Raw genomic sequence first — 57671 nt, 5'->3', positions numbered from 1 at the left:
TGTACCGTCTCCAAGTTGCTTTAAAAGACTAAAACTTTCTGAAGTTGTAGCACCAGGATTCAAAGGAGGCCCCATCACTAATGAAGGGTTGATGGTTACCAGATCCCACTCACTTTGTTCTTCTGAAATTTGCCAGGCTTGCTTTTCAGCAAGGGTTTTTGAATAGGAGTAAGGCTGATATTCTAATGATGCGGTAGTGTTCCAGATATCTTCAGTCAAAATATTATTCGGTGCATCCTGAACATCTTTCGCATCGGTATAGATCGCGGCGCAGCTACTGGTAACAACCACTCTCTTAACTCCGGAAGTTTTTTTTGCCTGGTTTAGAACATTTGCAGTTCCTTTCACGGCCGGCTCGATCAATTCTTTTTGAGGATCATCGTATTCTGAAGTAAATGGCGAAGCGGTATGAAAAACGAGTTCGCAGCCTTCCATAGCTTCTGCATAGGAGCCATCCTCCAAAAGATCTGACTTGAAGTATTTTATAACGCCAGGAGATTTTTCAGCTATGCCATTTAGATGATGAACTTTATGTTCTTTTTCAGGATCACGAACCGCGGCATGTACCGTCATTCCATCTTCCAGTAATCTTTTTACCAGCCAACCTGCGACATAACCTGTTGCCCCTGTTACTAAAACCGGTTTTGTTTTATCTATGTTCGTCATCATTTTTTATTTAATAATTAACTGCTCTCCTAGTTCAGGAATTCTATAATCTAAGCCTTTTTCCAGAGAAGTTCTAATAAATCCATCAATTGGGTCTTCCCAGTTATGTAAAGCGAGAGTGAAAGCTCCCCAGTGGATGGGTATTGCTTTTTCAGCTTTAACATCTATTGCGGCCTGTACAGATTCATTAGGGAACATATGTATCTGACCCCAGTTTTCGTTGTACTGTCCGCATTCAACAAAAGCCATATCAAACGGACCAAGTTTCTCACCGATTTCCTTAAAGTGATCTCCATAGCCGCCATCACCGCTCCAGTAGATATTTTCTGATTTTGTAGTGAAAGTGTAGCCGCCCCAGAGACTTTTATCACGATCAAATAATCCTCTTCCGGAAAAATGTCTTGATGGCACAAAATTGATCCTGATATCATTTACGGTAACTGTATCCCACCAGTCCATTTCAGTAATTCTGGAAGTTTCAATGCTCCAGCGCAACAAATGTCTTTTTACACCGAGTGGCACATAGAAATGTTTCACTTTAGCTTTTAATTTCTGAAAGCTGTCATAATCGAGATGGTCATAATGATCGTGCGAAATAAGCACCGCATCGATTTGCGGTAACTTATCGATAATGTATAAAGTAGAGTCTGAATATCTTTTGGTTCTTATCGGGCCAACAGGTGAGGCATCAGCGCCAAACATAGGATCTATCAGAATATTAGAATTATTCAATTTGAATAAGCCTACCGAGTGACCATACCAGATAAATTTTGCGCCTTCAGATTTTGTGTCCCAGAGTTCCTGATCAAACTCTTTGATAGGTAATTCTTTTTGCGGTCCGCGTTCCGCTTTTCCTGTGAAATTATCTTTAATTAGACCAGGCATTTTTTTTAGGTCCATATCCATGGTAGTGGTCTGTAAATTCCTGAATTTTTCGCCATTCCATTGGTTGGATTGAGCAAAGGCAAGTTTTTCCTCTTTGGAGATCTTTCCACCAAACTGCGGATTAAGGTACAGGTATCCAATTCCGTATAAAAGACCAGTAACTAATAGGGCTATGATTATTTGTGCCGTCATCTTTAATTTTTTTTTCATTGACTAAATATTCTGATACAAAGATGTGCAACATTCTGCCTGATCCTGAACACAGAATACGGAAACAAAAACACAAATTACTGAATGTTAGAAAATAAGAATGGAGATTTATGTTCTTCTTAATATTTCGAATGTTCTTTTATTAGTTCTGGGTGCGATATTCCTGAGGAGAAAATCCTGTTTTCGATTTAAAGAATCGACTAAAATAGTGCGGGTAATTATAACCAAGTTGATAGGCAATTTCTCCGATAGATTCTGTAGAACCTAACAACATGGTCTTGGCTTTGTCAACCACAAAATCGCTAATGTGATCTTTGGCGCTTCGGCCTGTTTCCTTTTTCAAAAGATCGCTGAGGTAATTAGGGGAGAGGTGCAGTTCATCTGCACAATATTGCATAGTCGGTTGTCCCTGTTCTGAAAGCTTTCCAGATAAATAGTAATTTTTCAGGAGAATTTCCATTTGTGATACGATATCCTTATTACTGGCCGTACGAGTATTGAATTGCCTCTCGTAATAGCGGTTGCATAGATTTAGCAATAATTCCAGGCTAGAAACGATCACTCGCTGACTATGATTGTCGATCCTTTCTGAAACTTCCTGCTGTATCATATTCACACAATCTGTCACCGAATTCTGTTCCTGGTCTGAAAGATGCAGAGCTTCGTGAACATCGTAAGAGAAGAAGGAATAATTTTCGATATTGGTTCCTAGGGAAGTATTCCTAATAAGATCTGGATGAAAATACATCATCCAGCCATTGATCTTCTTCATAGGTTGTTCCTGGTTGGTTTTAATAACCTGATCTGGGCCGGTGAAGATCATCACGCCTTCATTAAAATCATAATGATTTCTTCCGTATTCAAAAGCACAACTGGCATCCTTAAGAGCAATAGAATAAAGGCTGGTAGTGAATTTCTTTCCGAACCAATTATCATCGACCTTCACTTTGGAAACATCGATGATACTGATCAAAGGATGTTTCGGTTTTTCAAAACCGATCAATTCGTGAAACTGACTTATAGATTTTATTCTAAGAATATCTTCAGGCATACTATTGCTTTTTTACAAATTTCAGTAGAAAGCAGGATTTAAAATAACACAAATTCCTGATTATGGAACAGATATGCCAGAACTAAATATTATCATAATTTTGAGATATAAATTTTCTCTAATTCTAATAAAAGGTAGAACTTACCCCTTTTTCAAAATCGAATATAATTTATGGCTTCAGGATTTTTCGCTCTTTTAGATGATATCGCTACTTTAATGGATGATGTGGCTACTATGGGAAAAGTAGCCGGAAAAAAAACTGCCGGACTTTTAGGTGATGATCTGGCTGTAAACGCAGAGAAAGCATCCGGATTTCTTTCAGATAGAGAAATTCCTGTTCTATGGGCGATTACCAAAGGTTCTTTTATTAATAAGCTCATCATTCTTCCTGTCGCTTTTTTACTTAGTGCATATGTACCGGTAGTTATCAAGGTAATACTGATTATTGGAGGGATCTACCTGAGTTATGAAGGGGCTCACAAGATCTATGAATGGATCGTACCTCATAAAAAGGAAGAAGATGTGCATGATCTACAGGAATTAACGAAAGAGGAGATGCTGGAGCATGAACAGGAGAAGATCAAATCGGCAATTTTCGTGGACTTTATATTATCTATTGAAATTATCATTATTGCCTTAAGTACTGTAGAACAGGCAGATCTTTTAAACCAGATTCTTGTAGTTACACTTATCGCTGTTGTAGCGACCATTGGTGTTTACGGGGTTGTTGCGCTGATTGTAAGGATGGATGAATTTGGGGTGAAACTGATCAATCTTAATGAAAGAGATAATAGTTTTTCAGATAAGACTGGAAGATTACTCGTTAATGCCCTTCCATGGGTTATTAAATCTCTAAGTGTCATTGGTACGATCGCGTTAATTCTGGTTTCAGGAGGAATTTTTGTGCATAACATTCATTTTATTCATGAGCTGGTGCATTCATTACCAACTATTCTCGGAGAACTTCTGGTAGGAATAGGTGCAGGAGCGATCATTTTACCGGTAATTACGCTCGGAAAAAAGCTCTGGAAATCTATATCTGGAAAGAAAGTTTAGAGTAATGCTAAAAGCAAAGGATTATTTTTTTGTCGGAATTCAATTTCTGCTATTTTTTGCTTATACCTTCAATATCGGTCTGGTCGAATTTCAACTTCAAAAGTGGCTTGAAATTTTGATGCTTAGCATTTCGATTATTGGCCTCATTATTTTTATTCTGGCAATCCTGCAGTTAAACAAAAATCTTTCTCCTTTCCCCACACCAAATTCTGATTCAGAGCTTGTCCAGACAGGACTCTATAAATTTGTCAGGCATCCAATCTATACAGGAATTCTGGTGGGATGTTCTGGATTCGCAATCTATTCTGAATCTATTTACCGCTTGATTATTGCGCTATTTTTATATGTGCTTTTTCTTCTGAAAACCAATTATGAAGAGCGTTTGCTTCAGCAGAAATTTGAAGAATACGGAAATTATAAACAGAAAACCGGTAGGTTTTTTCCGAGGTTTTAAAAGTTATAATTTAACCCTTAATTCAGCTGAAACTTGTCTATTTCAGGCATCTTTCTCAATCTGAAATTAAGTATTTGAAATGCTAGAAATCGATTTTAAAAGATATGATATGGTCAATTTTCCTGTTGTTCGATCAAATCATTCAGTTCTTGAACCGTTTTTTTTAAATTTTCATGCTCCCTGTTAGTTTCCTCTTTCAGGATTCTATTTTCAGAACCTTCGTTTTCTACAGTTTTCAACTCTTCTTCTCTCTGTGAATTTAATTTTTCGAGATTTTCAATAGTAGCTTTCAATTCATCCTTTTCTGATATCCCTTTTTCAATGCCTTCCTGTTCATAGATTACATCAGATTTCTCCTCTGTATTCTTATATATTTCAGAACACGCCGAAATACATAAAGCCAACAAGATCAGAGCTATAATTTTCTTATTCATGATTTTTGAAATGTTGGTTCTTTAGTAAAGGTATTTATTTCTTTTAAAGAAATACTGATTTGCACCTTCAATAAGATGTTATCTAAACTATAATGGCTGGTCTTTTATAACCTTCGTATTAGATAGTCGGTCGTGAAAGCCATTTCTTGTAAATAAATAAGATATTCTGTCAAATGGGATTAGCCGGCAGAATGTCCTTGTAACTATATCCAATTCACTGGGCTTATTTCCATTAGTAGTCACAACCTTAGTTCTTGTAATAAATTTCCCTAAGGTTTTTTGGAAAAGTACTTCCATCAAAATATAGTAGGTGAAAAAGCTTGCTATAATTAGAATTAAACCTGCTATTTCAAATCCTATAAAATCAAACGGAATTATCAATGAAATGATCATTGCGATAATGAATGAGCCAGTATAGGCGACAATGATATCAATAATATAATTAACTAACCTTAAAATTGAACTCACAGAATTTGATTTTGTTTCTTTAATTCCTTTGTCTTCAATTTTTAGGTCATCTACGACTTGATCATAATGAGATTGGTCAATATTTCTCTTTTTGATTTCTACCTCTGCTGCTTCCAAAGCAGGACTCGTATATTTATGACTTTCAGTGGTAGTTATTTTAATTAATTGCTCATCTGATCTTTCAGACATTGCCTTTGTAAATTGATTTGCCATTTAGATTTATTAAATTTCTAAAAAATATATAGTCAACATCACTGTTAGAAAGCGAAGTTGAATTTGGAAAAAAGCCGGTTTAGTATTAGTACGTTGATCAAGTTAATTATTTTCTATCTAATTGGTACTTTCAATTTGCTATGAGCCGACCTTTTTAATATTTACCTAACGCTATTCACTGGACTGAAGCATAATTTTAAATTCTGCACTTAAATGATTGATCTTTTCAATTAAATCCAGTCGGTTTGCCTTTCTTAACAGGTCATAATTCAATGATTTCGACTCTAAATAATCAAAAAATAAGTTATACTGATGTTCGGGAATATTCAAGGTTTCTTGTAAGTAATCGTAGTTTAAATTTTCATCTGAGCTAAATAATTCCTGATAGTCATTTAATTCAATAATTCTTATTTCAGGTTTTTTCGGAAATACACTATTGATGACCGAAACCAAGCCATCGTATATATTTCCTTTGGATTCCGGAATTTCATATAGAAACCAATTCTTTTCCTTATCAGAAATTATTTTTCTTTCAATTTCCTGATTTGCCTTTTCTATTCTAAACTCATTCGTCGAAGAGCTTATATTAACTTGGTCTAATGCATTTACTGCAGTCTTAAGTTCTACAACTATGGTTTCTTTGAGGTTAATCTCTTTAACGATAAGTGTCTGTTTTTGATATACTAATGTGTTGAACACCAAAGTATCTCCCAGTTTGGAATTAATACTGAAGAAACCTTGCTCGTTAGTTTTAGCATAACTATTCCTGGTTTTATTTAAAACCTCAAAATCGGGAACTGCTCCATTTGAATCATAAATAATCCCTTTAACTTCTTGAGCAGAAATGCTTTGATTTAAACTCAGAATTATTATTAATATGATTTTTTGAAAATAGTTTTCCATTAAAAATTTAACCAATTGTCTTCTTTTCAGCCTTTTGAAGTAATAGTAGACATGAAATTGTTAGTTTGGTAGTGGTCAAGTTAATTATTTTCCTTCTAACGGTGTCGGCTATTGGTGGAAAAAATTGCGGAGTCAGGCTATCAACCTCTATTTTTTCTTAAAGCGATATTAAATAAATTTTCTTTTTAAGATTTATTAATATCTCATATCAGATTTTTATTAACGTGATGGGTGAAACAGCGGTATTTACAGTTAATGTTTCTATAAGTCGGTTTTATCCTGTACAACTGTTGGATATTTTCGTAGAATGATAAATAAAAAAATATTCAACAATACAGCTACAGCCTTCAGATTAAAATCTGATTTAGAACTAAGACGCGCAATTTTATTATTTAGCGTCATGGGGAAACCTTTCCTGATCAAACCGGGAATTGCCCTGACTAAATTTGCACTTAAAGCCAAATTACCTGTTCAGCCACTGATAAAAAACACCATTTTCGATCAGTTTTGTGGAGGAACTAGTATCGACGACTGTAAACCTATTATTAGGGAAATGGATGATGTAAATATGTCGAGTATCCTGGATTATTCTGTTGAAGGTAAAGAGGAAGAAGAAGAATTTGATTCTGCTTTTAAGGTCAAAAAAAAACTGATAGCCTTTGCCAATAAAGAATCTGAAGTTCCATTCGCAATTTTCAAACCTACAGCCCTGGGACGTTTTGAGATCTGGCACAAAGTAAGCAGTCATATCAGCCTTTCCGAAAAAGAAACAGCAGAGTGGGATCGGGTCAAAGAAAGAGTAGAGGGTTTATGCGAAGAAGCCAAAAAATACAATGTAAGGTTATATGCTGATGCTGAAGAGAGTTGGATGCAAGGTGCCGCTGATGATTTAATGGAAGAAATGATGCGAAAGTATAATAAAGACGAAGCACTTATATTCAACACATTGCAGTGCTATAGATGGGACAGGCTGGATTACCTGAAAGAATTACACCAAACCGCTCAGAAGGAAAATTTTAAAATAGGTGCTAAGATCGTTCGTGGGGCTTACATGGAAAAGGAGAATAAAAGAGCTAAGAAACGCGGTAAAAAGTCTCCAATCTGTAGAAATAAAGAAGCTACAGATGTCAGTTTCAACAGTGTTTTGGCTTATTGTCTGGATCATCTTGATGATATATCGGTCTTTATAGGAACTCATAACGAAATGAGTAATTATCTGGCTTTACAAATTATGGAAGATCAGAATATTGCGAAAGATGATCCTAGAGTATGGTTCAGCCAGTTATATGGAATGAGTGATCAAATAAGTTATAATCTGGCAGGAAAGGGCTATAATACCGCTAAGTTGGTTCCTTTTGGTCCAGTAACAGATGTTGTTCCTTATTTGCTAAGGAGAGCTGAAGAGAATTCTTCGGTTGAAGGTCAAACTAACCGAGAACTGATCTTATTAAATGGTGAGATTGATAGACGTAAGGGAGAGGTTCAGAATAAAGAACAAGTTGTGGCTTAAATTATTCATATACAAGACTTAGGCTTAGAGATTCTTTTCAATAAAGATATCTAAAACAAAAAATCCTGCTCGAATAAATTCGGCAGGATTTCTTTTTTCCAAATCACAACGCAGTTGTGAGTGATCGTGGAGTCGGAGGGGTTCGAACCCTCGTCCAAACAAGCAATTCAGAAGCTTTCTACACGTTTAGTTTTCACTTGATTGTCGATGCAAAGCCGGCCGAAAACCACCAACTTTACACGTATTCTCAATTAAGTTTCAGAAACCCATCAAGACCCTGGGCTCCCTATATTTACTTTATCGGTGCCTCTGGTGTGGATGCCGTAAATCAAGGCCTCCACGAGACATCTCGGCTCCCTGCCTTGCAGGGACTAAGTATAACCTACTATAATTCGGTTACGCAGCCAAGGCGTAGTTATTCTCGCCGTTTAAAAAAGTTTGAAACATGAGATTTAAGAGCTATATCCCGGCGCTCTACGTGCTTACAACTCAATTAGACTCGCTGTCAAAACCAAGTCGACCCCATAAAATAATGAACATCTTCTTTGTAATCCGGGCGTTCCGCTCCTGCTGTCGCAGTCACGGCGGGCTATTCGCTTTTAGTTTTTGCTCGTTACCTCGCAAAAAGCTATCCGCTGCTATCCCTAACGCGAATGAGAACAGTTAAAATTGTTAGATTTTAACTAGTTCGAATTCGTCCCGAATTTATTTCGGGACCTCTAAAGATACTGAAACAAGTTCAGCATGCCCTCTACTAAATTATCAAAGAAATACCAACCAGAGTTTCCGGTTGGGCAACAAAGATACTCATTTAAATTTATATCTTTGAGACGCTACAAACCGTGCAAAACCTATACCATTCATGATAAAATTCGCCCTGATCAAAGAACGTAAAACACCGCCAGACAGAAGAGTGGTGTTCTCTCCACAAATGCTTAAAGAAGTAGTTTTACAATTTCCGGAAGCTTCCTTTAAAGTGGAAAGTTCTGATATCAGGATATTTAGCGATCAGGAATATCGCGATGCAGGTTTTGAAGTATCAGAAGACGTAAGCGATTGCGACGTTCTATTAGGCGTAAAAGAAGTGCCTATTCCAAATTTGATACCTGACAAAAAGTACTTTTTCTTCTCGCATACCATAAAAAAGCAGCCATATAATCGTGACCTGCTTCGAGAAATCCTGGAAAGACATATCGAGTTATATGATCACGAGGTAATAACTGGTAAAAATAAAGCCAGGCTAATAGGTTTTGGAAGATATGCCGGCCTCGTAGGCGCTTATAACGGAATTCGTTCCATAGGCATCAAGGAAGGTAAATTTGAGCTTCCTAAAGCAGAGGCTTTACCAGATCTCGATGCGATGCTCGCCCAACTGGATAAGATAACATTACCTAATTACAAGTTTGTCCTTACCGGAAGCGGGAAAGTGGCTCACGGGGCGAGAGAGATCCTCGAACATTTAAAAATCAAGCAAATAGATCCTGAAACTTACCTGGTGAATGAATTCAACGAGTCGGTTTTCTGCCACATCGATGTGCTGGATTATGCCAAAAGGAAAGATGGCGCAAAAGGAAGCAGAAAGGAATTTTATAAAGTTCCCGAAAATTATAATTCCGATTTCATGAAATTCGCGAAAACCAGCGATGTATTTATTGCAGGACATTTCTATGGTCAGGGAGCACCAGTCTTTTATTCCGAAGAAGATATACGTGACAAGGATTTCCGAATAAAATATGTGGCCGATATTTCCTGTGACATTGCCGGTCCTATAGCCAGCACGATTCGACCTTCTACCATTGCCGAGCCATTTTACGGTTACGATCCTAAAACAGGAACCGAAATAGATTTTAAAGATTCAAAGGCAATTACCATAATGGCGGTAGACAACCTGCCTTGTGAATTGCCGAAAGATGCTAGTGAAGGTTTTGGAGAAATGTTTCTCGAACATGTGATCCCGGCATTTTTTAATAATGACAAAGATGGGATTCTTGCCCGTGCAAAAATGACCGAAAGCGGAAAACTTACCGTAAACTATATGTACCTGGAAGCTTTTGTTAAAGGGGAGGAGTAGTCTTTTTACTTTATAGCTTTTCAGATAGATACGCCCCGTAAGACCATTAGTTTTCTGCCAGTTCTTCTTTCGACTGAATTTTCAGTTCCAGAAAACCGGTAAAAAGGATTCCCAGGCTGTATGCCAACAGGTCCCAGGCGGAAAAACTACTTCCAAGTATGATCATCACGACTTTAGGTGGCTGGTATTGCAAAATCTTTACGATGTTTACCAGTTGGAAGAATTCTACAGCGAAAGAAAAGCAAAGTACGATCAACAAGGCATTTATGACTCGAATTCTTGAGATCGACCTTAAAAATGAGTATATCAGGATCACCACCAGGAAATCTCCGAGGTATGGACGAATAAAATCATCTTTCACCCATACCGCAATTGCTAATTCGATGCATAGTAGAATGCAGAATAGGATTAAATAGGTGATTCTGGACCGTTTATAGAATTTCATTCCTTGCTTCGGTAATTTTCAGAAATATATGATATAAACCCACAAGTAACAGTCCGAAGCCAAAGGTAAAAAACCAAACCTGTGCATGCTCTACAGGATGCCTTATAAAATTAAAGCAATCTTTGAATAGCGAAATAGGATCGTTTACAATATTCCAGGAATTGTACCTTAAAAATCTGCCCAGAAAAATTCCAAAAGCACAAAGGAATAAAAGCATAATATTCATGATCCAGTGATTGAGCTTTGGAGCATTCTCATGTAGAAAACTTTTCACTTCCATCATAGAAAGAAAACCAAGAGATACGCATAAGATCGCGAAAAAAGAGATAAGGCCAGCATCATAGAAAAGGAAATTCGAATTCTTAAGATGGATCAGGTCTGTGATCACATAGAATGAATTAGGAAGAAACAATACCCAGCTTCCAAGAAGCAATAAGTTGAGGCTTAAGCGAAATTTCTGCCTGCACAATAATTTCGAAAGCCCTAGTGGAACCATGGCTAAAAAGAGATTCCAGATAAGAAAAATGTAATGAAGCTCCATGGTGATCAAAAATCGTAGAACCACTAGTAGGCAACCAAAAATGGCTGCGCTTAGAACATTCGGTTTAAGTGTTAGTTTCATCATCTTGAAAATTTTGATCCGTATTTGTTTAAACAATCATCAAGGGAATTCCCGTTGTTATGTATGCAGTCACAAAATGATGCGCAGGCTTCCGGGTTGCTGCTATCTGGACAATGACTATTGCAATCTGAAATATGATTTCTCGGCATGACCGCTTTCTGGTTCATTGTAAAGATGAGCCCCACAGCGATGATTAGCGTAAGGAATACACTCAGGAAGAACTTGAATGGAAACCTGGATCGAGATCTTGTAGCTTCCGGAATTAGTTCCTTGAAACCTGATCTTTTAAATGGAAGTATAAATTTGATGCGATGATAATCCCAGCAGATCAGGTAAAGGTTTGCCAGCACCATCAAAGGCGAGGTGAGCAGGGAACCGTCAAATCTTACCGCGTAGGATAATATGCAAATATTCAGAATAATGGGAAAATAGAGCAGTGCCCCTAGCAAAGACGTACGTGGAATTAGTAATAATAACCCGGCAAGCATTTGGGCAATACCAATAAATGTATAATAGAATCCCGTGTGGAATAGCACTTCCAGGTAATGCCCCATAGGATGATTATTGGAAAGCGAGGTAAACCGCTCTCCGTCAACTTTTGTGAAACCCGCCATAAGAAACGCGTATGCAAGGGCTATTCTAAGAAAAATAGTGAAATACCCCAGCCATTTATTGTTCCTGACTTCCGCGTGAAATTGTTCGAATTTGTTTAGTAATATCATAGATTTAATAATTATTCCAGTCAATTTTTCTGGAAACAAACATCACCCCGGCAAGAATTAGGAAAAGACCAATACTTCCAACCAGCAAAGCATAGCTTTCTAATTGTATGATCACGTAGATAAAAGAGTATAAGGCAATCAGTGATAATCCAATGAAGACTGGGAATTTCCAGATTTTCAGTATGCTTTTTGAATAAAGGCTGATCATCAGAATCACAGAAATGCCCGCGATCAAATAAGCTGTCAGAAAGCTGCTATGTTCAGAAATTGAAATAAGTAGTGTATAGAACATCACCAGTCCAAGGCCTATCATTAAATATTGAAATGGATGTATCGGGATCTTGCTTAAGGTCTGGATCAGGAAAAAGAGTAGAAAAGTAAGGCCAATCACTAAGAAGCCATATTTGGTGGCACGTTCACTTTTTTGATATTCATCCACGGGAATCATGAAATTAACTCCAAAGGCATATTCGGTAAGGTCGGGTAATCGGTTATTGAAGTTCTGTGGAAATGGCCTGTTGATGTCCAATATTTTCCATTTGGCGTTAAAACCATCATCTGTCATTTTATCTTCATTAAAGGGAAGAAAGTTTCCGGTAAAACTATTGGTGTTCCAGTTAGAACTTAGTTCAGCTTCAGTAGTTTTTCCTATCGGGATAAAAGAGATCTCAGAACTTCCATTAACCGAAATATTCATTCTAAAATCGATGCTTTTTTTCTGTGGTACTGATTCCTGTTTCAATACGGAGCTTTCCATGATGAATAGTTCAGTATTTCCCGACTGTCTATCCTGTCCCTGAAATTTGGACGAAAAATTATATTCCTTTCCATCCATCGATATTTTCAGCTGGTTATTGACACCTTTTAAATTGGAAGTTTTAAATACGATTCTGGCTTTATCCCATAACAGGTTTTCTTCCAGAATATCTTCAGAATTGATATCAGGCACAGAGAAATTTCCGGTAATCGTATTTTTACTTTTATAAACGGCTGTCTGGTAAATTCCTCTTTTTTTACGCCTGGGGTCTATTTGAGAACTGATGTTCAATTGATCTGGAAATAGATACAGATATCTTATTTCTTCTATGCTTTCAGTGGTAACCTCATTATAAGAATTGGTGATATGCTTCTCTTTAAAGCTGCGATATGGCAGTTTTAGAATGGGCCCGAGTAGAATGACCTCATCACCCCATTTATCATTGATCTCTGAAATTATTTGCTTCTGCCTTTGCGCTCTTTCAGCGATAAGATCTTGCACCATAAAAAGCGGGATAAGTAAAACGAGTGTTAGAAAGCCGATAATGACCATCCTGGCAGTAATCGAATTCTTTAGCCAGTTGAGCAAACGACTCGCGTTCGATTCCTGAGGTGAGTAATTGTCCATTTTTTGATTTTTAGATGATTGGTGAATTGTGTTCAGGCAGCGCTGTAATCCAGTGATCTTATCTCTTCCTTGTAATTAGGTGGAAGGATCAGGGACTTTATGAGCAGGTCAAGATGAATGAACCTGCTCAGTTTATAGCCGGTGATCACTGGGCTTAAGATTGAAAATCTTCTCAAGCCTAATAATTGCCGAACATGTTTCGGGCAGATGATGATCTGGGTTTCCATTAGCATACGGTATCGAAGCATTCCCAGGTGTTTTCGATACTGCTTGTATAGATCCTGCGTGTAATCTCCGTTAAACAAATGCTGTTCAAGATGTAGATTCCGCATCTTGGCATAAGAATCGTATGACACAGGGAGATCCCTGACATTCATTCGGGTGCCCACTTCCCAAAAGACCTGGAATACTTCTTTCTTTTCAGGAATACTCAGAGGTCGCTCGAGGAGCTCATAAGCCCTGATGGAATAGTCTATCAACATAAAAAGTACATCTCGATAAGCCCAGTCTGGAATATTCATCCCACGGTTGTTTTCTACAGAACCATGAATATGATTGATCCTTTGAATAGCTTTTATCGCTGATTCTTTTTTGGCGAACACTATTTCCCGGGCATATGAGACGGTTGAAAATAATCTGCCTAGTGGATCCTGCGGAAGTTTACCGGTATAGTAAAGCCAATCCACCGTTTTGTTCAGGGCAAATTCGGCGGAAGCTCCGGCAAAAATGAAAAGAATAGTATCGCTTTTTCCCCAGATCTCCCGTACGATCGAGTCTTCTTTTACAAAATTTTCTGTCTGCATAATTCTCTTTTTACATATTCAATTTTGATCCTTTTAGCTAAAAACTTCTAGCTGCCGGCAAAAGGAGTTCCGAATATTCCAACGGCTAATTCGGCCCAGATTAGGAATAAACCAAAAAGGATCAGTGCACAGGCAATGAGCCTGCTTTTTAGGCTTGAAAATTTTCTTAGCGCAAACTCTATGGCTAGTCCGCTACCAAATAACAGGATGCCTATAATGACAAAATCTCTGATGTCCCAGTCTACACCTTCAGCTCCAAGCTGCATGGCAAAAAATGGAACAGATAGGATAACTGCGGCTATTCCTAAAATGATAATAAGTCTTGTGTTTTTCATGATGTATGTTTTTAGTTAATTATTAATCCCATAGTCCAACTTGCGCAAGTGCAAAGATCAGAGCCAGCCAGAAAGAGGCTGCAAATACCAAAAGGCTGAAGATCTTGGCCAGAACATTTTTTAATCCATTGGGTTGAAGAAAATCGTTGAGTAAATAATAGAAGATTCCGGCTCCAAATCCGGCAATAGCTGTGGTTGTAAGTGCTATCCAGACAAGATTTCCCTCGTTGCCGAATATCATAATTAATACACTTGCTATCAAAATAGCAATCCCTGCGGCGCTCAATCCTCTTTTAAAGAGCAAGCCAGATTCAAATTTGTGATTCAATTGATCTTGTAAAGTCATAATTTTAATTTTTAGTTAAGTACTTTGAAATTCAAAGTTGATGGATAAAAAAATAGTGATTGGTTAATTATTGAGTTCATTTTTAGAGTTTAAAAGTTTCTCCAGTGCATCCAGGTGTTCCTGGAAGGCTTTTCTGCCTTTGTCTGAAGCGATGTATCTCGTATTTGGTTTCCGGTCTATGAAAGATTTCTCCACAATGATATATTTTTGTTTCTCCAGGGCCTTGGTATGGCTAGCGATATTTCCATCGGTCGCTCCAAGCAGCTCCTTCAGAGTTTTAAAATCGGCATGATCATTCACCATCAACACACTCATGATTCCGAGTCGTATTCTGTGATCAAAAGCTTTATTAATATTGCTTATTATATTCTTCATTCAGCATTTTTTCGATCATACTTATTATGCATCCAGATGCCATAAATAATATGAAAGAGTCCAAATCCAACTGCCCAGAAATACAATCCGAAACCTATGAACTGCGTGGCCAGCAATCCAAGGATCAAATTTGAATATCCAAGGCCTTTCAGGTCTGCAAAGGTATATTTACTTGCGTGAATTAAAGCCAGCCCGTAAAAAATTAATAGGCAGGGAGCAATAAGACCTATGATCCCGTATTGCAGGAGAACCAGGCAAAATAAACCACCGGCCGCCAAAGGGGCGAAAAAATTAATCACCAGTCTTTTGCTAGTGCTATCCCAAATTTTCAGTTCGTTCTTCTTAGCTTTTCGAGTAGTAAGGAAAATAGCTGTCCCGATGGCCAATACTAAAACTGCGATCGCGATAAGAAATAATTCCTGTACAAGTTCACTGTTTATATATTCTGAAGCTGTAGCATCATAATCGTAATTATGATCTATGCTATCTGATATGATAAACCTGGCGGCAATTGCGCCCAAGATAGCATAGCATCCGGCAAAAACTCCAGAAAGACCACTTAGCGAAATAAACCGCGAAGAGCGATTCATCATATTCTTGATCTCACTGATATCTTTAAGATACTTTTCGTTTTCCATTTTAAAGTACTTTGAAAAACAAAGTAAAATAAAATAATTCAATTTTGGCTGCTTAATTTTAAAAATTTTGGATCTGCTTTATTTTCTACCAAATATTCCGAACTTTAGAAAAAATCAGTATCCATGAAAAAACTTGCTTTGATAATCGCTGTTCTATTTATTATTCCGAAGATGAATTCCCAGGAATTACAGCTGATGAGTTATAATATTAAATATGCCAATGAGAATGATGGCGAAAATAGCTGGTCCAAGCGAAAAGACTGGATCACAAGCCAGGTGAAATATTATTCGCCAGATGTCCTGGGATTACAGGAGGCGGTAAAGTCACAACTTGACCTTTTTTCTGAAAACATGGACGGCTATGAAGTTCTGGGTGTGGGCAGGGAAGGAGCCGATAAAGGTGAATTCAGTGCGATTCTTTATAATACTGGAAAACTGGAAAAATTGGAATCTGATACTTTCTGGCTGTCTGAAACTCCTGAGAAAGTAAGTAGAGGGTGGGATGCCGATTTTAACAGGATATGTACCTATGCGTTGTTCCAGGAAAAAGAGTCAGGAAAGAAATTTTATGTTTTTAATACTCATTTTGATCATGTTGGAGATAAAGCCAGGCTGGAAAGCTCAAAACTGATCATTAAGAAGATTGCTGAACTGAATAAAGAAGAATATGCAGTATTCTTAATGGGAGACTTCAATTTGGAACCGGAAACTGAAGGTATTGAAATTTTATCTTCAGAACTGGAAAGATCCCGGGAGAAAGCTGAACTTAGTTTCGGGCCGGTTGGAACTTTTAACGGCTACAAATTTCATGAACAGGTGACCAGGAGAATAGATTACATTTTTAGCAATGATAATGTTGTAATCAGAAAATTTGCCGTGATCACCGACTCCAAAGATCTTAAATATCCATCAGATCATTTCCCGGTTATTGTAACTGCAAGTATAGAGGAATAGAATATAAAATGATTTATAAAAAAAAGCCCCACGATAAGCGGGGCTTTTTTTTATGAATTATGCTTCAGGAGTCTTGTTATCCTGAGTAAGTTCGATCATTAAACCGATCTCTTTCAGCATTTTTTCGTTATTTCCGCTGTAACCAACTGTTTTGAAATTCACATTTCCATCTGGTCCCACAATGATCTTCGTGGGTATCCCATTAATACCAAAATTGGAAGTGGTAATGAATTCACGACTGCCTTCTAAAACCGGTTGATCCATGATCACATGGAAATCGTAGTTCTCACCTTTAATATAATCTGAAACCATTTTCTCACGATCATCACCATTTTCCCAGGTATTCACGAATAAAAATTCTACATTATCATTATCAGCATATTCTTCTACAGCTCTCTGCATTCCAGGAAATGACTGTTTACACGGTCTGCACCAGGTGGCCCAGAAATCAAGAATAACCGTTTTACCTCTAAGATCACTAAGCTTTACCATGTTGCCTTCAAGATCGGTAAGTTCAAAATCCTTAGCTTTTTCGCTTTGCATATTTTTACGCAAATCTTCTCTTGCTTTATTGGTAGCTTTTGCCTCAAGTTTTGACAGATAGTTTTCAAATTTTTCTGAATTATCATTTTCAGCATATGCGGTTTTTAGATAATCTGTCATCTCTGCATTTGCCCGGTTGTTCGCTATAAAATCTGCCGCCTTTTCCTGGGCTTTTTTATATTTTTCCGCTTCTATAAGATACTGTACATATCTTGTGGTCATATCGGCTCCAGATTTATCTGTAAGTGCTTTTTCCTGCGTTTTTATGGCTGCATCCAGATTGCCCTGTTGAAATTGAATAAGAGCATAAGTATCTGAATAATTTGAAATTCCCCATTCTAATGCGCTGTCATATTGTGATTTGGAATAGAATTCAGGTTTAGCTGAATAATCTCCTTTCGCATTATTTAATGCATCGATAGAATTCTTTGATAGTCTTACGGCTGTTTCCAGGTCTTCGCCCTTTTTAGCTTTTTCCCAGGCAATCGAATTATAAAACCTCGCAAGCTCCCTTGGATCATTAATTTGCGAAGCATATTTCTCTACCTGGTCCCAATCATTATTTTTAACGTATTCGTTAGCGATAAATCTAAGCATGATATCATTTTGATACCTGGGCTTTTTACCTACCAGGTCAATATATTCGTTATAGAGTTCTAATTTTTCATCTAAAGATTTAGCCTCTACGATCAGGTACATAGTTTCAGTTCTAGCCAGGTCGCTTTTTGGAAATTTTTTTGCGGCGATACTGGTAATTGAATCGTTCTTAGTATCATCATTTTTCAAAGAATATAGTTCTGAAAGCGCCTCATAATTTTCATATTTTAGGGAATCTTTGGAACTATAATAATCGATTCTTTTTTGAATATATTTATTTCCTTTCTCCTTATCTACGGCTAAGAGAGCATTGGAATAATCCACATCAAAACTTTCCTCGATCTCAGGATCTTCCTTTATGGCATTTTCGAGAATCGCAGCTATAGAATCATTTTCAAGTTTAACATCAAAACTATTTGCGGCACGGGTAAAATAAACACCTTTGGTAGCCTTAGATTTTTTTAATTCTTTTCCCTCCTCATCATATAATGAAAATACATAGCCTTTCGTATCATTACTGTCATATTTGTCGCCAGATTTGAAATTAAAGGCCATGGCATGCACGGTATCGGGAATGCTGATCTTTCCATAAAGTGCATTCGCAGAATCTTTTAGGTCGATATCGGCTGGATAATACTTCTTTCCAACCAGGTAGTTTACCGTTGCTTCGGGTGCTTCTTCACCTTGATTATTGTATTTTATTAAAAGATCTTGTCCCGGTTGAGGTTTAGATTTGGAAAGGTATAGGTTACCCATTTCCATGCCTTCATCTGTTTCCTTTTTCTCATCGCAGGCAATGACAGAAACAAGCACCGCAAGTGCCATAAATTTACTGAGGTAATTCATAAATTGATAAGTGTTTTGATTAATGAACTACTAAAACTACAGAAATTCAGGCAGTTTAAATCAATTTATGACAACTTATTTCTACTTACGTTTAAGGATGTAAATTTATTTAGCAACCCATAATGGAATTTTCAGGCTTCGGTCAAAAAGTTCATCGGTAACACTACCAACCAGTAATGAGGAAAAGACGTTTCCACCTTTATCTCCAACTACCAGCAGATCGCTTCCCGCTTTTTCAGCTTCCAGGGATAGTCTTTCTGCAACACTTGTATCCCGACCTCGAATGATCCTGATCTCTGAATTTTCGATCTTGTTACGCTTCAGAAACTTTTCGAATTTTTCACGAGTATGCTTTTCAATCTTTGGCACCATTTCTTCCTTGTCTAAGTAAGGTGTAAATTGCACCGGAACATTATAAATGTGAGTAGCAGTGATCTTTGCGTTTGTCTGATCCTTAATATTTTCAGCAACTTTAAAAGCCTTTACAGATTCTCTGGAGAAATCGGTTCCAGTCCAGATATTTTCAAGTTTATAACTGGTATTTTCCGGAAGAGAAAGCACATCACATTTCAGCATTCTCATCAGTTTTTCTGAAACCACTCCGGTACCTTTGTCCTTGGATTTATTTCCCAGCATTACAAGATCTATGGTATATTTCCTGGCAATATAGCTCACCAGAGATTCGGTGTAAGCGTCTTCTGAAATAAGGACTTTTGTGGAAGCTTCTGCCTTGAAAAATTTTGAGACCTTTTCTTCCAGTTCTTCACTTATCATTTCTTCCAGGTTTAGACTTTTTAACTGTTCCTGGAATAATTCTGAGATCTCATATTTCTTGATATTATGAACGAAATATACCTGCGAAGGTTTCATCTTTTCAGCCAGAAATGAGGCGTATTTTATAAGTGCATCATCGGTTGAAGTTAGATCCAACGCTACGAGAATTTTATCTATACTTTTCATGATTCTTGCTTGTTTTCAGAAGTTTTTAAATTTCTTTTATTCACGATATCAGATACGATCTCTTCGTAATTTTCCATTTGTTTTTCAGATTTCTTCTCCTGAAGTTTCCTATGATCTTCTTTCAAACCTTTATAAAGAGAATAACACATCACTAACAAAATGATCGCAAATGGTAATCCCGTGACTATAGTGGCAGTCTGTAAAGCCTGCAATCCGCCTCCAACTAGAAGAACTGCAGCAACAGTTCCTTCAGTAACCGCCCAGAAGATACGCTGCCCCACGGGAGCATCGATCTTTCCTCCGGAAGTCAAACTGTCAATCACCAAAGAACCTGAATCTGAAGAGGTGATAAAGAATCCTGCGATAAGTAGAACGGCTACAATATTAATGATCATAGTTAACGGGTAATCCTGGAAAAACACGAAAAGGGCAGTAGCAATATCACTATTCACCGCTTCGCTTAGTGCATCGTTTCCAGACATGATCTGGTCTATGGCCACACTACCAAATGCCGACATCCAGAAGAATGTTACCAAGGCAGGAACAAGTAATACTCCCAGGATAAATTCCCTGATAGTTCTACCTTTTGAGATCCTGGCAATGAACATTCCCACGAACGGAGACCAACCTATCCACCAACCCCAATAAAATACGGTCCAGTCGTTCTGCCAGCTTCCATTGGTATAGGTTTCACTCCATGTAGAGATCTCTAGAAAATTATACAGGTAACTACCGGTATTTTGAACAAAAGATCTGAAAATGAAGATCGTTGGCCCCAATATCAAAGCCAGAACCAGCAATACTACAGCTATTCGCATATTCCATTCACTCAGGATCTTTACACCTTTGTCTACTCCCAGAACTACTGAAGTTGTTGCGATTAAAGTGATTACAGCGATTATTATGATCTGCGTGGTTATTCCACTTGGGAGACCGAAGACGTGATCCAGTCCAGAAGCTATCTGCTGTACTCCAAAACCTAATGAAGTTGCCAGCCCGAAAAGTGTTGCCAGAACTGCAAAAATATCAATTACATCACCAATTCTTCCATAGATCCTGTCTCCTAGAAAAGGGTAGAAGATAGACCTTATCGTTAATGGTAATCCTCTCGTATAGGTGAAATAACTCAGGGAAAGCCCAACTAAAGCATAAACCGCCCAGGCATGGAATCCCCAGTGTAAAAAAGTGAAATTCATCGCTTCCTGTGCGGCCGCAGCCGTTCCTGCGTCTGCGGTTGGAGGTGAATTAAAATGCATTACGGGTTCTCCTACACCAAAGAATAATAATCCTATTCCCATCCCAGCGCTAAAAAGCATGGCAAACCAGGAATGAGTTTTAAATTCAGGTTTAGCATTTTGTCCCCCAATTCTCATGTTTCCGAATTTTCCTGCTGCCAGGTATATAAGGAAAATAAGGAAGAGGTTGATACATAAAATGAAGAACCAGTCAGCATTTTCAGCCACTCCGGTTTGTAGTTCAGTAAAAAAACTTTCAGCCTCTTTCTTAAAAATAAGGGTTAAGGCAATGATCGCGATAATAATTAATGATGATGTGAAAAATACCGGTCCATTCACTTCCAGACCAAATATGGATTTCTTCTCGTCGCTTCTAGTAACTTTTTCTGCCATAAAATTTTATTCGGTTAGTTTAAAAATAATAGCCAATATTGATGTTGAATCTTGCTTCCCATTTCGCATCCGGATTTCCTACTGAGAAATCGTCTACAAAATTTCCGCCCAGCCAGGAGTGATTATATCCTGCGGCGTAATCAATATAAGTATACAGGTGACCCGCACTTACCAGTACTCCGGTCACGTTCATAAATGAATCTTCGAATGCTTCCACTTTCTTATCCATAAATCCGAAGTCGTTGTAAAACTCCAGATTGCTGATTGGTCCCAGCTTGACCGGAACATTTTTAGAAAATTCCAGCGTATAAATGTTGAAATCTGCCGCTACCTCGTACGGAACGCCATATGCTCCCATCTGTAAAATATCATCAGACTCTCCGGGTAGATTTTTCGGATTGTTATTAATCGTCATCGCCTGCAACTTGAAATTCCAATTTTGGTAGTCTAATTCGTAGTGTAGGGCGAGACCATTATGAGAACCTGTTTCTTTGGTATCGAGGTTATACAAACCTCCATATTGACCGGAAACACCGATCCTATTTTTAATTGAATCTCCAAATTTATAAATGAGCTTCGCATTGAACTGGTTTATCTCTTTGTTTCTTCCAACCACGTCATAAGAATATCGGTTTGGTGAAGATTCTGTATCTCCTCCAAATTGGAGTTCTTCTGAATTCTTATAAAAGGCAAGATCGTATTCAAATTGATCATCTTCGTGAACATATTTCACACCCATGTCATGATCATCTTCCAGTCCGAAATAATAGGTGAGATTAAAGAACCAGTTATGAGAATTATATTGTTGAATACCAAAGGGCACCTGGTTTAAACCAACCTGGATCTCGTCTTTTTCATTGAACCTATAGCCAACCCAACCCTGTTTCATAAAGCCTCCACCAAAGGCTTCAGAGTAAAGTCGATATTCAGCATTCAGGTAAATGCCTTTCCAGGCGGCATCAAAATTGACCCTGAACATATCATATCCAAAATCTCCACCGCGATCTTTCTGTCCATCTTTCCAGGAGGATAGATTGTAATTGAATCTTAGCGCACCGCCAACATTGATTTCAGGTTTTTCCTGAGCCAGCATCTGAAATTCTGAACAGAAGATCAGTAGGAATAAAAAAGTAACCAGCGATTTGCCGGGAAGTGTAGTAAAATACGTTGGCATTGTAGGGAAATAAAGCTTGAAGCTTTAATTTACTTCGAATTTCCCTCTTTAGGCGTAAGCGTTTCTAAATTTTGTGAAAGTTTTTAGATTTGGTTTACGGTTTGCCTGATCGCTACCAGATTGTTAAGCAATTTTTCAAGATGAGCAAGATCCAGCATATTTGCTCCATCACTTTTGGCATTTGCAGGATCAAAGTGAGTTTCAATAAACAATCCATCCACTTTATTCACAACACCTGCACGGGCTACGGTCTCAATCATGTCTGGTCTTCCGCCGGTAACTCCACTGCTTTGATTTGGCTGTTGCAGAGAATGCGTAACATCAAGAACCGTTGGTGCAAATTCACGCATGGTTGGAATTCCCCTGAAATCCACAATAAGGTCCTGGTAGCCAAACATAGTTCCTCTATCAGTAACCATCACCTGTTCGTTATTACAGTCGGTAACCTTGGTAACTGCATGTTTCATAGATTCCGGACTCATAAACTGACCTTTTTTAAGGTTTACCACCTTACCGGTTTCGGCAGCGGCAACTACAAGATCTGTTTGTCTTACCAGGAATGCAGGTATTTGAAGCACATCTACATATTCTGCCGCAAGACTGGCGTCTGAAATTTCATGAATATCGGTAACCGTAGGAACATTAAAAGTTTCAGAAACCTTGCGAAGGATCTTAAGCGCTTTTTCATCTCCAATCCCGGTAAAACTATCTATTCTGCTTCGGTTGGCTTTCTTGAAAGAACCTTTGAATACATAAGGGATCTCTAGTTTGTCTGTGATATTCACCACTTTTTCTGCGATCCTTAAAGCCATTTCTTCACCTTCAATTGCGCATGGGCCTGAAAGAAGAAAGAAATTATTGGCATTGATATGTTTTAGGTTTGGAATTTTACTTAGATCCATTTCTTAGAATTTGCAGCAAAGATAACTCAATTAATAGCGCATTGCAATTAGATGGGAATTTCTCCTTCTATTAATTTTCAGGCTAATTTTCACTAAATTAGAAGGTATTTAAACTGAAAACTCAAGGTTATGAAAATTCATGAATTTCTAATCCCCCAATTACAGCAGGAAGTAGCTTTAACTGAAAAATTTCTGAAACGAATTCCTGAAGATGAAATGGGGTGGAAGCCTCATGAAAAATCGATGAGCATTAAAGAATTGGCGAATCATCTCGCTGAAATTCCTTCTTGGATCACCGGGACCATGGATCATGATAGCATGGATCTAAGCGGATATAAATCGCCGGCGAAAGATTCTGTAAAGGAAATAATTGAGCTTCTTAAAAAGAATAATGCTGAAGCAGAAAAGGCATTGCAAAAACCTGATGAAGAATTCAGTAAGAACTGGAAGATGATCGTGAATGGCGAGACAGCCATGGAAATGCCGAAATATAATGTTTTGCAGGCCGTGGTTATGAACCAGTTCCCGCATCACCGGGCTCAGTTAGGTGTATATTTTAGATTACTGGATATTTCGGTGCCGTCTACTTACGGGCCATCTGCAGATGAGTCATAAAAAAACCGCCACTTGGGCGGTTCTTAATTTTCAGAATATGGTTTGGATTACATTTCATCCAGCTCCCCACAGACAACTGGTATAGTGGCAACATATTCATCGTTATTATTAAGACCATGTAGAACGATCACTCTATCGTCCAGGTCTTCAAGATCTTCAGCGGTTGGATTACCATCCTGACCTAGCATAAAAGTCTTTTCGTAGCTTATATTTCCATCGGCATCGGCCATTGGGAAATCATCTAGTGGAAGCAAAACTTCACCATAGAATGGCGCTCCTTCTGGAATAGTAATGATACCGTCGCCATCTGTATCTGCGGAAGCAGGAGGACAGGTAGCATCTTCACCATTCATCAATCCGTGGATATGTTGAGGGTGTGCTTCATTTGGCACCATTCCCTGAGCCATTACATTCACAGTTAGCATATCGCCCTGTACAGAAACAGTAGCTGTACCGCTGGCTCCTGAATCATTGATAGATCCTAATTGTGCTTCATAAGACATCATTGTTTCCATGTTCTCGTTGTCATCATCATCGTCACAACTTGCAACTCCTAGTGCCAGAACTGATAGAAATAAACCTTTAATAATTTTCATAATAATTCATTTTGTTTGGCTCAAAACTAGAATTCAGGAAAGGGCTGCTCAAATATTTTAATTGCTTTTAACAGCATAAATTTCCAGCTTTAACAGTGGTGATCTTGGAGTGAAATTTAATCTGATTGGGTTTCAATTTAATAGGCAGCAAAGCCCAAAATTTCTTATGAATAGGAATTAACTTTTTTGGGAGAGTTTTTGGTCTTTTGGCAATTCTTAGCAATTTCAGTAATTCCCAGAGAATTATGAAACAGGAAATTCTCTTAAAATGTATTGATTTTCAGCAAATTAAAATCTTTTAAAACAACGATGGTTTAGCGAAAAATAGCTGTACATTTGCAGCCTTAAAAATAAGGCTTCATGACAGCTATTAGAAATATCGCGATTATCGCACACGTTGACCACGGTAAAACTACCCTGGTTGATAAAATTATGCATCACTGTGAATTGTTCCGTGATAACCAGTCTACGGGTGAACTTATCCTGGACAACAATGATCTTGAAAGAGAACGAGGAATTACAATTACTTCCAAAAACGTTTCAGTAACCTATAAGGATACTAAGATCAATATCATTGATACTCCTGGTCACGCCGATTTTGGTGGAGAAGTAGAGCGTGTTCTTAACATGGCCGATGGTGTTTTACTATTGGTAGATGCTTTTGAAGGACCAATGCCTCAAACTCGTTTCGTATTGCAAAAAGCGATCGATCTTGGTTTGAAGCCATGTGTTGTGGTAAACAAGGTAGATAAAGAAAACTGTACTCCAGAAGAAGTTCACGAAAAGGTATTTGACCTTATGTTTGAACTTGGTGCTGAAGAATGGCAGTTAGATTTCCCAACCGTATACGGTTCGGCGAAGAACAACTGGATGAGTGACGACTGGAGAAATGAAACTGATAATATTGAGCCACTTCTTGATATGGTAATGGAGCATATTCCAGCGCCAAAAGTAGATCTTGAAGGGACTCCTCAAATGTTGATCACTTCTTTAGACTTTTCATCTTTTACAGGTCGTATCGCAATTGGACGTTTACAAAGAGGAACGCTGAAAGAAAACCAGCAGGTTTCTCTTGTGAAGCGCGATGGAAGCATCAAGAAAACAAAAATTAAAGAGATCCATACTTTTGAAGGTCTTGGACGTAGAAAAGTAGATTCAGTTCAGGCTGGGGATATTTGTGCGCTTGTAGGTCTAGAAGGTTTTGAGATTGGTGATACTGTTGCCGATTTTGAAAATCCTGAAGGATTAAAAACGATCGCTATTGACGAGCCTACCATGAGTATGCTTTTCACTATCAACGATTCACCTTTCTTCGGAAAAGATGGAAAATTCGTTACTTCAAGACATATCAAGGAAAGACTATATAAAGAACTTGAGAAAAACCTTGCACTTCGTGTGAACGAAACTGATAGTGCAGATAAATTCCTGGTTTACGGTCGTGGTGTACTTCACTTATCTGTTCTTATTGAGACAATGAGACGTGAAGGTTATGAACTTCAGATTGGTCAGCCGCAGGTAATTATTAAGGAAATAGATGGAGTGAAATGTGAGCCTGTAGAAGAGCTTACTATTGACCTTCCTGAAAATGTTTCTGGTAAAGCTGTGGAAATGGTTACCATGAGAAAAGGAGAGATGTTGAGCATGGAAGCTAAAGGAGAAAGAATGAACATTCAATTCCTTATTCCATCACGTGGAATCATTGGGCTTAGAAACCAGTTGCTTACTGCAACTGCTGGTGAAGCGATCATGGCTCACAGATACAAAGAATACCAGCCGCTTAAAGGAGGAATTCCTGAGCGTCAGAATGGTTCTTTAGTTTCTATGGAAAAAGGGAAAGCGATTCCTTATTCTATTGATAAACTTCAGGATAGAGGTAAATTCTTTGTAGATCCGGGTGAAGATATTTACGAAGGTCAGGTTATTGGTGAAAATTCACGTCAGGATGATATGTCTGTGAATATTACAAAAACCAAAAAACTTTCTAACGTACGTTCTTCCGGAGCAGATGATAAAGCGAAGATCGTTCCTGCGATCAAGTTCTCTTTAGAAGAAGCTTTGGAATATATTCAGAAAGATGAATATGTTGAGGTTACTCCTAATCACTTAAGATTAAGAAAAGTTCTCTTAACTGAAAACGAAAGAAAAAGATCTAAAGCGATCTAATTCAAATCATATATAATTGAAAAGCCTGCCGTAAGGCGGGCTTTTTTATGCAATTTCAGCACCTGAGGTAATTTTTCATCCAGGCCTCCTTGAAGCTTCAGCCTGATGATCTAAAAATATTAAAGGATTCTAATAAATGGATAAAACAGTACTAAAAGGTTCAATTCTCGTGGCGCTTGGAGCCTGTAGTTATGGAATGCTTACTACGTTTGTAAAAATGGCTTATGAAGATGGCTATACTTCTTACGAAGTGACTTTCTCTCAAATGGCTCTTGGAGTAATAGGCCTTTTGGTCATTAATCTGTTTGTTCGTAAAAAGGATAATTCTGTTGCAGGTAAATCCAGGAACTTAAGTAAGTTTAAATTAATTGCAGCTGGTACAACTTTAGGGCTAACCAGCCTGTTTTATTATCTCGCTGTAAAATACATACCTGTTTCCATAGGGATAGTAATGTTAATGCAAAGTGTCTGGATGGGCGTAGTTCTGGAAGCGATTATGAAAAGAAAACGACCAGGTACTAAAAAAGTGCTTGCCGTTATTGCAATTCTTGCTGGAACTCTGCTGGCCACAAATGTTTTTAAAGATTCGTTTCAAATGGATTGGAGGGGAATAGGTTGGGGAATGCTGGCAGCAATGTCTTATACCGGAACTATCTACTGTTCCAATACGGTTTCGCTGGATATGCATTCACTTAAAAGAAGTTTGTGGATGATGATAGGTGGTTTTATCGTCGTAAGTATTATCACCCTTCCTAGTTTATTCATAGAATTCAACCTGAATATATTTTTAAGCTGGGGACTTGTACTCGCATTGTTTGGTACTGTTCTTCCTCCTTTATTATATACTTCCGGAATGCCTAAAATTGATGTGGGTCTTGGAGCTATAATTTCCTCTATAGAATTGCCTGCCGCAGTATTAATGGCTTATTTCCTGCTGAATGAACGGGTTGATATTGCCCAATGGCTTGGAATTGCTTTGATACTTCTTGCGGTAGTTCAAATGAATCTTAAGAAAAGTAAACATGCCCGTGCACAGGAACAAGCTTAAAAAGATTCCTGCGATTTTGGCGCCTTTCAAAAGTATTACTGAAAAGAATTGATATTATTTTGAATACTTAGCGTGAGCTGCGATAGCTGCGCCTAGAATTCCGGAGCTGTTTCTTAGTTCTGCCGGAACCAGTTTAGTGTCTACATCCAGGTATTTATCGAATTTTTTCCAGTCGTTGGAAATTCCTCCTCCAACTAGAATAGCATCTGGATTTAAGATCTTATGAATATAATTCAGGAATTTATTGAACCTGGAAGCCCATTCCTTATAGCTCAAATTCTGCTCGGTTTTAATAGAGGAAGCAGCCCATTCTTCGATTTTTTCAAATTCTCTGTAAGGGATCTGTCCGAGTTCGAAATTTGGAATAAGCTCTCCATTTAGATAGGCGCCGCTACCCAATCCAGTTCCGACAGTGATCATAAGAATAAATCCGTCTTCATTCTTCCCTGCGCCATATTTCACTTCAGCAAGCCCAGCAGCATCGGCATCGTTGATCACGGTAAAACTAAGTCCGGTGATTTCTTCAAATAGTGCATCTACATCTACATTTACCCATTTTTTGCTGAGATTTCCCTCATGTTTGCAGATACCTTTTTTTATGATCGTAGGAAATCCGCAGCCAACCACTCCTTTGTATTTAAAATGATTTACCATTTCTTTTACAGCATCGGCAATTCCCTGAGGTTCACGATTGGGAGGTGTTGGAATACGATGAGTGAGGGTTTTTATCTCCCCAGTATTTACATCTACGATGGCGCCTTTTAAACTTGAGCCGCCTATATCTATTCCCAGTATTTCCATTGAATTATTTGAAGACCTACAAGTTATCAAAAATGATATTCTTCAGGAAGTAATTTAAGGAATGTTTAGATTTCAGGCTGAATCTAGGAGTTCTGGTCTTTAGTTTTCTTATTGTATACTGAAACTATCAATGAGAACAGGATCAAAATATTAGCTATGATCCGAAGAAAGAAGCCAAGATCAAAATCATCAGGATAAGCGTTCCAGATGTTCGCGATGATCAATATCCCAGAAAGGATCAAAATTATCCAGGCTATCTTCTTGCTTTTCATCTATACCGATTTCTGTACAACTTCAAAAACACGCTGACCGTCGCATTTAAGTGTTTTGGAAGGATATTTTAGAAGTAGCGCATAATCGTGAGTAGCCATGAGGATGGTATTCCCATTTTTACTGATCTCCTGAAGTACTTCCATAACTTCTACTGAAGTTTGTGGATCCAGGTTTCCGGTAGGCTCATCGGCAAGGATTAGTTCAGGGTCGTTCAATAAGGCCCTGGCTATTGCAACCCGTTGTTGCTCTCCTCCTGAAAGCTGGTAAGGATATTTAAAACCTTTGGTTTTCATTCCAACCTTATCCAGTACTTCATCTATCTTGCTATCCATTCCTTTTTTGTCCTTCCAGCCAGTAGCTTTCAAAACAAATAAAAGGTTGTCTTTAATATTTCTATCGGTAAGAAGTTTAAAATCCTGGAAAACCACTCCTAATTTTCTTCGCAGGTAAGGAATATCTTTTTCTTTAAGTGTTCTAAGGTTAAAATCTACAATATGACCTTCACCTTCGGTAAGCGGAAGATCTCCATAAAGCGTTTTCATGAAACTACTTTTTCCAGTCCCGGTCTTTCCAATAAGGTAGACAAAATCACCTTTATATACCGTAACGTCCACTTCAGATAGAATAAGGCTTTCACGTTGGTAGATGGCCGCGTTTTTTAGTTCTAGAACAGTTTCAGACATGAAATTATTGGTTTGATTCAGATATTCTTATTATTTCAGTTCCAGGTTATAACAGCATATATCACCATGATATTGTAAACAGGCCGGTGATAATATTATCTGTTTTCGCCTGAAATGTGCACCCAAATATACATTTTTCAAAAGGCGCCTGCATACTTTTTTTTCCATTAACATAATTATAAAACTTTATCAGCGTTATAGAAGTAAGCTTTAAATTATCTTTGAATTCCAATCTAAAACACAATAAATGACACTTAAGAGAGCTTATCTGCTAGTCGTTTTTATATCTATCTCATTTTCCGGTATTTGTCAGCAAACAGCTGCTTACACTCACGCGTTAGTCGACTTTAACCGTGCTTTGGAATTGTACAATAATGAACAATATCTGGCAGCACAGAATCTTTTTGATGACGTTAAGGATAATACCAACGACGAGAAGATCAAAGGAGATGCTGCTTATTATATCGCTAATGCCGCGGTGAGGTTGAATCAGCCAGGAGCCGACAGGTTGATGGAGAATTTTGTGACCAGGTATCCAACGAGTACTAAAACCAATTCAGCATATCTAGATGTAGCTGACTATTATTTCCAGACTGGTAAATATTCACTTTCCAGAAAATGGTATGATCGCGTAGACGAGAATGCGATGAGTAGAAAGGATAGAGAACGTTTTTATTTCAATAACGGTTATGCGTATTTTAGAGCGAACCAGTTCGAAGAGGCGCAAACATATTTGAACAGAGTTCGTGATTCCAAGGAATACGGCGCTCAGGCAAAATATTATTTAGGTTATATCGCTTATGAAGGCGATGATTATGAAGAGGCGAATGAATATTTTGAAGAAGTAAAAGGGAACGATCGTTACACGGAAGACCTTTCTTACTTCCAGGCCGATATGAATTTTAAACTCGGGAATTTTGAAAAGGCCATCGAACAGGGACTGGAACAACTTCCAAAATCTAACCGCCAGGAAATCCCTCAGCTGAATAAAATTATAGGTGAAAGTTATTTCAACCTTGAAAAATATGAAGAAGCGATCCCATACTTAAAAGGTTATAACGGGATGCGCGGTAAGTGGAATAACACCGATTATTACCAGTTAGGTTACGCTTACTATAAGCAGGGTAATTACGAAGCAGCGATCAATGAATTCAATAAGATCGTAGATGGGAAAAATGCCATCGCCCAAAATGCTTATTATCACCTTGCACAGTCTTACCTGGAATCAGATCAAAAACAACAGGCATTAAATGCTTTTAAAAATGCCAGCGAAATGGATTTTGATGCTAAGATCCAGCAGGATGCGATGCTTAACTATGCAAAACTTAGTTATGAGATCGGGAATTCTTACGAGAGTCCGTCGCAGGTTCTGATCAATTATCTCAATAAATATCCAGATTCTGATAAGCGTCAGGAAATGGAAACTTTACTTATAGACTCTTTTATCACTTCCAAGAATTATGAGGAAGCGATGAGGTTATTGGAGAATAACAGGAATTTCAGCGATAAGCAGGCATACCAGAAAGTGGCTTATTTCTACGGACTTGAGCTTTTTGAAGAAGGAGATTACTACGCAGCAATCGAGAATTTCGATAAGGCACTTAAAGAGCCAAGAGATCAGAATATCACTGCCAGAGCAACATTCTGGAAAGCTGAAAGTGAATATAACATTAATAGAATGGACGATGCCATACTTGGATATCGCGAGTTCAAAGGAATGAGTGCGGCGAGAAATACCGATGAATATTCAGACCTTGACTATAATATTGGGTATGCCTATTTTAAGAAGAACGATTATTCTCAGGCAGTTAATTATTTCAAATCTTATGCTTCCAGCGCAAATGCTGAAGGCGCGAAGAAAAACGATGCACTTCTAAGATTAGGAGATACTTACTATGTAACCAGTCAGTACTGGCCGGCAATGGAGGCTTACCAGAATGCCATTAATAATGGAGTAAGCAATGCAGATTATGCAGCTTTTCAGAAGGCCATCAGCTACGGATTCGTAGACAGAAATGATACGAAAATAGAAGAGCTTAACAGCTTTACGGGTAAATATCCACGTTCGCCATATCGTGATGATGCGATGTATGAATTAGGAAATACTTATGTTGCAACCAATAATACAGGTCAGGCGATCCAGTCTTACAACAGGTTAATAAGAGATGTGCCTGAAAGTGCACTGGTACCAAAAGCAATGTTGAGACAAGGGCTTATTTATTATAATAATAATGAGGGAAATAAAGCGCTGGAAAGATTGAGAAAGATCGTTGCTGAATATCCTAATACACCTGAAGCTAAGCAAGCGGTTTCTACTGCACGTAACGTTTATGTAGATCTTGGTAGAACCGATGAATACGCAAACTGGGTAAGAAATATTGATTTTGTAGAAGTAAGTGATTCAGATCTTGATAATACTACTTATGAGGCTGCTGAAAACCAATATTTGAATAATAATAATGCCAAGGCGATCGCGAATTTTGAAAAGTATATTCAAAATTTCCCGAATGGAATACATTCTATAAACGCCAATTTCTACCTGGCGCAATTATATTATAGAGAAGGTCAGGTTGATAAATCTATTCCGAATTATAAATATGTGACCTCCAAGCCGAAAAATGAATTCTCTGAACAGGCACTGGCAAGATTATCTCAAATCTATTTAGAGAAAAAAGATTATACGCAGGCACTTCCATTACTGGAGAAATTAGAGAAGCAGGCAGATAATGAGCAGAATGTGGTTTTTGCTCAGCAAAACCTGATGAAGTCTTATTATGAGACCGGAAACTTCAATAAGGCGAATGAATATGCTGATAAAGTTCTGAATAATTCAACTGCTGAGGCTGAGGCCAGAAACGATGCTAGAATTATGGTGGCCAGAGCAGCGATAAAATCTGGTAATGATAGCAGAGCACGTTCAGCTTATAAAGAGGTTCAGAAAACTACTACCGGAGAACTTGGTGCAGAATCGCTTTATTATGATGCTTATTTTAAAAATAAGGACGGGAATTATGAGGCTTCGAATGCGGCAGTTCAGATCCTGGCAAAAGATTTTTCAGGATATAAACTGTGGGGAGCAAAGGGACTGGTACTTATGGCCAAGAATTTCTATGCTCTTGGAGATGCTTACCAGGCAACTTATATTCTTGAAAACGTGACCAAGAATTTCCAGAAATATCCTGAAGTAGTTCAGGAGGCAAGAGCCGAATTGTCCAGAATCAAAGCCCAGGAAGCAAAGACAAATTCTTCCGTAGAAACAAATAACTAAACTTAATCTAATAGATTCACTGCTATATGCGATTTAAAGCAATCAAGAAAAGTCTGTTTTTTAGTCTGTTCATATTTAGTGGGATCCTTTATGCACAGGATCCTATTGGAAGCGAAACAGTAACAGTCGTAAAACCATATACACCGTCTGTAAGAGACGCGAGCAAGATCAAAGCCACACCAAGTAAAAGCGATTCTGTAAGTCTGCAGAAGAAACCGGTGCAATATTCAATATTTTCGGTTCCTGTTGCCTCAACTTTTACCCCGGCAAAAGGTCGTGCAACAACTGTAGAACGTGTGAGACCTCCAAAAGTTTATGATAATTACGCCACTTTAGGTTTTGGTAATTATTCTAATGTTCTTGCTGAATTCTATTCGAATCTTGAGATAGATCGAAGCAGTAATTTTGGAGTTTTCCTAACGCATAATTCATCTCAGGGAGGCATCGAAGATGTTTACCTTGATGATAAATTCTATGATACAGAATTGAACCTGAACTATAACACCAGGAACAGGGATCTATCCTGGATGGCTGAAGTAGGTGGAGAGCACCAGCTTTTCAATTGGTATGGGCTACCGGAATACAATATCCCGGCAGATCCTGGAAATGATCCGGAAATAAACGGTCTGGATCCGGCACAGAATTATTATTCAGTATATGTTGGAAGTGAAATTGAATTATACGATTCGTTCTTCAATAGTGCCAATGCCCGTTTTCGTCATTCTGGAGATGCTTATAGCACTGCCGAAAATCACTTCAACGCAGAAGGTCTTTTTGAACTGGAGATCGCTGAAGAATTGATCACGACCAAGGTTGGAGCAGATATCGTAAATGGAAAGTTTGACAGGATGTATGATGAGAACATTGGGTATGACTATACCTTTATGAACTTTAATTTCAATCCTAGTTTATTAATTCTTAGAGATGATCTAAGCATTAACCTGGGAGTTAATTTCGTGTATGGTATGGACGTGGAAGGAAGCGATGGAAGCTTATATATCTACCCCGCCGTGAGTGCTAGTTATAAACTTGCAGGAGATTACTTTACTGCCTATGCAGGTGTAGATGGAGATCTGGAACAGAATTCTTATTACAATTTCTATCAGCAGAATCCTTATGTTTCGCCAACGCTTAATATCATGCCTACAGATAATGAGTATAAAGGTTATTTGGGTGGTAAAGGTAAATTGAGCAATGCGGTTTCTTACAATGTAAGAGCTAGCTACCAGTCTCAATATAACAAAGCATTATTTAAAAGGAATTACGATGCCTCTACTTTAGAAGGAGAATCTTACACTTACGGAAACAGCTTTGAGGTTGTTTATGATGATGTGAATACATTGTCTTTTTATTCAGAATTGAATGTAGATGTAAACAGGAACTTTCGCTTAGGGATCAATGCCGAGTTCTTTGATTATAGTACAGATGCTGAAGCAGAAGCATGGAATTTACCAACTATGAAAGCTGCTTTAAATGCAGATTACCAGATCACCGAAAAATGGTATACAGGAGCTAATCTATTTTACGTTGGAGAACGTAAAGATGAGAATAGATCCATAAGTCTTGTCTTTAATGATCCAATCGTGACCTTAGATAGTTATTTTGATGCAAATGCACATCTTGGATATCGATTCAATGATCGACTTTCAGCATTTGTAAAGGGAAGCAACCTTCTAAATAATAACTACCAGAAATGGATGGATTATGATGTACAGGGAATCCAGGTACTTGGTGGAGCAACCTATAAGTTTGACTGGGATTAAATTCCAAAATACTAAAAATATAAGCTCTCTTTTAAGAGGGCTTTTTTTATGTTTTATTTTGAAAACTTCAAGACATTTATTTTGCTAATTCTGCAGGTTTTAAAATTTTACTTCCTTTTACTACAGCATCAATAGATTCAAGATTTTCAATATTTTCCAACGGGTTTTCTGAAAGTATGATCAGATCTCCTATTCTGCCTTTCCTAACACTTACATAATATTTTTCCTGGTCAAAGAATCTAGGGCCATTCTTTATAGACGTAAGTAAGGCTTCCTGCGTATTCAAACCGGCATCTACCATTGCTTTTAGTTCCTGGTGTATAGATTCTCCGGGATAGACAAATGAATTATATGGACCGCAATCTGAACCCGCCATGATGCTGATTCCAGAATCGTACATAGGCCTGATCATTTTTTTGAAAACATCCTCGGTATAATCCCGCATGCTGGAACCTGATTCTTTTGCACGTTTGGCAGACATGATTCTGCCCTGGTAGGTTTCCTGTATTCCGGGACCGATGATTTTCAATAATTCATCGCCACTGTGGTCTTCATCTGCAAGGTCTTTTAAAACCTGGCCGATATATAGTGTTGGCGTAACATAAAATTCTGCATCGGCAAGTTCATCAAAGACAATTTCTGCAACGGAATCATTATATGTTTTTGCAAGCGGAACGATCATGGCATAGCCAGATTCGGCTTTTTCAATACTATCTTTTTTAGCTGAAGCAGCTTTCATGACATAATACAAATGCTCCGTGCCGTCAAGTCCATATTTTACGGCGTCAGTCACATCTGCAGACATTGGCATATGGCCGGTCACTTTCAGTTTTCTTTTCTCAGCTTCCCTGATTATTTCGTAGTACATCTCTTTGGTAATGCTTCCGTCATAAATTTTGACATAATCTGCACTCATTTTCTGAAGTGAGTCCAGTGCCATTTGCACATCAGCTTCATTAGTAACGGAAATTGAACCGGGCCATGCAGGATTTTCACCATCGAGTTTTGGACCGGAGGAAAATATGCGCGGGCCTTGGAGCTCTCCCTTACTGATCTGTTCTTTCCATTCAAAAACCGATTTGCTGATATCCCCGCCAGCATCACGCACGCTGGTCACTCCATATTTCAGAAAAAGTGGTAGCAAATTCTTATTTTCGGAAGCGAGAGTGTCTCCGCCCCTAAAGTGGACATGGTTATCCCAAAGACCAGGCATTACAAAACCGCCTTTAGCATCATATGTTTCGATTGCCGTAAAATCATCGCTGTTGCGCATTGTTTTTACCGCTACAATGGTATCATTACGAATTGCAACAAACCTGTTTACCCACCTTTTGTTCTGTTCAATATCAAGTACAGTAGCATTTATAATTAATAAGTCTACGTTTTCAGGTTCTTTATTGCAGGAGATCAAGGTGATAAAAAACAGGAATAAAAGTTTTTTCATTTTAAACGGATTGATGATTTTGAGAAATCTTGTGGAGGTATTAATTTACGATAAAAACCGGAATCCTTTATCCATTAGGTTTTTTTAGATATCTCGTAAAGCGTTTTTCCGGAAAATCCGCTAGCTAATTTTTCAAAGTTCTTAATCATATGTTGGCGGAAACTGGTCTAAAGTATTTTGGATATTATTTATCTGCCAGGATACTAAAAGAGCACGTGCCTGATTGAGTTGTAGTTTGCTATCCAGGAGAAATCGCAAACTTCCATCATTTTGTATATTTTTCAGAAAGCTCAAATAGGTTTTTCTATCCCAGTCTTTAGAATCTAATCTATCTCCCTCTTTAAATAGTTCGCCATGCTTTTCACTAATACGTTTTGTAATATTTTGAGCTAACTCGTATTCCTGTTCAATAAACTGATTGAGCCTAAATTTTTTGCCCACATAAACATCTGAAAGTTTCACTACAAAAGCTGGATCAATCAAAGATATTGAACCTTCATTCACAGATTTATTATAGATTTCATTACTTATGTCATTAAATTGGGAATACCATGTAATATATGTTAGAAGACTAAGAGGTTGATCGCTATAGCCGTATGTTTCCAATTGATTATTAAGATCATCATAATCTAGTGAATTCCAATGGTCGATTATATATTCCAGAAACTCTACATAGTTATTTAGGTTTTGATTAATTTGAATATAGATATTCTGAGTTCTCTCAAGCTCTTCATATAACTGTTGATTTAATTGAGCTGCCTTAAAATTCTGTTTTCTATTTTCATTCCAGTTATTGATCTGTAAGGCAATCAAAATCCCAATAACTACCAGGACGATTTCACCAATTGCATAAATCAGGTAGCGCGTGAAACGATTTTCCCGTAGCAGACGCCGGCGGATATTTCTGAACAATTTGATCATTAACTGTTATTCAATTTTCTTTTTGAGATATAGAGATATTCTTATCTATTTGCATAGCTTTTTTTCTCATATTTTGCAATCTATCTCTTAAGCTATATATAATCATGGTGTATGCAAAAGCCTTATTTGTAAACTCATTCACCCCTTTTTTAGTTAGATTTGAGAACCACTCCTGATTTAAGTATTTTTCCTCCCGAAGCCCCATCAAGTCAAATAGGTGAGAATTTATTAATATATCAAGCATAATTTCAGTTGCAGCGGTTTGCTCCCTGTAATAGACCTCTACATCATCGTAATAATCCAGTAAATCAACACGAAGATTTTCATCTGAGACAGCTTCAACATTACCGTTACTTTTAAGTGTTTCAAGGGTATGATCGTTCGAAACGAATTCAGGAAAACCGAAGGCATAAGAATAATGGGCCAGTGCCTTATTGTAATTGATGTTTTCTCCGAATTTTTTAACCTCTGTTGTCAAACTGTCCAGGTTCGCAATTTTTACATTCAGAATGTCGATAATAGAATCCTGGGCTTTGATATCTATATAAAAATCAGATTTTAAGGATTTTAAGTATCCTTGCTCTGCCTTGGCTGTTTTTCTACTTTCATTCCAATTATTTACCTGCAAGGCGATCAAAATTCCGATGACCACAAGTATAATTTCTCCGATGGCATATATAAGGTATCTCGTAAACCGGTTTTCACGGAGCAGGCGCCGGCGGATATTTCTAAAAAATTTGATCATTCGTATTTTAGATATGTTATCTCCTTTCTTACAGTAGCAAGTAGATTGTTCACTTTAATCTGTCTATAATCACATTGATTAATTATTCTATGCTGAATATGATACATGCCGTTTAATAAACCTTCAAAATCCTCTTCTTTCTCTATTTTAGTGATGAAGTCTTTATAACGCCCATTGATCTTTAAGTTTTCAAACATTAATTCGTCATCTAAATAAATGTTGTAAGCCGATCTAGCATCTTTTGGTAAAATTCTATTGACTACCAGATCGGTTTGCGTTCTATTAGGAAGGTATGATTCGTTCCAGGTAGAAAATCTTTTCTGGTCGTTATAATATTCTACAAGCGCATCTTTTAAAGAGTCGTTCTGAAGTAGTTTTATGTTGCCAGTTGACCTTAGATCGGTTATGGTATTCTCAAAAATATCAGGAAATTGGATAAAACCAGCTTGTGATATGGAGATCCATAATGCCATGGTATCCTTAAAAACATTAGTCCGTCCCCATTGCACATCGCTCAACTGGGTTCCTTCAATTTGAAAGTCATTCTCAATAAAGTTCAGGACATTTTTCAGTTTCTTAATGTTTCGCCTGGCATTGTAGGTTTTTGATTGGTATTCGATGCTGTCCAGCTTAAGATCTTTGCGAAGGTTCTTATAGTAGCTGACTTCCAACTTTTTCATTTTTCGCTCTTCATTCCAGTTATTGATCTGCAGAGCAATCAAAATCCCAATAACTACCAGGACGATTTCCCCAATGGCATAAATCAGATACCTCGTAAAGCGATTTTCCTGAATCAGGCGACGGCGGATATTTCTGAAGAATTTTATCATTAGAATTGGAAATAAATGAATTGGTCCCCGCTACCCTGAGCGATGACGATTAGAAAAATCATGGCGGCCCAAAATAATCCAAGAATCCATGGGGGCGTTATTCCTGCTACTTCCTTCATGCTGGTATTTCGCATAAACCAGTGGGAGATAAATAGTAGTGAAATAACTATGAGAACCTTGTAAATATCGAAGTACTGTAAAACCTTTTCCCCATCCCTCTCTATCAAAAACATAGAAATGATCATATTTTTTGCAGTGAGAAAGTCTTTTGCTCTGAAAAACACCCATGTGATATTCACACAGAAATAGGTGAGAAGTGCCAGCAGAATTCCTGTAAATTCATTTGGTTTAATTAGAAACCTACCTTTTAGCATTCTTTCTGTCACTAAAAAGAAACCATGTAAAGCACCCCATACTACAAAGGTCCAGGCAGCACCATGCCATAAACCGCCAAGAAGCATCGTTAGTATTAAAGCAACGTACAACCTGATGATTCCGTGCCTGTTTCCTCCTAAAGGGATATATAAATAATCCCGTAACCAGGTAGAAAGAGAAATATGCCAGCGTCTCCACAGATCTGAAAATCCTATGGCGGCAAAAGGATACCGAAAGTTGTCTGGTAATATAATTCCCAACATTAATGCAATCCCGATAGCGCAGGTAGAATAGCCGGCAAAATCAAAGAATATTTGTCCCGAAAATGCCAGTGTGCCCGTCCAGGCATCCAGAGAGTTTAAGAGTTTTTCAGCTCCGAAAACCTTATCAGATGTTTCTGAAAGCAGGGTATCTGCCATCACCACCTTTTGAAATAGCCCAACGGTTAGTAAAAAACATCCCCATAAAAACTGGTTTACTGTAGCTTTCTTTGGTTCATAGAACTGGGAGATCAATTCACTGGCTCTTACAATTGGTCCGGCAACAAGCTGCGGAAAAAAAGTAACGTATAACGCGAAATCCAGGAAGGTCCTTGCCGGTTTTATCTTTTTATAATACATGTCTATGGTATAAGACATAGTTTGAAATGTGTAGAAAGATATTCCCATGGGTAGAATGATGTCCATAGGTTCAGGCTTATAATTCATTCCAACGAAACCAGTAAGGATCACAAAATTTTCCAGCAGGAAATTCCCGTATTTAAAAAAAGCAAGGAAGCCTAGGTTTACCAGCATGCTGAGGATGAGCCAGAATTTTCTTTTTCGTTCATCTTCTAAAACAGCGAGCTTATTTCCTGCAGTCCAATCTACCATCGTAGAAATCCAGAGTAGGATCACCAGTGGCGGATTCCATAATCCGTAGAAAATATAACTTGCCAGTAACAGCATAATTTTTTTGCCGTTCCAGCCTAGAATTTTTGAATAATAAAGGGCTAGGACAATAACCAGGAATACGATAAAACCTAAGGAGTTGAATAACATATAAAGTTTTTTGGTTAGTTGTTACTTTGGCTTAATGATTTTATATGACCATCGGCAATAAGGATTTCTACAAACTCTCTAGTGAAAACCTCTCCCTGCGGACCGGAAAGATGTGACCACTCCGGACACTCAAACTGGTCCAGTTGTGGATAATCTTTAAAATGGTAAGCCGGCAATCCTGAGGCTTTTACCAGATAATCCCAACCATCATTTCGAGGGAGAAACTTTTCTTCAGCTGCATATAACCATCCTGTAGACGGAGCTCGAAGGAGAATCACTTTGCCACCTCTTTCAATGATTAGCTTTGCGTTCTCAATAAAATGCTGCGTAGTTTCTTTAATTTGAGGCTTTCTGTCCCTTGGTGCGCTTGTTGCAAAAAATTTCCAAACATCCTTGATTTTTCTCGCTTCGCTGGTATCGTTAGCGTAGATATCTCTCATCCTTAAATTACGGTTATGATCTACCTGACCGAAATTGGGAAATGGAGGCATTGGATCTGGAATACGGGTTCCGCCTTTTTTCAAATCATTGAGAATCGTTTGCAATTTGCTTCCACCAGTTCCACGGTAAGAATTTGCAAAAGCAACATTGTTCTGGATCGGTAACGAGATTAGATGGTTTAGTCTTTGTGCGTAAGTACGCTCTTTAAAATGCTTGATGGCTCCTAGAGCTTCTTCATGTGGTCCTGCTTCAGGAAAAACTGTGGAAAAGAATAATCCGGGAGTGACCCCTACGATAACGGTTCCGCCAAATTCAGAATTTCTGGCAATATCGTCAAAGGTGTATAATGGTGAAGTTCCCTCTATAGCCAATTGAACCGGCATTCTACCTGTAATGTCTTTCCAGGTTTGTAATTGTATATCAAAAAAGATCCTGGAAGAACCAACCAGAACCACATCCTCTTCAGATCTATCAGGGATTTTAGCTCGCTGTAATGCCCAGAGTTCATTATCACTATCAAGGTTTGGAAAGTAACCTTGGTTTCGCCAGTAGATTTCCCAGGCGACAATTGCAGCAAGGCTGAGGCCTAAGGCAATTAGTAGAGAGGTTTTTAGATTCATATTCTCTATTATGGTTAATAGTTGTTAGCCTATTTCAATTACCATAAATCATTGAGGTCGATTTTCCATCTTCATTTATAATCTACAAACATGCTTTCTGTTGGTCGACTTGACATTTCGTAGGGAAATATGTTTGATTTAGCAGCTTTAGTTAATGATTTCTTAAATGTACAAAAAATTGATTATCAGTAACATAAAAAAATATAACTGAATTAAATAGCCTTTACTGTGTAGATGGATCTATTGAAAATTCTAAGCTTAGACAAAAACAATTTTTCTAATCCGTAGAAAAATCGGAATTTGAAGTTTTTAAAATCCGATCTATGAATAGAATTTTTACGTTTTTAATACTCAGTACTTTAATTGCTTCCTGTGGCTCCAAAAAAGAACAGGCCGATCTTCTTGTTTTTAATGCCAATATTTACACGGTAGACGAGCAGTTCGGAAAAGCCGAAGCTTTCGCTGTAAAGGATGGTAAATTCCTGGAAATTGCTTCTTCAGAAGTATTAAAGGATAAATATGAGTTTGCTGAAGAGATCGACGCAGATGGAAAACCGGTTTATCCTGGGCTTATTGACGCCCATGCCCATTTTTACGGATTGGGAATGCAGCAGCAGCGTGTAGACCTTACCGGAACCAAAAGCTTCGAAGAAGTAGTGACCAGAATTGTGGAATTTCAGCAAAAGAACACGGTAGAGTTCATTACCGGTCGTGGCTGGGATCAGAATGACTGGGAAATAAAGGATTTTCCGGTAAAAGATACCCTGGACGATCTTTTTCCTGATACCCCTGTGGCACTTACGAGAATTGATGGTCATGCCATGCTGGTAAACCAAGCGGCACTTGATAAGGCCAATATTACCACAGAAACTAAATTTGAAGGTGGGGATATAGAACAAAAAGATGGTAAGCTTACCGGTATCCTGGTAGATAATCCGATGATGCTTATTGAAAAGATCACCGATGATGTAGACCTTAGAACACAGGCAAAGGCGTTGTTAGCCGCTCAGGAGATCTGTTTCAGCTACGGATTAACCACGGTGGATGATGCAGGAATAGACAGGCAGGTGATCGAGCTGATAGATAGTTTAAATAATTCCGATAAATTGAAGATCAGGCTTTATGCAATGATCAGTAATACTAAAGAAGACCTGGATTTTTATCTGGATAAAAAGCCTTTTAAAACCGATCGCTTAAATGTAAGATCTGTAAAGTTCTATGGCGATGGAGCTTTGGGCTCGCGCGGTGCGGCATTGAAAGAAGAATATTCAGACAGGCCAGATCATTTTGGAGCCTTGCTTTCGCCGGTTTCAGAATTCAGGGAAACAGCAGCACGGATTGCTAAATCTGAATATCAGATGAATACGCATGCCATTGGAGATTCGGCAAACTATCTGGTTCTTAAAACTTACGATTCTTTACTCGGTGAGGGTGAAAAAAGGAGATGGAGAGTTGAACACTCACAGGTTATAGATTCAGCAGATTTTAAGCATTTCAGTAAAAATATCATTCCATCTGTTCAGCCTACACACGCGACCAGCGATATGTATTGGGCTGAAGATAGGTTAGGGGAAAATCGAATCAAAGGCGCTTATGCCTATAAAAAACTATTAGATCAGGCTGGGATCGTAGCTTTGGGGACAGATTTCCCTGTAGAGCAGGTAAATCCATTTTTAACCTTTTATGCTTCTGTAGGTAGACAGGATACTGAAAATTTTCCTGAAAATGGATTTATGAAAGATCAGGCTTTAACTCGTGAAGAAACCTTGAAAGGAATGACGATCTGGGCGGCTTATTCCAATTTTGAAGAAGAAGAAAAAGGAAGTATCGAAGTTGGTAAATTTGCAGATTTCGTGATCCTGGACAGGGATATTATGGAAGTGGAAATAGATAGCGTTCCAGATACAAAAGTGATCTCAACTTTTGTGAATGGGGAGCAGGTCTATAAAAATTAAACTGGGTATCTTTGCCCATTATCAAAATTCAATAAAATGAACGACGGATTATATGCAAAATTCCATACTTCAAAAGGAGAGATCCTGGTAGAGCTGGAATATGAAAAAACTCCCGGAACTGTAGGAAACTTTGTAGGTCTTGCAGAAGGGAAGATAGAAAATGACCCTAAAGATCAGGGAGAACCTTATTACGACGGACTGAAATTTCACCGTGTGATACCTGATTTTATGGTTCAGGGAGGAGATCCCCAGGGAACAGGAGCCGGAGGGCCAGGTTATCAGTTTGATGATGAAATTCACCCGGAATTAAAGCACGATGCGCCAGGAAAATTATCTATGGCAAACGCCGGACCAGGAACCAACGGAAGTCAGTTCTTTATTACTCATGTGGAAACTCCATGGTTAGATGGTAAACACACAGTTTTCGGAAATGTAGTAGAAGGTCAGGAAGTGGTAGATAAGATCCAGCAGGGTGATAAACTTGAAAAAGTTGAGATCATTCGCGAGGGTAGTGCTGCTGAAAACTTCGACGGTGCGGCCGCATTTAAAAGTTTTAATGCTGAAAAGGCCAAAAGAGAGGAAGAAGAAAAAAAGAAAGCTGAAGCTGAAGTTGAAAAGCTTGCGACCGGATTTGAAAAAACAGAAAGCGGACTTCGTTACCAGATGATTCAGAAAGGTGATGGAGCTAAAGCTGAAAAAGGTAAAACGGTTTCAGTTCATTATAAAGGTCAGTTGGCTGATGGTACTGTATTCGATTCATCTTATAAAAGAAATAAACCACTGGAATTCCCTGTGGGTGTTGGTCACGTGATTCCAGGTTGGGATGAAGGCATCCAATTATTGGAAGTAGGAGATAAGGCTAGAATGGTAATTCCTTCTCACCTCGCTTATGGAGAAAGAGGTGCCGGAGGAGTCATTCCGCCAAACGCAGTTCTTATTTTTGACGTAGAATTAATGGCTGTAAGGTAAAATATTTGCTTAAAGTATATATAAAACGCGCTGAATGCTCAGCGCGTTTTTTTATTTTTAAATATGATAACAGCCGATATTGAAGAACTGAAGTATCCAATAGGAAAATTGGAGCTGCCAAATGAGATCACCTCAAAGGATATACAACGATGGATCACTGATATTAGTGAATTGCCCTATAACTTGAAAAAGGCTGCAACTCCCTTATCCAAGGAACAACTAGATACTCCCTACAGACCAGAAGGCTGGACCTTAAAACAGTTGATACATCATATAGCAGATAGCCATATGAGTGCTTTGCTTCGGTTTAAATGGGCTTTAACTGAAGAAGAGCCCACAATAAAAGCTTATGATGAGAAATCATTTGCAGATCTATATGATTCAAAATTCGCTCCTGTTGAAATTTCGATTGATTTTATTACAGCACTGCATGCAAAATGGGTGATACTGCTGGAGAATATGAGCGCTTCAGATTTTGAGAAAACTTTTGTTCATCCGGAAACAGGACACAGATATACCTTAAAGGAAAGTCTGGCTAATTACTCATGGCATAGCAGGCATCATTTTGCGCATCTAGATAATCTACTAAAAAGAAAAGGCTGGAAATAATTTTCCAACCTTAGCAAATTCAAATGAAATAGTAATTACTTTTTCAAATCTGGTTGGGAAGTCATCCTTAAATATGGCTTCACCACCTTATATCCTTTCGCAAACATTTTATCTGCTTCCTCGTTGCTTACCGATGGACTGATTACCACATCATCTCCATGCTTCCAGTTGGCAGGAGTTGCCACTTTATTATAGGCTGTTAACTGAAGCGAATCTATTACTCGTAATAATTCATCAAAATTTCTACCGGTACTCGCAGGATAAGTAAGCGTCATCTTTATGCTTTTATCTGGAGCGATCACAAATACCGATCTTACCGTCAAGGTATCATCAGCTTTTGGGTGGATCATTCCGTATAGATCAGATACTTTTCTGTCTTCATCTGCAATGATCGGGAAGTTTACCGTGGTATTCTGAGTTTCATTTATATCTTTTATCCAGCCTTCATGAGATTTCACTCCATCAACGCTTAACGCCATCACCTTCACATCTCTCTTTTCAAATTCAGCCTTGTAATTTGCTACAGTACCTAACTCGGTAGTACAAACCGGTGTATAATCTGCAGGGTGAGAAAATAAAATTCCCCAGCTTTCTCCCAGGTAATCATAGAAATTGATCTTTCCTTCCGAAGTTTCGGCATCAAAGTTCGGGGCTTTGTCTCCTAATTTCAAATCACTCATAATCAATATTTTTTAAATAATTTAGTAACCTATTAAATCTATAGGTTTTATAAAAGTAAAGAAAATTAAACACCCAAAATGAAAGAAGTAGTTAAATTACTCTTTCCATTTTATATTACACCCAATACTAGGTTTCTGGTCCTCAGTCACCTTGCGGTTGTTCAAAACTGAATCCATAGCTTCACGAAGGTCACGGCCATTGGGGTGAATGCCATTACCTGGTCTGCTATCATCTAGCTGTCCGCGATAAATAAGTTTAAGTTCATCATCGAAAAGGAAAAAATCTGGGGTGCATGCTGCATCATAAGCTTTGGCAATTTCCTGTGTACCATCAAATAGGTAAGGAAATGAATACTGATGTTTTGCCGCATGCTCTTTCATCCTTTCTGGACTGTCTTGCGGATATTTGCTCGTATCGTTACTCATGATGGCGGCAGATCCAAAACCAAGTTGCCTATATTCATTAGCGATTCTTACAATCTCCTCATTCACATGTTTTACAAAAGGACAATGGTTGCAAAGAAACATGATAAGCGTGCCACGTTCTCCTTTAATTTCTTCCAGGGTGACCAAATGATCAGTAATTGTATCCATCAGTTTAAAATCTGGAGCTTTGGTTCCAAGACTTATCATATTAGAAGGAGTAAGTGACATCTTTTTTCTTAAAATTAATTATTAATGTTGAATATTCTCTAATTTGTACTTCTTAAAATTTAGAGATGGCAGAGATCAACTGGAATGATTTTGAAAAGGTAGAAATGCGTGTAGGTACAATTACCAATGTGGAAGATTTTCCGGAAGCTCGAGATCCAGCCTATAAACTAAGCATAGATTTTGGTGAAGAGTTGGGATCAAAACGTTCTTCTGCACAGATCACCAGGCGATATACCATGGAAGAACTACCAGGAAGACAGGTTATTGCTGTAGTGAATTTTCCGGTAAAAAGGATCGCAGGCTTTAAAAGCGAATGCCTGGTTCTTGGAGTTCTGGGTGAAAACAAGGATGTTGTGCTTCTGTCTCCAGACCAAAAAATGCCTAATGGCTCCAGAATAGCTTAGGTTAAAGTCCTTCTTTGAATTTCCTGTGTTCTTCCAGTAAATTCTTGATGTCTTTATTGTGGCCATAAAGCACCATGATCTCATCTTTATATAGAACCGTATCTGCCCTGGCAATTCCCTGTACCGAAGCTTCCTCGGTTTGAGCTCCAAGTTCATTTCTTGATCTTGAAACATTCATAGTAGTTAGCACAAGAATATTGAATTCCTCCTTTATGCTCAGTTCCTTGATTGTTTTCTCATGATATTCTTTCGGGATCCTGGTTTCAACAATACTGAAATTACTGTCTAACTCAAAACTGTCAACCACTCCTTCAAGATTCAACCTTTGCGCCCATCTGTCGGCAGTTTCTTTTTCCGGGTGAATGATCTCATCTATTCCCATTGTTTCCAATACCATTCGCTGTAATGGATCTACCGCTCGGCTAATAAGCCTTTTTACATGCATTTGTTTCATCAAAGCAGCGGCCATGATATTGGCACCTTTATCTTCCCCAATCCCGATAATGACAATATCTGTATCATCAAGCGGGAGATTTTTCACAGCTTCCATATCTGTAGCATCAAGACTAATGGCGTGTGTGATCTTTTCCTTGATCCCTTCAACTTTACTCATGCTTATATCAACTCCAATAACTTCATTACCCATTTCAGCAAGCTTTTCGGCAATTGAAGCACCAAAAGTTCCAAGTCCTACTACTATATACTTCATAATAATTCTTTTAGTTGATTAAAATTTCATCGGTTGGATAACGATAATTTAAATGTTTCACCCTTCTAAGCATGGCGATCAATAAAGTGAGCATACTTACCCTTCCAATAAACATGGTAAATACCAATACTAGCTTTGAAGGTGAAGATAAGTCTGACGTGATCCCGGTTGAAAGTCCGACGGTACTATAAGCTGAAAAGGACTCAAAAGCGATGCTCAAAAGAGTTTTATCCTGATCAAAAGTTGCGATAAGGAAAATTGAAAACCCTATGACCATCAGGGATAATGATATAATTGCGAAAGCGCGTCGTACTGATGCTTGGGAGATCTCTCTTCTGTAAACTTCTATCCTGTCTTTTCCTCTGGCTAAACTGAAAAAGTTGAGGGTGGCAACGGCTATTGTACTTGTTTTAATACCACCACCGGTAGATGCCGGTGAAGCTCCAACCCACATTAGCAGGAACATCATCATAATGGTACTAAAATTCAATGCACCCATATCCACGCTATTGAATCCAGCGGTTCTTGGAGTTGCCGCGCCAAAAAATGCCGTTACGATTTTCCCGAACCAGTTATGTTCAGCAAGGGTGTTATTGTATTCAAAAAAGTAAAAACTAAGAGTTCCAGTACTTAAAAGGATAAGCGTTGTAACTATAACAATTCTTGTGTTCAGATTGATCACCCACGGAGAGTAGGGAAGTGGCTTTTTTCTGGATACTTTCAGAATTAAATTCTTGACAACATACTTACAATACTTATAAATATTCAAAACTATAGGAAAACCAATTCCTCCAAGGATAAATAGAAAAGCGATTGCAAGATGTAATGGATAATTGAACCTAAAATCTGGTTCATATAAACTGTTTTCTAGAGTAGAAAAACCTGCGTTACAGAAACCACTTACCGCGTGAAAGATCGAAAAGAAAAGGCGGTCACCAATATGACCGATTTCAGATTTACTAAGACTGAAATAAATGACTAATCCACCTAGAAATTCTACAATAAAAGTGATAAAAAGGATCTTTTTAAGAACACTGAAAACCTCGCCGATCTTTTCAGAATTCGTGGCATCTTTCAATATCAGTTGATTTTGATAGGAGGTTTGTCCCCTGAAGAAATAACTGAAATAACTGGCAAATGTCATGATACCAAGTCCGCCGATCTGCATCAACATTAAAATAACAGTTTGTCCGAAAAGAGTAAAATAAGAGCCGGTATCTACCACGATTAATCCCGTGACACAAACAGCACTTGTTGAGGTAAATAATGCATCCAGTAAGCTAATACCTTCATAAGTTGCTTTAGGAAGCATTAATAGAGCGGTTCCTGCCAGTATGATCAATAGAAAACTACTTATAAACAGTTGTGCCGGGTTGAGGTACTGATTATTAAAACTGAATTCTACCGTTGAAAATTCCCGAATAAAATAGATGAGTGCAGCCAGGTAGACATACACCATCTTATTCATGAACTGCATTACAGGAAAATTCTCAAGAACTCCGTCTATTTTAATAAAAATGAGTAGGCCAAAGAGCGCTCCCAAAACGCTATCAAATATTCTAACTTTTAATCTAAAATGAACCCTGAATAGAAAATAACGAAGCAAAATGGCAATAACACCAATGATGAGTGCTCCAAAATAAAAATGACTTAACTGCTCCTCTTCATATTGTTTATGCCTGAATCCAAGATCGTAGATAGCAACCAGAATTGTTGCCAGGCTTAATAAAAATGAAAATCGGTTTAAATAAGTTAGAAACCTTTCATTTTGCAGCCAGCTTCTGAATCCTGAAAATTTCACTTACGATTAGTTTTTAGCATGTACAGGAAAATTTTTTCTAAGAACAAATAAGTCCGGAAGGGAGACTTCCGGACTTTGGTTGATCGTTAGTCTTATGCAAAGTTATCCAAATTTGAAACAAGACTATTAAAATTTCCCTAAACTATAGGTTGAAAATTACATCTCATCCCCGAAGAAAATAGCATTCATTAAAAGTTTATTGGTACCATACCAGAAGGCTCTGAAGTTTGTATTATCGGTAAATAGCATCACTTCACCACCGCCCAGGCTTTCATGTTTAAACGGTACCGTACTGGCAATAGAATCAAGGTTTGGTTTACTTATGTATCCACTTAGTAATGGTTTCTCAGTATATTGAATAGGATTTTTGTAGCTCTGTTCATCGGCTTCCATAAAGATCGTGGTGTTTCTGAACATGGCAATCTTACCATCCTTATAACCAAATGCAATTGGGTGACTTCTATCCAGCTTCGCTTCGAAAATCGCTCCTCCAATAACCTGTGCGCCTCTAAAATCACCACGCTCTCCAAAGCTGATATCTTCAGCTTTCATTTCGTTCTCTTTAGTTTTAAAATCTATAAAATCATTTTTCTTCATCCAGTTTACAGCACTTCTGTAAGCGATCATAGTTCCGCCATTTCTTGTCCATTCTGTTAATCGTTTAGCCAGGTCATCATCCAGACCACCTCCCCAGGCCGATGGAAGAATAATGTCTGTATATTCACTAAGATCTGAACGATTGAGATCTTTTACATCCAGCTTAGTAATCTTCATATCATAACGCTGATCGAATAAATGCCAGATCTCACCGGCATCGTAGGGAGTTATAGAGCCTCCCACAATGATTGCAACTTTTTGAGGTTTTAGTGCTCTAAACTGGTTGCTTCCCAGATTGATGCCCTTGGTCATTCCTGTCTGGATCGCGGAGATCTTCACACCGCTTTCTTCGGAGGTTTTCTTTAGAAATTCAAATAGTTCGGTCTTGTTTAATTTCTGATTTTGTACGGGGATCATGATAGTTCCGTAGCCATAGTTTCTCCCTTCCCTCCAGAAATCTTCCATAGCAACTTTCGCACGAATTCCTTTTTCAAGAATCTGATTTAACGCTTTTGGAGCCATATAATTTTTCCAGTTCAGCAAGTAGGCATAATCACTTTCTACAGGCATTTCTGGTACCGGCATGTTTAATTCCTCGATCTTGGTTCCGGCATTTTTCATGGACGCATTTTCGGTAAAATCAAGATTGAATGCCAGTGGAAAAGTCCATGCAGAAATATCATAGAACAGACTATCTCTGAATTCTGTTCTTTTCTCGAACATAGCTTTTAGCAATCTGTGTTGACGCTGGTTTTTAGGAACTACGTAGGCCGAGCCTTTTTCAAAGCTTTCTTCGTCCTTACTAAAATCATCATCCAGCTCATAGACTTCAATTTTATGCCTTTTCAGGATCTCGGCTAATTTATAAGCGCTTACCGGATCTTGGGAATTTCCAAAAGCATATGCGCCTGAACCTGCAGAATCTCTAGATTCTTTAAAGAAATTTCGCTGGTAATCCAGTAATTCTTTTCTCATATGCTGTGATGCTTCCAGAGTGGAGAGAGCGGCCGTAAACTGGTTACGAATGGTAAAAGGAAATGTAAGGATTCCATTTTCAGTTTCCTGAGCATGGCCTCTGGAACTTCCCTGTTCAAAAAGGATCCCTACGCTACCATTAATATCGGGGAAGGTAGAGCCTTTTCCGTAATAGAAATCATCATAGTTCTCTTCGGTATAATAAAGTGATCCAATCTCATCAAAAGCCTCCGCATGGTAAGTCCCGATCTCACGAGTTAGATCCTGATTCATTTTAGGAGTTAAAGGGTGAGTTCTTGAAGGAATTCCAGGCTGAAAAAAGAAGGTTGAATTCGATCCCATTTCGTGGTGATCTGTCAAAATATTCGGATACCATTTGTGAAAAGTGGCAATTCTCGCCTGTGATTCCGGAAGCTGAACCGGTAACCAGTCCCTGTTCATATCAAACCAGTAATGGTTAGTTCTTCCACCTGGCCAGATCTCGCTGTATTCTCTGTCCTGAGGATCTGGATTAATATTCTCACTCTTATTAGTATTCGCCCAATAGGCAAATCTTTGCAAACCATCGGGGTTGAATGCCGGATCAAGAAGTATCACCGTATTTTCAAGCATTTTTTCAATTTCAGCTCCTTCAGCAGCAGCCAGGTAATAGGCATAAAGTAGTGCTGAATTTGATCCGCTGGCTTCATTCCCATGGATTGAAAATCCCTGATTAATCACTATCGGCATTTCTTCAGTATTCAGAGAAGCTGAATTGCTTTCGACCAAAGAAACATGGCTTTCCCTGATTTTTTCAATATTAGCGAGATTCTCTTCTGAAGAAATGGTAAGGAGGATCAAAGGTCGGCCTTCATAAGTAAAGCCTCTATTCTCCAATTGAATTCGGGGAGACGAGTCAGCCAGTTTATGCATATACATCAAAAGACGATCATGACTCACATGCCATTCACCAGGAATAAAACCTATTACTTCCTGCGGAGTAGGGATCTCTGAATTATAAGAAACCTCTGATGGCAGATAGTATTCTAAGTTGATCTCTTCATCCTGAGCGTGAAGATTTATAAATGATAAAAAAAGAAGGATACTTGTTAAGATTCGCATTGCTTTGATTTTGAAAAAATCTAAGATAAAAAAAACCGTCCTGAAATGGGACGGTTTGAAATAACTGAAAGTAATTTTGTTAGATATCGTCGAAACTTACGTCTGTAAACTTCTCTGCTGTAGATGATGCTGCAGTGCTATTTTCACTGTCTTCATCTTCATATTCTTTTTTGAAATCTTTTTGGTGACGCTCACTTATCACTTCTTCACCTTTTTCGTTGATGATATAATTGGTCATCTCTTCAAGGATCTCTCTAAAACCATCAAAATCTTCTTTGTAAAGGTAGATCTTATGCTTTTTGTAATAGAAAGAGCCATCGTCATTAGTGAACTTTTTGCTCTCTGTGATGGTTAGGTAATAATCGTTAGCCCGGGTGGATCTCACGTCAAAAAAATAAGTTCTTCTTCCCGCTCTTAAAACTTTAGAGAATATTTCTTCTTTCTCCATCATTCCCTTGTCGCTCATAAAATAGATTCTTTAATAGGTTTGTTATTGTGGAGACCAAAAATCTAAAAATTTTTAACATCTAACAAAAAATTTTCACATTTCTTTTTCATTTAGCTGTTTTGCGTACAGTTCTTTATAGTAACCATCAGTATTCAATAATTCCTGGTGAGTACCTTCCTGAACGATTTTTCCGTCTTCGAGAATAATGATTTTATCAGCGTTCTTAGCTGAAGAAATTCTATGGCTTACAATAATGGTAGTTTTGTTTTTCGAGATCTGGAAGAGATTATTAAGAATCTCTTCTTCGGTTTCAGTATCCACAGCTGAAAGGCAGTCATCAAAAAGAAGGATTTCAGGCTCGTGAATGATCGCTCGCGCGATAGATACTCGTTGCTTCTGACCTCCAGAAAGTGTAATTCCTCTCTCACCCAAAACAGTATCATATCCTTTGCTGAAGCCAATGATGTTTTTGTGAACAGAAGCATTCTTGGCTGCTTTGATGATCTCGTCTTCTGTAGCTTCAGTTTTTCCGAATTTTATATTATTTCTAATGCTATCGCTAAATAGAAATGCATCTTGCGGAACGTAACCAATGCTTTCACGAAGACTTTCAAGATTTAATTCTTCGATATTTCTACCATCGATCGCGATTTCGCCCTGGTCAATATCATATAGTCTTCCAATAAGTTCCAGAATCGTAGATTTCCCGGAACCGGTTTTTCCTATAATCGCTAAAGTTTCTCCTTTCTTAACACCAAAAGAAACATCTTTTAGTGCCGTTATATTGGTATCGTCGTAAGTGAAGGTCACATTTTTAAATGCGATCTCTCCGTTAATTGTATCTGCTTCAGGCTTTGGATTGGTGATCTCTGGTTTTTCGCTTAGGAATTCATTGATACGTTCCTGTGAAGCATCTGCCTGCTGAACAAGTGAGGTTACCCAACCAATGGAGGCTACGGGCCAGGTAAGCATGTTTACGTATAAAATGAATTCTACAAGTACATCTATATTGGCGATCTGCCCTGAAATCAGTTGCCTTCCACCAACATAGATCACGATAATATTACTAATCCCTATCAATAAAACCATCAAAGGAAAAAAGAATGCCTGAACCTTTACCAGGTCGATATTCTTATCTCGGCTACCATTAGAAAGATCGGTGAAATTCTCATTCGTTTGCGGTTCAATTCCATATGATTTTATCACGGCAATACCGCTAAAACTTTCCTGGGTAAAGGTGTTCAGTTTAGATAAATACTGCTGAACCACGGTACTTCTCTGGTGTATCGCTACGCTTAATTTGTAAATGGAAAAAGCCAGTATAGGTAATGGAATTACGGTATATAAAGTAAGTTCGGGTGCCGCCTGGATCATGAAAATTAATACCACAATGGTAGAAGTAAAGGTAGTGACACTATACATGATTGCCGGGCCAAGGTATAACCGTACCTTAGATACATCCTCACTAATCCTGTTCATTAAGTCTCCTGTTCTGTTCTTCTTATAAAAGTTCAGGGAAAGATCCTGATAATGCTGATATACTTCATTTTTAAGATCATATTCCATATGTCTGGAGACCACGATAAATGTCTGCCGCATTAGAAAAGTAAAGAAAGCAGCGATCAACGTTGTTCCAACGATGAGGGCGATATTATAGGCCAGTTCGCTTTTCACTACAGAGACATCGGTCACTTTACCACTGATATATTTTTCAATAATAACAGTGCTTTTACCGATAAGCGGAATATAATAAATGGCAAAAATCCTTGCAGCTATCGTAATAACCAGGCCGATAAGTAATTTCCACTTGTATTTATAAAAGTATTTATTGAGGTGCTGAAGATTTTTCATTCAGGATATTTAGCTTTAATTGAGGATTCTGTAATTTAACACGTTTTAAATCACTGCTTTTTAAAATATTATTATTTTTGCAGCGGATTTTTGATCAAATTCAAAATCTGAATAATTTAAAAATCAACAAATTATGCAAGTTGACGTTCTAAATGCAAAAGAACTAAAAAAGTCTGCGCCGGTATTCGGACAGGTGTCGTTTGATGATCACGAGCAAATCGTTTTTTGCAACGACAAAGATACAGGTTTAAAGGCAATAATTGGTATTCATAACACTGTTTTAGGACCTGCATTAGGAGGTACAAGAATGTGGAATTATACCAGCGAATGGGAAGCGGTAAACGACGTTTTACGCTTGTCTCGTGGGATGACTTTTAAGAGTGCAATTACAGGATTGAATCTTGGTGGAGGAAAAGCGGTGATCATTGGTGATGCCAAGAAAGATAAGACTCCAGAATTGATGAAAAGATTCGGTGAATTTGTACATTCTTTAGGTGGTAAATATATCACGGCAGAAGATGTTGGTATGGAAACTTCAGATATGGATACTGTACGTGAGGTTACACCTTATGTTACGGGAATTTCTGAATCTAAAGGTGGATCAGGAAATCCTTCTCCAATTACAGCTTATGGTGTATTTATGGGTGTGAAGGCTTCAGCGAAATTCAAATATGGGAACGATAACCTGGAAGGAAAGAAAGTTCTTGTTCAGGGAATTGGTCATGTTGGAGAAACTTTAGTTGAATATCTTACCAGTGATGGAGCAGAGGTGTTCATAAGTGACATTAATGAAGAGCGTCTTCAGGAAGTAAGTAAGAAATATGGTGCTCATATCTTTACCGATAGAGATATTTATGGAGCTGAAATGGATATTTATGCGCCTTGTGCTTTAGGAGCAACTATCAATGACGATACTATAGACAGGTTAAAAGTAGATATTATTGCAGGTGCGGCTAACAATCAGTTAGCAGATGAAGTTTCTCACGGAGAGATCCTTCAGAAGAAAGGAATTGTTTACGCTCCTGATTTCTTGATCAACGCAGGTGGAATTATCAATGTTTATGCAGAACTTGAAAATTACGACCGTCAGGAAATCATGCGTAAAACTGAAAATATCTACAATACCACGCTAAGAATTCTCGAAAAAGCAGCTAAGGATGATATTACAACTCATTTTGCTGCGTTGCAGATCGCGAAGCAGAGAATTTTAGACAGAAAAAATCAGAATTTAAATTAGACAGTTCTAATTAATTGATATTTTTGCAGGGCGAAAGAGAAACTCTTTCGCCCTTTCTAATTTCTAAAAGTTCTTTTACAATTATGTTGACAAGAAGACATATCAGGGTTAAAGTAATGCAGTCACTATACGCTTTTAACCAAAGCCAGAATGATAACCTTAACACTGAAGAAAAATTCCTGCTAAAAAGTATGCAGGAAATGTATGACCTTTTCTTACTCCAAATCAGTCTGATCACTGAGATAAGAGAACATGCAGAAACCTATTTAGAAAAATCCCAGCAAAAACATTTAGCTACCAGCGAAGAGAAAGACCCGAACAGAAAGTTTGTGGAAAACCAGGTTTTTCAGATCCTTAACGAGAACGAAAGCATTCAGGAGGCTCTGGAAAAACATAAAATCAATCACTGGAAACAGGATGATGAGTATGTTGCTATTATCTGGGAAGAAATAAGAAATAGTCAGGCTTACCTTGATTATATGGAGACTCGTGAAGGTAGCTTCAAAGAGGATAAGGATTTTATAATTCATATTTTCAAGGAGATCATCGCTCCAAACGATAAGCTATATGATTACCTTGAAGATAAAAAGCTTACCTGGGTAGATGATATGCCTTTAGTTAATACGGCTATCTTGAAATTCCTTCAGAAATTGAAAGAATCGACCGGAAGAGAGAAAAAGATCGCTCGTTTGTTCAAGAATGAAGAGGATAAGGAATTCGCTTTAAAACTTTTCAGAAAGACGTATTTAAATGACGAAGATCTTTCCGAAGAAATGCTTGGAAAAACTCCAAACTGGGATAAAGACAGGATTGCCGAAGTAGATATGGTTTTAATCAAGATGGCGATCTGTGAATTTCTGAAGTTCAGCAGTATTCCCGTAAAGGTTACTATTAATGAATACCTGGAGATCGCGAAAGAATATAGTACTCCAAAAAGTAGCATTTTTATAAATGGTGTTCTGGATAAATTATCCAAGGAATATCAAACGGAAGACAAGCTAAATAAAACCGGCAGAGGTCTTATGTAGTTCATAATTTTTCTTATTTTTATCAATTAGAAATTAAACAAAATAACTTCACCATGAAAAAAACAATTTTAATGTTTGCGGCAGTAGGGGCGATGCTGTTCACCGGATGTAAAGATAATGCCTCTGATAAAGTGAAAGCTGAAAATGTTGAGGCTTCTGCTGAACGTGATGCAAAGGAAACTGTATATCCAGAGATCACTTTTGAAGAAACTGAATTTGATTTTGGAAATATCGCCAAAGGAACTCCAGTAGAGCATGTATTTAAATTCACTAACACAGGAGATGCTCCTCTAGTGATCACAAATGCTTCAAGTTCTTGCGGTTGTACTGTTCCAACATATCCTAAAAATGAAACTATCGCTCCTGGAGATTCTGGAGAGATGCTAGTTAAATTTAACGGAGCTGGTAACGGACAGGTTACTAAAACAGTTACTGTATCTGCAAATACAGAAGCAGGAAAAGAACAAATTAAAATCAAAGCTTTTGTAGAAGCTGACGAAAACGCTAGCTAAAAGCATATATGGATCAATTAACGCAGTTTGCACCAATTATTTTAATGTTTGTGGTGGTGTATTTTTTTATGATACGCCCGCAAATGAAGAAAGCGAAACAAGAAAAAACATTTGCCGCCGAGCTTAAAAAAGGAGATCGGGTAATTACCAAAAGTGGGATGCATGGTAAGATTGTTGATTTCAGCGAAAAAAATAATTCGGTGATAATTGAAACCGGAGCAGGAAAAATAACTTTTGATCGTTCGTCAATTTCTATGGAGATGAGTCAGAAGCTTAATGAATCTGCAAAGGACAAAGACAAAAAGTAAGTTTACGATACTTATAAAAAAAAGCAGCTAGAGATAGCTGCTTTTTTTATTTCTAACAATTCTTATACTTATCATGCAATCCTTCGCCTCTTTTAATCATGGGCGTGATCTTTTCTATCCTGCTAAGTTTCGTTGCTTCACGCTTAGCTTCTAAAATATGATCGGCATATTCCCTCTGTTTTCCTGGTGTAAGGGTATTGAAACTTTTATCCAGTTTTGGATCATTTTTTAAAGCCTGGGCAAGTTCAGAGGGGATGACAAGTTTTTTCTTTATCACTGGTTTTAATTCCTTATCCTCTCTTTGATTTTGAATCGCCTCTTTAATATATGGAAGAAGCGTTGAGGTTTTGATCTCATCACCTTTTTCAAAACGTATCTGCCTTAGAGCTTTGGTTTTTCCTTCCTGCGCATTTACAAGCAATGAAGTATTTTCTTTTAATAGAGCTCCATTGAAAAACCAGATTCCGAAATGATTTTTAAAGGCGCCTATTCCCAAAACGTTTTTACCGTTAAGCGTATAAACAGGTGCGCCCCATTTAATTTCAGATTTTAGATCTGTGGTGAGGATCATTTCATGGAGCTGTCTTAACTCTTCCTCCCAGTGAGTATGGCAGGAAATATATTCTTCAGCATTTTTTACAGCCATGATCTTAATTTTAACTATTCGTATTTCTTAGCGGTTAGTTCTGCTAATTTAACGATAACTTCGGCAGCTTTCTGCATACTTTCTACTGGAACATATTCATATTTTCCATGAAAATTATGTCCGCCGGCAAAAATATTAGGGCAGGGAAGTCCCATGAAACTTAATTGCGCTCCATCGGTTCCACCTCTAATTGGTTTAATGATCGGTTTAACATTAACCTCTTCCATGGCTTTTTCAGCAAGGTCTACGATATGCAATACCGGCTCTACCTTTTCGCGCATGTTGGAATACTGATCTTTGATTTCTATGCTAATACAATCTCTTTCAAATTGAGAACAAATATCATTCGCAAGATCTTCCATCATC

Annotated in this window: 57 protein-coding genes and 1 other RNA gene (2 of these 58 only partly in view); 18 read left to right on the top strand and 40 right to left on the bottom strand. The window is 38.0% G+C overall.

Annotation, left to right across the window (positions count from 1 at the left end; genetic code table 11):
* The 3 genes from RE431_RS10245 to RE431_RS10235 form a co-directional block, all read right to left on the bottom strand.
* Nucleotides 1–669 carry the 5' portion of an NAD-dependent epimerase/dehydratase family protein gene (locus RE431_RS10245; protein WP_309561883.1) on the bottom strand. Its footprint begins 393 nt before the window's first position, so 669 of the gene's 1062 nt are visible here — the first part of the coding sequence; its start codon is at nt 667–669; its stop codon lies off the left edge, out of view.
* Between the two features lie 3 nt (nt 670–672).
* Nucleotides 673–1761, bottom strand: a complete 1089-nt coding sequence (locus RE431_RS10240; RefSeq protein WP_309561882.1) for an MBL fold metallo-hydrolase — start codon at nt 1759–1761, stop codon at nt 673–675.
* Between the two features lie 142 nt (nt 1762–1903).
* Nucleotides 1904–2812, bottom strand: a complete 909-nt coding sequence (locus RE431_RS10235) for a helix-turn-helix domain-containing protein (RefSeq protein ID WP_309561881.1) — start codon at nt 2810–2812, stop codon at nt 1904–1906.
* A gap of 171 nt (nt 2813–2983) precedes the next feature.
* Here RE431_RS10235 and RE431_RS10230 point away from each other — a divergent pair, with 171 nt between their 5' ends.
* The gene (locus RE431_RS10230) at nt 2984–3868 is read left to right on the top strand and encodes a DUF808 domain-containing protein (RefSeq protein ID WP_309561880.1); all 885 of its coding nucleotides are present in this window, start codon (nt 2984–2986) and stop codon (nt 3866–3868) included.
* A gap of 4 nt (nt 3869–3872) precedes the next feature.
* Complete coding sequence (locus tag RE431_RS10225) at nt 3873–4322, top strand: methyltransferase family protein (protein ID WP_309561879.1); 450 nt, start codon at nt 3873–3875, stop codon at nt 4320–4322.
* Between the two features lie 113 nt (nt 4323–4435).
* Here RE431_RS10225 and RE431_RS10220 read toward each other — a convergent pair whose 3' ends face one another.
* The 3 genes from RE431_RS10220 to RE431_RS10210 form a co-directional block, all read right to left on the bottom strand.
* Nucleotides 4436–4756 carry an outer membrane protein assembly factor BamD gene (locus tag RE431_RS10220; protein WP_309561878.1) on the bottom strand — a complete coding sequence of 107 codons (321 nt, stop codon included), beginning with the start codon at nt 4754–4756 and terminating at the stop codon, nt 4436–4438.
* An 87-nt stretch (nt 4757–4843) separates the two neighbouring features.
* Nucleotides 4844–5437 (bottom strand): RDD family protein, encoded by a 594-nt coding sequence (locus tag RE431_RS10215; RefSeq protein ID WP_309561877.1) that lies wholly within the window; start codon nt 5435–5437, stop codon nt 4844–4846.
* Between the two features lie 171 nt (nt 5438–5608).
* Nucleotides 5609–6340 (bottom strand): hypothetical protein, encoded by a 732-nt coding sequence (locus tag RE431_RS10210; RefSeq protein WP_309561876.1) that lies wholly within the window; start codon nt 6338–6340, stop codon nt 5609–5611.
* A gap of 307 nt (nt 6341–6647) precedes the next feature.
* On the opposite strand from RE431_RS10210, the gene RE431_RS10205 reads away from it, so the two are divergent.
* Nucleotides 6648–7850 carry a proline dehydrogenase family protein gene (locus tag RE431_RS10205; RefSeq protein ID WP_309561875.1) on the top strand — a complete coding sequence of 401 codons (1203 nt, stop codon included), beginning with the start codon at nt 6648–6650 and terminating at the stop codon, nt 7848–7850.
* Nucleotides 7851–7974: 124 nt separating this feature from the next.
* On the opposite strand, the gene ssrA is transcribed toward RE431_RS10205, so the two are convergent.
* Nucleotides 7975–8374: a transfer-messenger RNA gene (gene ssrA, locus RE431_RS10200) on the bottom strand.
* A gap of 338 nt (nt 8375–8712) precedes the next feature.
* Between ssrA and RE431_RS10195 the strand changes: the two genes are divergently transcribed.
* Nucleotides 8713–9921 (top strand): NAD(P)-dependent oxidoreductase, encoded by a 1209-nt coding sequence (locus tag RE431_RS10195; protein WP_309561874.1) that lies wholly within the window; start codon nt 8713–8715, stop codon nt 9919–9921.
* 46 nt (nt 9922–9967) lie between these two features.
* Here the strand turns inward: RE431_RS10195 and RE431_RS10190 are convergent, their stop codons facing one another.
* From RE431_RS10190 to RE431_RS10150, 9 genes are all read right to left on the bottom strand, one after another.
* On the bottom strand, nt 9968–10366 hold the full coding sequence (locus RE431_RS10190; protein WP_309561873.1) for a ribosomal maturation YjgA family protein: 399 nt from the start codon (nt 10364–10366) through the stop codon (nt 9968–9970).
* Entirely contained in the window at nt 10353–10991 is a 639-nt protein-coding gene (locus RE431_RS10185; RefSeq protein WP_309561872.1) for a DUF1361 domain-containing protein, read from the bottom strand. Before RE431_RS10185 ends, RE431_RS10190 begins: the two co-directional genes overlap by 14 nt.
* On the bottom strand, nt 10988–11710 hold the full coding sequence (locus tag RE431_RS10180; protein ID WP_309561871.1) for a DoxX family protein: 723 nt from the start codon (nt 11708–11710) through the stop codon (nt 10988–10990). The genes RE431_RS10185 and RE431_RS10180 overlap by 4 nt, the downstream gene beginning before the upstream one ends.
* Before the next feature lie 4 nt (nt 11711–11714).
* Nucleotides 11715–13094 (bottom strand): cell envelope integrity protein CreD, encoded by a 1380-nt coding sequence (gene creD, locus RE431_RS10175; RefSeq protein ID WP_309561870.1) that lies wholly within the window; start codon nt 13092–13094, stop codon nt 11715–11717.
* Between the two features lie 32 nt (nt 13095–13126).
* The gene (locus RE431_RS10170) at nt 13127–13897 is read right to left on the bottom strand and encodes an oxygenase MpaB family protein (RefSeq protein WP_309561869.1); all 771 of its coding nucleotides are present in this window, start codon (nt 13895–13897) and stop codon (nt 13127–13129) included.
* 47 nt (nt 13898–13944) lie between these two features.
* On the bottom strand, nt 13945–14232 hold the full coding sequence (locus RE431_RS10165; protein WP_309561868.1) for a hypothetical protein: 288 nt from the start codon (nt 14230–14232) through the stop codon (nt 13945–13947).
* 22 nt (nt 14233–14254) lie between these two features.
* Nucleotides 14255–14578 (bottom strand): DUF1129 domain-containing protein, encoded by a 324-nt coding sequence (locus RE431_RS10160; RefSeq protein ID WP_309561867.1) that lies wholly within the window; start codon nt 14576–14578, stop codon nt 14255–14257.
* Nucleotides 14579–14641: 63 nt separating this feature from the next.
* A complete protein-coding gene (locus tag RE431_RS10155; RefSeq protein ID WP_309561866.1) occupies nt 14642–14953 on the bottom strand; it encodes a winged helix-turn-helix domain-containing protein in 312 nt (103 codons plus the stop codon).
* A complete protein-coding gene (locus RE431_RS10150) occupies nt 14950–15591 on the bottom strand; it encodes a hypothetical protein (RefSeq protein ID WP_309561865.1) in 642 nt (213 codons plus the stop codon). Before RE431_RS10150 ends, RE431_RS10155 begins: the two co-directional genes overlap by 4 nt.
* Before the next feature lie 123 nt (nt 15592–15714).
* On the opposite strand from RE431_RS10150, the gene RE431_RS10145 reads away from it, so the two are divergent.
* Complete coding sequence (locus RE431_RS10145) at nt 15715–16545, top strand: endonuclease/exonuclease/phosphatase family protein (protein ID WP_309561864.1); 831 nt, start codon at nt 15715–15717, stop codon at nt 16543–16545.
* A 57-nt stretch (nt 16546–16602) separates the two neighbouring features.
* Here RE431_RS10145 and RE431_RS10140 read toward each other — a convergent pair whose 3' ends face one another.
* From RE431_RS10140 to kdsA, 5 genes are all read right to left on the bottom strand, one after another.
* Entirely contained in the window at nt 16603–18531 is a 1929-nt protein-coding gene (locus tag RE431_RS10140) for a redoxin domain-containing protein (protein ID WP_309561863.1), read from the bottom strand.
* 105 nt (nt 18532–18636) lie between these two features.
* Nucleotides 18637–19491: a universal stress protein gene (locus RE431_RS10135; protein ID WP_309561862.1), complete on the bottom strand. Its 855-nt coding sequence runs from the start codon at nt 19489–19491 to the stop codon at nt 18637–18639.
* Entirely contained in the window at nt 19488–21119 is a 1632-nt protein-coding gene (locus tag RE431_RS10130) for a BCCT family transporter (RefSeq protein ID WP_309561861.1), read from the bottom strand. The genes RE431_RS10135 and RE431_RS10130 overlap by 4 nt, the downstream gene beginning before the upstream one ends.
* 19 nt (nt 21120–21138) lie before the next feature.
* Nucleotides 21139–22293 carry a hypothetical protein gene (locus tag RE431_RS10125; protein WP_408914513.1) on the bottom strand — a complete coding sequence of 385 codons (1155 nt, stop codon included), beginning with the start codon at nt 22291–22293 and terminating at the stop codon, nt 21139–21141.
* Nucleotides 22294–22376: 83 nt separating this feature from the next.
* Nucleotides 22377–23195 carry a 3-deoxy-8-phosphooctulonate synthase gene (kdsA, locus tag RE431_RS10120; RefSeq protein WP_309561860.1) on the bottom strand — a complete coding sequence of 273 codons (819 nt, stop codon included), beginning with the start codon at nt 23193–23195 and terminating at the stop codon, nt 22377–22379.
* Nucleotides 23196–23324: 129 nt separating this feature from the next.
* Between kdsA and RE431_RS10115 the strand changes: the two genes are divergently transcribed.
* A complete protein-coding gene (locus RE431_RS10115) occupies nt 23325–23810 on the top strand; it encodes a DinB family protein (protein WP_309561859.1) in 486 nt (161 codons plus the stop codon).
* 47 nt (nt 23811–23857) lie between these two features.
* On the opposite strand, the gene RE431_RS10110 is transcribed toward RE431_RS10115, so the two are convergent.
* Nucleotides 23858–24406: a CHRD domain-containing protein gene (locus RE431_RS10110; protein WP_309561858.1), complete on the bottom strand. Its 549-nt coding sequence runs from the start codon at nt 24404–24406 to the stop codon at nt 23858–23860.
* A 360-nt stretch (nt 24407–24766) separates the two neighbouring features.
* On the opposite strand from RE431_RS10110, the gene typA reads away from it, so the two are divergent.
* Together typA and RE431_RS10100 are read left to right on the top strand one after the other, a co-directional pair.
* Nucleotides 24767–26569, top strand: a complete 1803-nt coding sequence (typA, locus tag RE431_RS10105; RefSeq protein ID WP_309561857.1) for a translational GTPase TypA — start codon at nt 24767–24769, stop codon at nt 26567–26569.
* Between the two features lie 136 nt (nt 26570–26705).
* Nucleotides 26706–27617 (top strand): EamA family transporter, encoded by a 912-nt coding sequence (locus tag RE431_RS10100; protein WP_309561856.1) that lies wholly within the window; start codon nt 26706–26708, stop codon nt 27615–27617.
* Nucleotides 27618–27671: 54 nt separating this feature from the next.
* On the opposite strand, the gene ppgK is transcribed toward RE431_RS10100, so the two are convergent.
* From ppgK to RE431_RS10085, 3 genes are all read right to left on the bottom strand, one after another.
* Nucleotides 27672–28418, bottom strand: coding sequence for a polyphosphate--glucose phosphotransferase (gene ppgK, locus RE431_RS10095; RefSeq protein ID WP_309561855.1), 747 nt, complete (start codon nt 28416–28418; stop codon nt 27672–27674).
* Nucleotides 28419–28501: 83 nt separating this feature from the next.
* Nucleotides 28502–28690, bottom strand: coding sequence for a hypothetical protein (locus RE431_RS10090; RefSeq protein WP_309561854.1), 189 nt, complete (start codon nt 28688–28690; stop codon nt 28502–28504).
* The gene (locus tag RE431_RS10085) at nt 28691–29374 is read right to left on the bottom strand and encodes a cell division ATP-binding protein FtsE (protein ID WP_309561853.1); all 684 of its coding nucleotides are present in this window, start codon (nt 29372–29374) and stop codon (nt 28691–28693) included.
* A gap of 247 nt (nt 29375–29621) precedes the next feature.
* Between RE431_RS10085 and RE431_RS10080 the strand changes: the two genes are divergently transcribed.
* Both RE431_RS10080 and RE431_RS10075 read left to right on the top strand, forming a co-directional pair.
* Complete coding sequence (locus RE431_RS10080; protein ID WP_309561852.1) at nt 29622–32642, top strand: tetratricopeptide repeat protein; 3021 nt, start codon at nt 29622–29624, stop codon at nt 32640–32642.
* 26 nt (nt 32643–32668) lie between these two features.
* Nucleotides 32669–34405 carry a TonB-dependent receptor gene (locus RE431_RS10075; protein WP_309561851.1) on the top strand — a complete coding sequence of 579 codons (1737 nt, stop codon included), beginning with the start codon at nt 32669–32671 and terminating at the stop codon, nt 34403–34405.
* A gap of 76 nt (nt 34406–34481) precedes the next feature.
* On the opposite strand, the gene RE431_RS10070 is transcribed toward RE431_RS10075, so the two are convergent.
* The 6 genes from RE431_RS10070 to RE431_RS10045 all read right to left on the bottom strand — a co-directional run bounded on the left by RE431_RS10070 (nt 34482) and on the right by RE431_RS10045 (nt 40821).
* Complete coding sequence (locus RE431_RS10070; protein ID WP_309561850.1) at nt 34482–35849, bottom strand: amidohydrolase family protein; 1368 nt, start codon at nt 35847–35849, stop codon at nt 34482–34484.
* A 141-nt stretch (nt 35850–35990) separates the two neighbouring features.
* Nucleotides 35991–36770, bottom strand: coding sequence for a DUF6090 family protein (locus tag RE431_RS10065; RefSeq protein WP_309561849.1), 780 nt, complete (start codon nt 36768–36770; stop codon nt 35991–35993).
* A 10-nt stretch (nt 36771–36780) separates the two neighbouring features.
* On the bottom strand, nt 36781–37515 hold the full coding sequence (locus RE431_RS10060; RefSeq protein ID WP_309561848.1) for a DUF6090 family protein: 735 nt from the start codon (nt 37513–37515) through the stop codon (nt 36781–36783).
* On the bottom strand, nt 37512–38345 hold the full coding sequence (locus tag RE431_RS10055; RefSeq protein WP_309561847.1) for a DUF6090 family protein: 834 nt from the start codon (nt 38343–38345) through the stop codon (nt 37512–37514). Before RE431_RS10055 ends, RE431_RS10060 begins: the two co-directional genes overlap by 4 nt.
* Entirely contained in the window at nt 38345–39760 is a 1416-nt protein-coding gene (locus tag RE431_RS10050; protein ID WP_309561846.1) for an MBOAT family O-acyltransferase, read from the bottom strand. The genes RE431_RS10055 and RE431_RS10050 overlap by 1 nt, the downstream gene beginning before the upstream one ends.
* Before the next feature lie 14 nt (nt 39761–39774).
* Nucleotides 39775–40821 carry a hypothetical protein gene (locus RE431_RS10045; protein WP_309561845.1) on the bottom strand — a complete coding sequence of 349 codons (1047 nt, stop codon included), beginning with the start codon at nt 40819–40821 and terminating at the stop codon, nt 39775–39777.
* A 323-nt stretch (nt 40822–41144) separates the two neighbouring features.
* Here RE431_RS10045 and RE431_RS10040 point away from each other — a divergent pair, with 323 nt between their 5' ends.
* From RE431_RS10040 to RE431_RS10030, 3 genes are all read left to right on the top strand, one after another.
* Complete coding sequence (locus tag RE431_RS10040) at nt 41145–42776, top strand: amidohydrolase (RefSeq protein ID WP_309561844.1); 1632 nt, start codon at nt 41145–41147, stop codon at nt 42774–42776.
* Between the two features lie 36 nt (nt 42777–42812).
* A complete protein-coding gene (locus tag RE431_RS10035) occupies nt 42813–43745 on the top strand; it encodes a peptidylprolyl isomerase (protein ID WP_309561843.1) in 933 nt (310 codons plus the stop codon).
* A gap of 63 nt (nt 43746–43808) precedes the next feature.
* Entirely contained in the window at nt 43809–44354 is a 546-nt protein-coding gene (locus tag RE431_RS10030; protein ID WP_309561842.1) for a YfiT family bacillithiol transferase, read from the top strand.
* Nucleotides 44355–44389: 35 nt separating this feature from the next.
* On the opposite strand, the gene RE431_RS10025 is transcribed toward RE431_RS10030, so the two are convergent.
* Nucleotides 44390–45034, bottom strand: a complete 645-nt coding sequence (locus tag RE431_RS10025) for a peroxiredoxin (protein ID WP_309561841.1) — start codon at nt 45032–45034, stop codon at nt 44390–44392.
* Nucleotides 45035–45130: 96 nt separating this feature from the next.
* Nucleotides 45131–45688: a thioredoxin family protein gene (locus RE431_RS10020; protein ID WP_309561840.1), complete on the bottom strand. Its 558-nt coding sequence runs from the start codon at nt 45686–45688 to the stop codon at nt 45131–45133.
* A 65-nt stretch (nt 45689–45753) separates the two neighbouring features.
* Here RE431_RS10020 and RE431_RS10015 point away from each other — a divergent pair, with 65 nt between their 5' ends.
* On the top strand, nt 45754–46092 hold the full coding sequence (locus RE431_RS10015) for a tRNA-binding protein (protein WP_309561839.1): 339 nt from the start codon (nt 45754–45756) through the stop codon (nt 46090–46092).
* A 1-nt stretch (nt 46093) separates the two neighbouring features.
* Here the strand turns inward: RE431_RS10015 and RE431_RS10010 are convergent, their stop codons facing one another.
* The 5 genes from RE431_RS10010 to RE431_RS09990 form a co-directional block, all read right to left on the bottom strand.
* On the bottom strand, nt 46094–46801 hold the full coding sequence (locus tag RE431_RS10010) for a potassium channel family protein (RefSeq protein WP_309561838.1): 708 nt from the start codon (nt 46799–46801) through the stop codon (nt 46094–46096).
* Between the two features lie 10 nt (nt 46802–46811).
* Nucleotides 46812–48602 carry a TrkH family potassium uptake protein gene (locus RE431_RS10005; RefSeq protein ID WP_309561837.1) on the bottom strand — a complete coding sequence of 597 codons (1791 nt, stop codon included), beginning with the start codon at nt 48600–48602 and terminating at the stop codon, nt 46812–46814.
* 156 nt (nt 48603–48758) lie between these two features.
* Nucleotides 48759–51275, bottom strand: coding sequence for a M14 family metallopeptidase (locus tag RE431_RS10000; RefSeq protein WP_309561836.1), 2517 nt, complete (start codon nt 51273–51275; stop codon nt 48759–48761).
* 79 nt (nt 51276–51354) lie between these two features.
* Nucleotides 51355–51741, bottom strand: coding sequence for a PUR family DNA/RNA-binding protein (locus tag RE431_RS09995; RefSeq protein ID WP_309561835.1), 387 nt, complete (start codon nt 51739–51741; stop codon nt 51355–51357).
* A 75-nt stretch (nt 51742–51816) separates the two neighbouring features.
* On the bottom strand, nt 51817–53574 hold the full coding sequence (locus RE431_RS09990) for an ABC transporter ATP-binding protein (RefSeq protein WP_309561834.1): 1758 nt from the start codon (nt 53572–53574) through the stop codon (nt 51817–51819).
* A gap of 133 nt (nt 53575–53707) precedes the next feature.
* On the opposite strand from RE431_RS09990, the gene RE431_RS09985 reads away from it, so the two are divergent.
* The 4 genes from RE431_RS09985 to yajC all read left to right on the top strand — a co-directional run bounded on the left by RE431_RS09985 (nt 53708) and on the right by yajC (nt 56659).
* Nucleotides 53708–54811: a Glu/Leu/Phe/Val family dehydrogenase gene (locus RE431_RS09985; RefSeq protein WP_309561833.1), complete on the top strand. Its 1104-nt coding sequence runs from the start codon at nt 53708–53710 to the stop codon at nt 54809–54811.
* 83 nt (nt 54812–54894) lie between these two features.
* A complete protein-coding gene (gene nusB, locus RE431_RS09980) occupies nt 54895–55839 on the top strand; it encodes a transcription antitermination factor NusB (protein ID WP_309561832.1) in 945 nt (314 codons plus the stop codon).
* Nucleotides 55840–55892: 53 nt separating this feature from the next.
* The gene (locus RE431_RS09975; RefSeq protein ID WP_309561831.1) at nt 55893–56351 is read left to right on the top strand and encodes a DUF1573 domain-containing protein; all 459 of its coding nucleotides are present in this window, start codon (nt 55893–55895) and stop codon (nt 56349–56351) included.
* An 8-nt stretch (nt 56352–56359) separates the two neighbouring features.
* The gene (gene yajC / locus RE431_RS09970; RefSeq protein WP_309561830.1) at nt 56360–56659 is read left to right on the top strand and encodes a preprotein translocase subunit YajC; all 300 of its coding nucleotides are present in this window, start codon (nt 56360–56362) and stop codon (nt 56657–56659) included.
* A 52-nt stretch (nt 56660–56711) separates the two neighbouring features.
* Here the strand turns inward: yajC and RE431_RS09965 are convergent, their stop codons facing one another.
* Entirely contained in the window at nt 56712–57305 is a 594-nt protein-coding gene (locus tag RE431_RS09965; RefSeq protein WP_309561829.1) for a YdeI/OmpD-associated family protein, read from the bottom strand.
* 14 nt (nt 57306–57319) lie between these two features.
* Nucleotides 57320–57671 carry the 3' end of a peptidase T gene (pepT, locus tag RE431_RS09960; protein WP_309561828.1) on the bottom strand. It continues 890 nt past the right edge of the window, so only the last 352 of its 1242 coding nucleotides appear in the window; its start codon lies beyond the right edge, outside the window; it ends in the stop codon at nt 57320–57322.

This window comes from Christiangramia sediminicola (assembly GCF_031344135.1).
In the GTDB taxonomy this organism is placed as follows: domain Bacteria; phylum Bacteroidota; class Bacteroidia; order Flavobacteriales; family Flavobacteriaceae; genus Christiangramia; species Christiangramia sediminicola.
This window is presented reverse-complemented; position numbering and strand designations above follow the sequence as displayed.

Excerpts from the sequence above, each read along its gene's own strand:
- RE431_RS10240 (WP_309561882.1), bottom strand. The coding sequence starts at position 1,761 with ATGAAAAAAAAATTAAAGATGACGGCACAAATAATCATAGCCCTATTA.
- RE431_RS10235 (WP_309561881.1), bottom strand. The coding sequence starts at position 2,812 with ATGCCTGAAGATATTCTTAGAATAAAATCTATAAGTCAGTTTCACGAA.
- RE431_RS10230 (WP_309561880.1), top strand. The coding sequence starts at position 2,984 with ATGGCTTCAGGATTTTTCGCTCTTTTAGATGATATCGCTACTTTAATG.
- RE431_RS10225 (WP_309561879.1), top strand. The coding sequence starts at position 3,873 with ATGCTAAAAGCAAAGGATTATTTTTTTGTCGGAATTCAATTTCTGCTA.
- RE431_RS10220 (WP_309561878.1), bottom strand. The coding sequence starts at position 4,756 with ATGAATAAGAAAATTATAGCTCTGATCTTGTTGGCTTTATGTATTTCG.
- RE431_RS10215 (WP_309561877.1), bottom strand. The coding sequence starts at position 5,437 with ATGGCAAATCAATTTACAAAGGCAATGTCTGAAAGATCAGATGAGCAA.
- RE431_RS10210 (WP_309561876.1), bottom strand. The coding sequence starts at position 6,340 with ATGGAAAACTATTTTCAAAAAATCATATTAATAATAATTCTGAGTTTA.
- RE431_RS10205 (WP_309561875.1), top strand. The coding sequence starts at position 6,648 with ATGATAAATAAAAAAATATTCAACAATACAGCTACAGCCTTCAGATTA.
- RE431_RS10195 (WP_309561874.1), top strand. The coding sequence starts at position 8,713 with ATGATAAAATTCGCCCTGATCAAAGAACGTAAAACACCGCCAGACAGA.
- RE431_RS10190 (WP_309561873.1), bottom strand. The coding sequence starts at position 10,366 with ATGAAATTCTATAAACGGTCCAGAATCACCTATTTAATCCTATTCTGC.
- RE431_RS10185 (WP_309561872.1), bottom strand. The coding sequence starts at position 10,991 with ATGATGAAACTAACACTTAAACCGAATGTTCTAAGCGCAGCCATTTTT.
- RE431_RS10180 (WP_309561871.1), bottom strand. The coding sequence starts at position 11,710 with ATGATATTACTAAACAAATTCGAACAATTTCACGCGGAAGTCAGGAAC.
- creD (WP_309561870.1), bottom strand. The coding sequence starts at position 13,094 with ATGGACAATTACTCACCTCAGGAATCGAACGCGAGTCGTTTGCTCAAC.
- RE431_RS10170 (WP_309561869.1), bottom strand. The coding sequence starts at position 13,897 with ATGCAGACAGAAAATTTTGTAAAAGAAGACTCGATCGTACGGGAGATC.
- RE431_RS10165 (WP_309561868.1), bottom strand. The coding sequence starts at position 14,232 with ATGAAAAACACAAGACTTATTATCATTTTAGGAATAGCCGCAGTTATC.
- RE431_RS10160 (WP_309561867.1), bottom strand. The coding sequence starts at position 14,578 with ATGACTTTACAAGATCAATTGAATCACAAATTTGAATCTGGCTTGCTC.
- RE431_RS10155 (WP_309561866.1), bottom strand. The coding sequence starts at position 14,953 with ATGAAGAATATAATAAGCAATATTAATAAAGCTTTTGATCACAGAATA.
- RE431_RS10150 (WP_309561865.1), bottom strand. The coding sequence starts at position 15,591 with ATGGAAAACGAAAAGTATCTTAAAGATATCAGTGAGATCAAGAATATG.
- RE431_RS10145 (WP_309561864.1), top strand. The coding sequence starts at position 15,715 with ATGAAAAAACTTGCTTTGATAATCGCTGTTCTATTTATTATTCCGAAG.
- RE431_RS10140 (WP_309561863.1), bottom strand. The coding sequence starts at position 18,531 with ATGAATTACCTCAGTAAATTTATGGCACTTGCGGTGCTTGTTTCTGTC.
- RE431_RS10135 (WP_309561862.1), bottom strand. The coding sequence starts at position 19,491 with ATGAAAAGTATAGATAAAATTCTCGTAGCGTTGGATCTAACTTCAACC.
- RE431_RS10130 (WP_309561861.1), bottom strand. The coding sequence starts at position 21,119 with ATGGCAGAAAAAGTTACTAGAAGCGACGAGAAGAAATCCATATTTGGT.
- RE431_RS10125 (WP_408914513.1), bottom strand. The coding sequence starts at position 22,293 with ATGCCAACGTATTTTACTACACTTCCCGGCAAATCGCTGGTTACTTTT.
- kdsA (WP_309561860.1), bottom strand. The coding sequence starts at position 23,195 with ATGGATCTAAGTAAAATTCCAAACCTAAAACATATCAATGCCAATAAT.
- RE431_RS10115 (WP_309561859.1), top strand. The coding sequence starts at position 23,325 with ATGAAAATTCATGAATTTCTAATCCCCCAATTACAGCAGGAAGTAGCT.
- RE431_RS10110 (WP_309561858.1), bottom strand. The coding sequence starts at position 24,406 with ATGAAAATTATTAAAGGTTTATTTCTATCAGTTCTGGCACTAGGAGTT.
- typA (WP_309561857.1), top strand. The coding sequence starts at position 24,767 with ATGACAGCTATTAGAAATATCGCGATTATCGCACACGTTGACCACGGT.
- RE431_RS10100 (WP_309561856.1), top strand. The coding sequence starts at position 26,706 with ATGGATAAAACAGTACTAAAAGGTTCAATTCTCGTGGCGCTTGGAGCC.
- ppgK (WP_309561855.1), bottom strand. The coding sequence starts at position 28,418 with ATGGAAATACTGGGAATAGATATAGGCGGCTCAAGTTTAAAAGGCGCC.
- RE431_RS10090 (WP_309561854.1), bottom strand. The coding sequence starts at position 28,690 with ATGAAAAGCAAGAAGATAGCCTGGATAATTTTGATCCTTTCTGGGATA.
- RE431_RS10085 (WP_309561853.1), bottom strand. The coding sequence starts at position 29,374 with ATGTCTGAAACTGTTCTAGAACTAAAAAACGCGGCCATCTACCAACGT.
- RE431_RS10080 (WP_309561852.1), top strand. The coding sequence starts at position 29,622 with ATGACACTTAAGAGAGCTTATCTGCTAGTCGTTTTTATATCTATCTCA.
- RE431_RS10075 (WP_309561851.1), top strand. The coding sequence starts at position 32,669 with ATGCGATTTAAAGCAATCAAGAAAAGTCTGTTTTTTAGTCTGTTCATA.
- RE431_RS10070 (WP_309561850.1), bottom strand. The coding sequence starts at position 35,849 with ATGAAAAAACTTTTATTCCTGTTTTTTATCACCTTGATCTCCTGCAAT.
- RE431_RS10065 (WP_309561849.1), bottom strand. The coding sequence starts at position 36,770 with ATGATCAAATTGTTCAGAAATATCCGCCGGCGTCTGCTACGGGAAAAT.
- RE431_RS10060 (WP_309561848.1), bottom strand. The coding sequence starts at position 37,515 with ATGATCAAATTTTTTAGAAATATCCGCCGGCGCCTGCTCCGTGAAAAC.
- RE431_RS10055 (WP_309561847.1), bottom strand. The coding sequence starts at position 38,345 with ATGATAAAATTCTTCAGAAATATCCGCCGTCGCCTGATTCAGGAAAAT.
- RE431_RS10050 (WP_309561846.1), bottom strand. The coding sequence starts at position 39,760 with ATGTTATTCAACTCCTTAGGTTTTATCGTATTCCTGGTTATTGTCCTA.
- RE431_RS10045 (WP_309561845.1), bottom strand. The coding sequence starts at position 40,821 with ATGAATCTAAAAACCTCTCTACTAATTGCCTTAGGCCTCAGCCTTGCT.
- RE431_RS10040 (WP_309561844.1), top strand. The coding sequence starts at position 41,145 with ATGAATAGAATTTTTACGTTTTTAATACTCAGTACTTTAATTGCTTCC.
- RE431_RS10035 (WP_309561843.1), top strand. The coding sequence starts at position 42,813 with ATGAACGACGGATTATATGCAAAATTCCATACTTCAAAAGGAGAGATC.
- RE431_RS10030 (WP_309561842.1), top strand. The coding sequence starts at position 43,809 with ATGATAACAGCCGATATTGAAGAACTGAAGTATCCAATAGGAAAATTG.
- RE431_RS10025 (WP_309561841.1), bottom strand. The coding sequence starts at position 45,034 with ATGAGTGATTTGAAATTAGGAGACAAAGCCCCGAACTTTGATGCCGAA.
- RE431_RS10020 (WP_309561840.1), bottom strand. The coding sequence starts at position 45,688 with ATGTCACTTACTCCTTCTAATATGATAAGTCTTGGAACCAAAGCTCCA.
- RE431_RS10015 (WP_309561839.1), top strand. The coding sequence starts at position 45,754 with ATGGCAGAGATCAACTGGAATGATTTTGAAAAGGTAGAAATGCGTGTA.
- RE431_RS10010 (WP_309561838.1), bottom strand. The coding sequence starts at position 46,801 with ATGAAGTATATAGTAGTAGGACTTGGAACTTTTGGTGCTTCAATTGCC.
- RE431_RS10000 (WP_309561836.1), bottom strand. The coding sequence starts at position 51,275 with ATGCGAATCTTAACAAGTATCCTTCTTTTTTTATCATTTATAAATCTT.
- RE431_RS09995 (WP_309561835.1), bottom strand. The coding sequence starts at position 51,741 with ATGAGCGACAAGGGAATGATGGAGAAAGAAGAAATATTCTCTAAAGTT.
- RE431_RS09990 (WP_309561834.1), bottom strand. The coding sequence starts at position 53,574 with ATGAAAAATCTTCAGCACCTCAATAAATACTTTTATAAATACAAGTGG.
- RE431_RS09985 (WP_309561833.1), top strand. The coding sequence starts at position 53,708 with ATGCAAGTTGACGTTCTAAATGCAAAAGAACTAAAAAAGTCTGCGCCG.
- nusB (WP_309561832.1), top strand. The coding sequence starts at position 54,895 with ATGTTGACAAGAAGACATATCAGGGTTAAAGTAATGCAGTCACTATAC.
- RE431_RS09975 (WP_309561831.1), top strand. The coding sequence starts at position 55,893 with ATGAAAAAAACAATTTTAATGTTTGCGGCAGTAGGGGCGATGCTGTTC.
- yajC (WP_309561830.1), top strand. The coding sequence starts at position 56,360 with ATGGATCAATTAACGCAGTTTGCACCAATTATTTTAATGTTTGTGGTG.
- RE431_RS09965 (WP_309561829.1), bottom strand. The coding sequence starts at position 57,305 with ATGGCTGTAAAAAATGCTGAAGAATATATTTCCTGCCATACTCACTGG.